Here is a 57,671-nt window from a genome sequence, read left to right on the forward strand (position 1 = left end):
TCCAGCGCATCTTCATTGCCAGATAACAGCATCCAGGACGCAAGAGCGCCTGCGCCTTCCCGGTCGAAATGGTCGAAAATAAGATCAGCCAGCTCAAGCGGCGTGATGGCGCCACCCCGCATCTGGAAAACGGCTTCGCCAATTTTAGCGCAGATACTGTTGCCCATATAGGCGGCCAAATCACGCTGCAGACCCGATGCCGACCCGAAATGATGGAGCAAATTGGCATGCGTCCGGCCGATTCGTCCTGCTACGGCTTTCAAAGTCACTGCTTGCGGTCCGGCTTCGAGCAAAAGCTCGCGAGCCGCCTCCAAAGCCGCAGACCGGCTAGCCTCGGGAGTTAAGCGACGTGGCATGGCAACGTCTTTCATATGTACAACTTTTGATGATTCTGCGGACATTAATTACGTTTACCTTCAATCTGACCCATAGAATTCAGCCCTGCATTGACGCAGCCCAGCTATAGAGAGGTGTCTTGGCACGAGCGGGTCTATCGCGCTATATCTTGCGACCTAGAACCCGTTTTGTCTATTATTGCTTTGGTGAACATCGGATATTTAAATTTACCCAAATTTTTGAGCAAATCCATAAAAAACAAGTGATTTTCTCTTTCTTGACGCTGCATTAACCACCGCCGTTAAACGGAATTTCATGCGCGCGCTGTAGTCAGTGGGTATGGATGCGACCCAAAACACAATCCGCAAGGCTGTTTCCCGCGATGACCGGCCGATGATAACTGCACGCAATTTCCGCGCTGCACCGTCGGTCTCGGGCGGTCGTCACTGGGTTCGGCAAGACCCTTATGCAACAGCCTTTTTCAACGCCTTGTCTGCGGTGTTCCCTCATGGAGAGACGTTCATGATCCGCAGTCTGGTTCCATGGGTTGAACGGGTTCCCCAGCCTCTACGCGGCGAAGTCGAAGCCTTCATAGAACAAGAAGCGGGGCATAGCCGTGAACATGTCGCCATGAACAAGGCCTTGATTGGTGCAGGCTATGACATCGCACCCCTTGACCGTAAAATCAGGGCATTTGTGTCTGTTTTTGAGGGCGCTAGCGACACCATCAAGCTGACGGCAACAATGTGCATTGAACATTTCACCGCGATCATAGCAGCAGAATTGCTTAAAAACCCTGCCCATCTATCCGGCGTTGACGATGAAATGCTTGAATTATGGTTGTGGCACGCGGTTGAAGAGGTCGAACATAAGGGCGTGGCATTCGACGTATGGAACCACGCCACCGCACAATGGAGTTCGCCACGTCGCTATATGCTACGCAGTTTTTTCATGCTCGCGGTGACCACAAGTTTTTTCATTAACCGGACGTTGGGACAAATTGAACTGCTGCGTCAGGATGGGGTGGGCTTTTTGAAGGCGCTGAAAAACGTGATGAAGGCGGGCTTTGGCAAAGGCGGCATCGGGCGCAATGTCTTGCGGCCATGGGCGGAGTTTTTCCGCCCGGGTTACCACCCTTGGGATCATGATGATCGCCATTTGTTGGCAAAGGGCGAGGCTGATCTGGCCACCATCAAGGCCAATCGCGCAGGATACCGCAAGCGCAGCACGGCACCTGTGGCCGCGCCTGCACGTCAGGCGGCCTGAAGCCTCTCAAAATAATCCCTGATGCTGAATGCCTGCGATGAAAACGATGGCATGGCGTCGACGCCTGCGTCCTCCAACGACCGTTCGTACAAGGCGCAGGTCATCGATTCGTCGCGGCCCTTGCTGTGGCGTTGCTCGCTTTTTCCAGTGCTGCGGAACCCCAATTTTCGCAAAACCCCGCCGGAGGCCGGGTTGTCGATAAAATGACCTGCAACCAGTTTTTTATGGCCTATGGCTTTGGCAATACCCATGACGGCGCGCCCGGCTTCGGTTGCAAAGCCCAAGCCCCAATAAGGCCGTGCGATCCAATAGCCCAGCTCGGCTTCGCCATTATGCTGGCCAAGGCCACATGCCCCGATCAACCGGGGCGCATTATCGGTGCGGAGCATGAGCAAGAAAGACGGAAATATCTCGTCATGATCCATGGTTGCAAATTGCACCGCTTCTTCATGGGTATATGGCCAGGGTGCGCGCACGAGATTGCGGACAATGCCCTCATCAGCAATGGCGTGATGGAGCTTTGCTGCATCTTCGGGCCAGCTTGGCCTCAACAATAATCTTTCGGTTCTGGCGAACATTATTTCTCTCCGGCTCTTGGCGCCGCCTTTTGCAGAACAAAGCGTCAATCCTGTTACATCTGCCCAATTGGACGGGTTAGAACAGGGAGAAGAGGTAAAAAGAAAGGGAGACCGGATGACCCGTCTCCCTGTTCAAAGGTGGAAACCACCTTCTGCGATTTCCGGGTCATCCGTCTGGACAACCCGGTATCGATTGTCCGATTATTCTGCGGCGGCTGCCATCATGTCGACCGACACATATTTGCGGCCGAGTTTGCCAGCGTGGAATCGCACGCGGCCTGCGACGAGCGCAAACAGGGTGTGATCCTTGCCAAGGCCAACCCCGGCACCCGGATATACCTTCGTGCCGCGCTGACGGATGATAATGTTACCGCCGATGACGCTTTCGCCACCGAACTTCTTTACGCCGAGGCGGCGGCCTGCTGAATCGCGACCGTTGCGTGACGAACCACCTGCTTTTTTATGTGCCATGGTCTAAACTCCTTGCGCTGTCCGAGCCGGGGCTCAGGCTTCTTTCTTGGCTGCGGCCTTTTTTGGCGCAGCGGCTTTCTTGGGTGCAGCTTCAGCCGCAGGTGCAGCGTCGGCCTTTTCAGCCTTCGGTGCAGCAGCCTTCTTCTCTTCCTTGCCAACGGCGAGGATACGAAGAAGCGTCAGCGATTGGCGATGACCCTGCTTGCGGCGGTAATTGTGGCGACGACGCTTCTTGAAAACGATCACCTTTTCGCCGCGCTCCTGCGCGATGATTTCGGCAGAAACCGTCAGGCCGTTTACATCCTGCGCCTTGTCGCCGTCACCGGCCAACAATATATCACCCAGCGAGATCTTGTCACCCGCTTCACCCGACAGTTTTTCAACTGCGATTTTATCTCCGGCGGCGACGCGATACTGCTTGCCGCCTGTGCGCACGATAGCGAACATGGCTCTAACTCATCCGTTTCTACAGCTTAGCGCTTTTTAAGGAGCGCGGTTGCTCACGCGTGGTACCAGACGGCGAATCCCGACAGGCCACGCAAGAAGGGGCGCAGCTAGTATAGGAAAACACCTCTGTCAACGCCTTTTCCGGCCTTTTGGGCGCGGTTGCACAGGCCTTGCGCTCCAACGGGCGGCAGCTTAGACACTCTACATGTCTTGCGCCAAGTTCATCACCTGTTTTGCATCCTTTGCTTTGCTTGCCGCGTGCAGTGCGACCGAGGGGGATTTCCCGTCGCTTTCGCGGCGCAGTTATGAAGGCAATGGCCCGATTACCGCGCCCAAAAGCCCGGTTATGGAAACTTCCTCGCTACCGGTCGCTGACGCCGCAAAAGTTGATGCCTTGCATATGCGCCACCGCATTGCCCAAACAGCATTCGCAAAAGCGTTACCGGCGGTTCAGGCCCAGGCTATCAACGCCGTAGGTTCTTCGCCCGGGTCGGAAAGCTGGGTCGCGGCCCATCTTCAGCTTTCTCGTCTGGATAAACTGCGAAGTGATTCGGTCGCCGTGATGCGTGAATTTGATTCGCTTATTTCGGAACGGGGTAAGACCGATACGACCCTTGTCCCACTGTTGAACGCCGCGCAAATGGTGGTTTCCGAAGATTTGACGGCACAGAATGCCGAAATTACCCGTCTTTCGAGGTTGATCGGGGAATAGCTATTCCTATGAGCACTCCAGTGCATTTTCTTGCCTCATGTTCTATTGCGGTGCACAAATGCTCACGATGAACGGCTCAAAAACCCAACCTATTTCACAAAATCCCGATGTCCGCCTTTTGGGAAAAATGCTGGGCGATGTTATTCGCGCCTATGGCGGCGAAAAGCTGTACCGGCAAACTGAATATATCCGATCGACCAGTGTTGACCGATTTCGAAGAATTGAGGGAGCCGGCACGAGTGACCGGGGGCTAGGCGCGCTTAGCCTAGACGATACGCTAAATTTTGTACGCGGCTTCATGCTGTTTTCGTTGCTGGCTAATTTGGCGGAAGACCGCCAAGGTCTGGCGCATGAAGAAGGTGCGACGGTTGCCGAAGCTTTCGCCCGGTTAAAAGCCGAAGGTGTTGGTCTTGATTCGATTATCAAGATGCTCTCCAACAGCCTTGTTGTTCCGGTGTTGACCGCGCATCCCACAGAAGTTCGCCGCAAAAGCATTATCGATCATAAAAACCGTATAGCGACGCTCATGGCCCTACGCGATGAAGGGCACAAAATCACGCAAGATGGTGACAACATTGAGTCGGCCATCTACCGCCAGATCGCTTTGTTATGGCAAACGCGGCCTCTGCGAAGGGAAAAATTGTTCGTTACCGACGAAATCGAAAATGCCAGATCTTATATGCAAGAGGTGTTTCTGACGGCACTGCCCAAACTTTATATGGGTTGGGAGAAAGCGCTCGGGGTGCGGCCACCGGGGTTTGTGAGGCTCGGCACTTGGATCGGCGGTGACCGTGATGGCAATCCTTTTGTTGATGCCGAAACGCTGCGGTTTGCGATATTGCGGGATGGCGGTACAGCAATTCGCCATTATTTGGAGGCGATTCACAAACTCGGCGCCGAAATTTCAATATCCAGCGGCATGAGCGACACGCCCGAAGAGGTCCTGGCGCTCGCCGAGCGCAGCGGAGATTCCGCACCCAGTCGTGCGGACGAGCCCTACCGCCGTGCCCTTTCGGGTATTTATGCACGCTTGGCCGCAACCCATGTCACTTTGATCGGTGATGCGCCGCCGCGGCCATCTGGCCTGAAGGGGCAGCCCTATAGTGGACCGGACGAATTGCGCGCAGACCTGATTATTGTGGCATCGGGGTTGGCACAAGATGGCGATGGCGCGCTGTCCAGTGGTGGTGCTTTGGGACGTTTGATCCGCGCGGTTGAAATATTCGGTTTCCATCTGGCAACACTGGATCTGCGCCAGAATAGCGATGTACACGAACGTGTCGTTGCAGAGCTTTTCAAAACGGCTGGTGTGGTACCAGATTATGCCGCGCTTGACGAACAGTCACGGGTTCAGTTGTTGATATCGGAACTGTCGCACAATCGACCATTGGCGGGAGAATGGACGGTTTATAGTGACGAAACGACCAAGGAGCTCGCGATTATTCGTGCCGCGGCGCGGGCGCAGGCGGATTTTGGGCCTCAAGCAATCACAACTTACAATATAAGTAAGACCGAAAGCGTATCGGATATGCTGGAGGTCTATGTGCTGTTGAAACAGGCCGGGTTATACCGCGTTGCCGAAGACGGCACGCCGAGCGCAACGATCATGTCAGTTCCCTTGTTCGAAACAATTGCAGATTTGCAGGCCGCTCCTGAAACGATGCGCGCGTTTTTTGTGATTCCCAACATGCGCGCGCTGGCAAAGGCGCGCGGACATCAGGAAGTGATGATCGGCTATTCCGATTCAAACAAGGATGGCGGTTACTTGACATCGACCTGGGAACTGCACGAAGCGTCCAGTGCGCTGGCCCCGGTTTTTGCCGAAGCGGGTGTCGCTATGCAGCTGTTTCACGGCCGTGGCGGTGCAGTGGGCCGCGGCGGTGGCTCGGCCTTTGGCGCGATCTTGGCGCAACCACAAGGTACAGTGCAGGGTCGAATCCGCATCACCGAACAGGGAGAGGTGATTGCAGCGAAATATGGGACGGTCGACAATGCGGTAACCAGCCTAGAAACGATGGCATCGGCTGCCATGCTCGCGACTCTGTCGAGCGATTCAATTCCACAGGCAGATGCCCGGCGGTATGAAGCAGCGATGGCCCAATTGTCTACCGCCGCATTTGTCTGTTATCGTGATCTGGTCTACGAAACACCTGATTTTCGTCGCTTTTTCCGTCAGATGACACCAATTGGAGAAATCGCGACATTGAAAATAGGGTCGCGCCCGTCGAGCCGGACGGCCTCGGATAGAATAGAAGATCTTCGCGCAATTCCGTGGGTTTTTAGCTGGGCGCAGGCGCGTGTGATGCTTCCCGGCTGGTATGGCACCGGTCAGGCTTTGAACGACTTCGCCGACAAAGGGCTGTTGCGTGCCATGGCGGGTGAATGGTCTTATTTCCAAACCATTCTTGCCAATATGGAAATGGTTCTGGCTAAATCCGACATGGGAATTGCCGCACACTATGCCGGTCTTGTTGAAGATTCACAGCTATCCGGTGCGCTATTCGGTCGCATAAAAGACGGCTGGAACGCATCGCGAGACAGTCTGCTCGACGCCACAGGCCAAAGCCATCTCCTTGAGGCGAACCCGGCGCTGCACAATTCGATCCGGCTTAGATTGCCCTATATAGAACCGCTCAATTTATTGCAGATAGAATTGCTGAAGCGTTATCGTGCGGGCGAGGCCGATGAACGGATTGGTGAGGGCATCCAGCTCACCATCAATGCTATTGCGACCGCTTTACGTAATAGTGGCTAGCTTCACCGCATAATCTAATAAATGGGAGCTTAAAAGTCAGGCGACTATCCCGTATTTGTTAACCATAATTTATGCTTTCGATCTCAAAACGTACCGGCGTACCAAAGAAACCGTTGTGATAATGGTTTTTGGATGTCTACGTTCATTGGGGGAATAAGTTAGTGGACGCACGATCTGTCATCAAAAAGTTTGATACTTGGCAATTGGCGATCTGCATCATGGCAGCGCTACCTGCCATTTTCGTTTTGGTAACGTGGGATAATGATGGATTGCAATCTCCCCGCGCATTCGCCGTGCGCTATCTTTCGCTTCCCGTGACATTTTGCCAGCTTAGCGTTATTCTGTGGGCAGTACGCACAAAATTCGAAGTAGGTAGTGCGTTCAGAAAACTCGGGCGATTGCCAAGGATGCTTGTTACGATATGGGCCATTTTTGCTTTCATCTCAGTTGTTTTGGCGCGTGAACAGATACTCGCATCTGCATTTGCGACACTTCAATATGCTTTGCACGGGATTTTTCTTGCCGCTGTTGTTCATCTCGCCCGTTCGTCCAGCGCGGCGGTTGATCGCCGTGCATGGTCAATTTCAGTCCTGGTAATTGGAGGTTTGGTTTACGCGGGTCTTATCATCCTATTTGCGTTGCTAATTCCAGACAAGGCTACATTTCCGTGGTCGCTTCGTTTGCCCAGCGGCACAAATATCCGGCAGCTGGGCTATTTTGTTGCGATAGCGTCTGTCGCCCCCCTGTCGCTCATCTTGCTTGGGCGGACAAAAACCGCCTTATTTTGCCTCACCTTTGCCGCTCTCGTAACATTCATTGCGTGGTCGGGAAGCCGCGGAGCGTTAATCGGCTTGTTGCTTGGCACGGTAGTGGGTGCGGCGGTTATGGGTAATGCATTATCCAAACTAAGAGTTGGCCTGGCAGTCCTGAGCTTTTTCGCAGGAGTGGCAGCTTCGATCATCGTACCGAACCCCGCTCCTGAATTCGGCCTGATCAGAATGGTATCAAGCCTCGAACAGGATGACATTGGTTCAGGACGTAGTATAGTTTGGAAGAGCACCGTAACAGAGATTTCAAAGTCGCTCTGGATTGGTCATGGTTCCGGTACTTTTAACAAAAATATGCACGAAATTTATGGATTTGACTTCAATCATCCACATCAATTCATACTACAATATTTTTATGACTGGGGTATTTTTGGCGGAACAGCAGCCGGATTTTTACTTCTTATATTGTTTCTTGCGTGCGTGAAAGTTGGTCGCCAGCACAACGATGCCGCAGCCTATGCATCAATATCTACCCTATGCACGATCGCTTCGGTCAGCATGATCGATGGTGCACTTTTTTATCCCTTGTCAATTTTTCTTACTGGTTTGGCCATTGCTTGCGGGTTTGTAAATGACAGTACACAGCTTGAACGGGGTCCCCGAACCAGCTGCTAATCGGTCGCTTCTTGCGCTACTGTACCAAAATCAAAATGAATCCGCACCCACACGCCCAGCTGGGGCTTGTTGTCGATCCGTGGTGGCTTGACCAGAAATTGCCATGCCGCAAGGCGTAACGCTTTGGCTAGCCCGGTTCCTCGTGGATTTTCGCCGATAATCTGGCAGTTTTCTACCCGGTTGCGTTCGGCCATGCGGCAGGCAATATCTGCAGACGCCCCGGGCGAAATGCGTTTAACGGCGGCAAGATAGGGGGCCAGCTCGGCATCATAGGGTTCGCGTAGCCAGGCCACAGGGTAGAGCTGCGCTCCACCGGGACCAAGGCCCGGCCCCATCATTCCTTTTGATCCCTGCCCGGCGCCAGTGCCGTTTCCCGCACCAGTGCTGCCGCTTGGCAATTTCGACAGGTCCATCGCGTCAAAATCCGTCTTGCTGACTTTGATAAAATCCGGGGTAGGTGGCGGTGTGTTCACCGGTTTTACCGGGGGCAGAAGCGGTTTGGGGATAGGAGGGACAAAAGTCTGTTGTGGCGCCTTTGCGACTGGTTTTTCTGTTTCGCTCTTCTCCGCTGATGCGGACTCCGCTTCCGCTTCGAGAGCAAAGGTGCTGAGGCCGCGCTTACCCGCCTCTGGCCCACCTGAGCGCATGCTGAGGCTCAATATCGCAATGATAACGAGTGCCTCAAGCAACAAGGCAATGATAAGGCCAGTGCCTCGCCGTCGAAGACCCTCACGGTCCCAATCTGTCTGTTCTGAATAGGCCATGCGGGGAGTCCCGACCCTTAGTACCACATGCGCGGCATGCAATATTGAATTTACACATGCCCAGTTTCCCCATTGAAAAGGGGATTAGGTATTGGGGGTTAAATGGCTCCTAGCTTCTGTGGAAGCCAATTTAAACCAAAAGATGGTTAATACAAAAACAGTCATCATTGTTGGGGTGCGCAGAGGATAATCAACGAAACTGGCAACAGCAAACATCGCCAACAGCACTGCCGCCAGACGCGAAACGACAACTGATCTTCGGTTACCGTCTATACCAAACGAAAGAGCGATTACTCTGTTTACGTACCATAAAACGCCTGCACCCATAAGCAGAATTCCCGGTACACCGAGTACCACTGCGGTCTCGACCCAATCATTATGCGCGCGGTTCAGATAAGTTGCATCCAGCAGATTGGTTGCTTCGCCAATACGAAATGCTTCAGCAAAGGAACCTGGGCCGGAACCCAAAGGCAGGTACTTATCCACAAGTGAGAGCGATGATATCCAGAAATCTTGCCTCAGGTCACTGTTGGCCGATTTAGCGAATAATCTTTCTATGGCTGTTGCACGAGAGAAGAAAATGGTAACAAATACCAGTCCAATCACTCCAATCCCAAAAGACATACCGATAAATCTTTTTGAGATAAAAGAACTTCGATGTCTGTGGTTTTTTTTTGAACGTGGTTTTTTGTAAAGGAGTACTGCTCCCGCCAACCCCATTACCGCAATTAGAAATCCAGATCTGGAACCCGTTATCAAAATTAAAGGTACCAATACTGCTAGCAACGCCGCCGCTCTGATCACTCGAGTTTTGGATTGATCCGGTCTGCCAACGTCAAAGGAGGCATATACTGCCAACATAGGAATCAACATCGCCAACAAAACCGCTGCGTGATTTCTATTTGCAAATAGACCGACAGCGCTCCCTTCATTTGTTAGCCGATACAAAAAGAAAGGACTATCAGAACTACTAATTACCTGAAAAAAGCCAAAGAGCCCGGATGCCGCGCCTAAACCGATCAGTAATGGCAATAAGCGAAGCATGTCCTCTTTTTCCAACTGAATCCCAAATAAAATAACGGCAAGCGGAATTGTCATTGATGCAATAGCGTTTGTTCCATTAACTGGAACAAGATTTATTGAAGTCCAGGCATTTGACACGCCAGCAGATTTTCTAATTTCGACGATCAACTGCTGACCTGGCATTGCCTGTGCCAAATCTTGTGGAATTGGGAGTGCGAAGATGAGGAGAAGCAAGAATATCAGGCCAAAGCCTATTAAGATGCCCCGACTTTTTTGGAAGTGATCTTGCCGGATTGTAAGCAATGCGAACCCACAAAACAGGACAGAAATCGGCCTGAGCAATGCCAATGATTGAACATCCATCCGCGATGATCCGCCCATCGAAAACGTCAAAAAGATGAAGAGCGAAAGCGCCAAAAATTGAATAGAAAGCTTGGAAAACCATTGACTAAAGCGTGACAAGTTGATTCCTTTCTCTATCCGGCTCAGCCGATGCAATCCCGAATTTATGTTAAATGATCTAAAGCTGATATAGGAAGATACAAAGCACCCTCTTACTTTTAACCGACCAATTTTGGCAATCGTTGATCATCGTCAAGGCGTTTGGACGTGAATTCAGGGCATTGGCATCTAATTTACGTCGAAAAAGAGTGGAACTTGCTTTGGCAATAAGCTAGCTGCCTTGGCAAAAGTAAACAAAAATCGATCCTAGCGGCGGCTTCTTCGCATACCGGTGGTATCGCTAAAAATATTTCGGTATTATCTGACAAGGATAACATGTTGCAATCAATTTCCCCTGCATTTGGCGCGGCGCAAACCGGCGCTGTCCTTGGTGACGACAAAGATAACATTGGGTCTAATCTAACCCCTCCTATTTTGCTACAGTATTGGCAAGTGGCGCTGCGGTGGAAATGGGTGATTGCCGGCATTATTTTGGCTGCAATTGTGTTTGGCCTTGTTGCCACTTTGCTTGCTACTCCTCAATACACAGCCTCAACCCGAATCGAAATTAGCAGAGAGCAAAAGAATGTAACAAACGTCGAAGGCTTGGAATCTCAGAATGCCGGACGCGACCTTGAGTTTTATCAGACGCAATACTCACTCTTGCAGGCGCGTTCACTAGCCGAACGAGTGGTGCGGCAGTTGAGATTAAGTACAGACGATAACTTTTTTAAAGCGCACGACGTTAACCCGTCGGAATCCTCTCTATTTACATCAAAATCAGGTTTACCCTTGAATGCAGGCGAACGACAGAAACGGGAAAAAATCGCAGTCGATTTGCTTCTCAAAAATGCATCAATTTCGCCTATTCGTGGATCGGCTCTTATCGATATAGGCTATACCAGCGGATCGCCCCAGCTCTCGGCCCAAATTTCTAATACATGGACCGAGCAGTTCATCGTGCAAAGCATGGATCGCAGATTTGCATCTACTGCAGATGCGCGTCGTTTTCTGGAGGGGAGGCTGGCCGACTTACGTGCGCGCCTGGAGACATCTGAGCGTGAACTTGTAAGTTACGCGGAATCCAAAGGAATTGTTGCGCTTGGCAAAAGCAAAAGTTTGGACGGTCGAACCGAACTGGAGCGCACCTTGGTTTCGAGCGATCTTGAAGCTTTGAATAGCGCATTAGCAGAAGCTACTGCTGACCGCGTAACGGCGGAAAGCAAATCGGGTCAGCGTAATGGTGGCGCAAATAGTGCGTCTTTGAATAATATTGCAATCGGTCAACTCCGTCAAAGGAGAGCGGAAGTTGCTTCAGAATATGCCAAGTTGATGGTTCAATTCGAGCCGGGTTACCCGGCTGCTCAGGCTCTGGCGCAACAATTAAAGGCTCTCGACGCGAGTATCGCTCGCGAAGAAACCAGAGTTTCAAGTAGTCGAAATTCTGAATACGCTGAAGCCGTTCTTAGGGAACGCGACCTTAGGGCGCAAGTCGAAGCCCTCAAGGAACGGATGAACCGTCAACAGCGCGATAGCATCCAATACAATATTTTCCAGCGTGAAGCAGATACGAACAGGGAGCTTTATGACGGGCTGCTGCAGCGCTATAAAGAAATAGGTGTGACGGGAGTTGGTGCAAACAATATATCAATCGTGGATACAGCTAAAGTTCCAGAAAAGCCGTCATCACCCAATTTACCGCTTAATATGGCATTGGCGTTGTTGATTGGTGTCGGATTAGCAGCTGTGGCAACTTTCGCGTTAGATCAAATCGATGAAGGACTGCGGGACCCAGGTCAGGTCAATCGTGTTCTACAGGTACCGCTGCTTGGTAGCGTGCCAGATATAGAAGAAGGTGATGCACTCTTGCTGTTGCAAGACGCCAAGTCTGCCTTATCCGAGTCTTATCTGAGTATTCGCTCAAACCTGGCTTTCTCAACAGATCATGGTGTACCACGAGCCCTGATGGTGACTAGTACTCGCCCGGCGGAGGGTAAAAGTACTACCAGTCTTGCGTTGGCGACAGTTCTAGGAAGAACCGGTAAAAATGTATTACTTTTAGACGCCGACATGCGCTCTCCTTCAATGCACGTGTTTACCAGTCAGTCGAACCAGATGGGCCTCAGCAATTTTCTCGCGGGCGAAAACAATTGGCAGCAATTGGTGCAGGTAACCGATATAAAGGGCTTGAGCCTATTGCCGGCGGGGCCAACTCCCCCGAGTGCAGGCGAATTGCTCAGTAGTGATCGTATGCTTCTGCTTATCCAGCAATTGACTGAACATTTTGACCATATCGTAGTTGACTCTCCTCCCATCCTCGGTCTTGCGGACGCGCCGTTGCTCGCGCGGGCAGTCGAGGGCTGTGTGTTTGTGGCAGAAGCAGAAGGGGTTGCCGTGCGCGGTATTAAAGCTTCACTTGGCCGCCTGCATGATGTCCACGCGCATGTTTTTGGAGTTGTTTTGACCAAACTAAGGCACAGGCAGGCGGGTTATGGTTATGGTTATGGTTATGGCTATGGCTATGGGGAGAGTGATAAATAGCTCTCGTGAGGGCATTTAAACCAAGTGCCGAACGCCGGCCTTCAGTTTATTTTCTGGCTCATACATGAGAGAGATTTTGCGTCATCGTTAGAAGCATGGCTAAATCAACGGCTGTAATTGTTTCGAAAATACCAGTACCGAATTGCCGAATATTGATTTAAACTGTTCTTTTAACTTTGACTCTTGATCACTTGGATCGAACTTCAAATCGGTTTTCCAAAAACCATTGATATGTATCGCGAATTCCGCTTTCCAAATCAATTTTGGCTGCCCAGCCCATATTTGTGAGACGGCTAACATCCATGAGTTTACGTCCCGTCCCGTCTGGTCTCGACGGATCGTAAACAATTCGGCCCTTATAACCGGTGATTTTTGCTACGAGATGAGCTAATTCGGCAATGCTAACGTCAGCACCCGTGCCGACATTGATGTGGCTAAGCATTTGCTGCGTATGGGCCTGATATGTGCGGGGTTCCAGGCCCATGACAAATAGCGAAGCGTCAGCCATATCATCTACATGAAGAAACTCGCGTCTGGGTTTACCGGTTCCCCAGATAACCACTTCATCACTTTGGCGCTCCACAGACTCATGAAATCTGCGAATTAACGCGGGTAATACATGCGAATTTTCGGGATGAAAATTATCGTTCGGGCCATACAGGTTCGTGGGCATCACACTTCTATAGTCCGTCCCGAACTGTCGATTGTAACTCTCGCATAGTTTAATGCCGGCGATCTTCGCAATAGCATATGGTTCGTTTGTGGGCTCGAGCGTTCCGGTCAATAGTGCGTTCTCCGACATGGGCTGCGCTGCTTTCTGCGGGTAAATGCAAGAACTACCGAGAAATAGTAAGCGTCTAACTCCCGCTTTAAATGCCTGATGAATAACGTTGCATTGGATCTGGAGATTTTCATATATGAAATCAGCAGGAAAACTGTTGTTGGCTTGAATGCCCCCCACTTTGGCGGCCGCAAGAATGACAGCTTCAGGCCGATATTCTTGCATAAATGATTTGACGGCATACTGATCGGTTAGATCCAGTTCGCTGTGGCTTCGCATTATTATTTCGCGTCCTCTTTCCTGCAAAAGGCGGACGATCGCCGAACCTACCATTCCTCGATGTCCAGCAACGTATATAGCCATTAGAATATCTCAATTCTCGGTAACAATAGAAGTGTGAAACCCATGCGATTTCAAAAGTGAGTGTTTGCGGGCAGATTCCAAGTCAGCGGCAACCATTTCTGAGCACATATCCCGTGCTGATATTTCGGGAACCCAACCTAATTTTACTTTTGCTTTTGACGGATCGCCTAGAAGTGTCTCCACTTCTGCGGGTCGGAAATAGCGAGGATCAACCCGCACAATAACATCCCCCGGCTTTACCGAGGTGGAGGTATTTCCGTTAACCACCTCTACAATGCCAAGCTCTCCAACGCCAGTTCCCTCGAATCTCAAGCTAATTCCTAACTCCTCAGCTGTCCATTGAACAAACTGTCGCACCGAATATTGTTGGCCAGTTGCTATAACAAAATCATCAGCAACCTCCTGTTGCAACATCATCCATTGCATACGAATATAGTCTTTCGCGTGTCCCCAGTCTCGCAATGCATCCAAATTGCCCAGGAACAAGCATTGTTCTAGTCCCTGACTAATATTGGCCAAACCTCGGGTTATTTTTCGAGTTACGAATGTCTCACCGCGCCTAGGGCTTTCGTGATTAAAGAGAATGCCATTGCACGCATACATTCCATATGCCTCGCGGTAGTTCACCGTGATCCAATAAGCATAAAGCTTAGCAACAGCGTAAGGCGACCGGGGATAGAAGGGAGTTGTTTCACGTTGAGGGATTTCCTGAACGAGACCATATAGTTCTGAAGTTGATGCTTGATAAAAGCGTGTCTTGCGTTCCAGTCCAAGAAAACGAATGGCCTCAAGTAATCGTAAAGTACCGATAGCATCAACATCAGCGGTATATTCCGGAGCTTCAAAACTGACCGCTACGTGGCTTTGTGCCCCTAGATTATACACCTCGTCGGGTTCAACTTCACGTAATATACGGGTAAGGTTGGAGGTGTCAGATAAGTCACCATAATGTAACTTAAGCTTAGGATTGGGAGCATGTGGATCTTGATAAATATGGTCAATACGTTGCGTATTAAACGAAGAGGCCCGGCGCTTTATTCCGTGAACTTCATATCCTTTTTCCAACAGAAATTCTGCTAGATAAGAGCCATCCTGACCCGTAATTCCGGTTATCAGTGCACTTTTCGTCATCTTTCGTCCTTCTTTATAATAAACTGCGGCACTTTGGAAAGGTTTTTTAGAATTAACGTCCCAACGCCACCAACCTTGTTGCGCCGAATTGCAATAAGGTCTTCGCGACTTTTCTTTACAATCCGCCCAATTGACTTGTTACTTTCTCCACCAACTCGCATTTTAACAAGTACTTCAGAGATATATTCTATGTTTAAATTGCCCACTTTCAGATATCTTAAAATAGCGTCATAATCGGCAGCTATTCGCATATTGACATCATATAGGCCCCATTTATCGAAAACTTCGCGGCGTAAATAAAGGGTTGGGTGTGGCGGCATCCAACCGTAGCGAAGTTTTGCCATACTCACTTCGCCCGCCCGCCAATGACGGATCACTCGCGTCGGATCATTTGCCGAGACATATTCCAGATCACCGTAAACGCCGCCCACGTTTGGATGCTGCATCACCGAAGCAACACGTTCTAGCACCTTGCTATGTGCAAAAAAATCGTCGGAATGCATAAGTCCAATTACATCGCCGGATGCGCGCATAATGCCGCGATTTATGGCGTCATAAATTCCGCTGTCTGGTTCGGATATTAAGGATGTACTGTCATTGCTGAAACTCCTGATTACGTCCAAGGTACCATCGGTGGAGCCGCCATCTTGGATTATATGTTCGAGGTTGGGGTGGGATTGGGACTGGACGCTCCGGATAGCGTGTTCGATGGTGTCGACTCGATTGTAGACGGCCGTGATGATCGAGATTTTCATAATGCCCTTCTTTCAAGCGCGCCATGCGCCGCCTTGCGGATTATTTGAGCCACCTTCGCAGCAAACTCCGACTGCCGCGTAACCCCCGCAGAAGCTGCACTTTTCAAGCTCGCCCTGATGCTTGCGAGTGACCGCGGCGCGGCTACATCGATCGCATTCGCCAGCGCCTCTGCATCATCTGTTCCAAAAAAAACAGCGTCAGGAGCCTGCTCGCGATGGACGCGAAGATCAGACAGCAGCAACGGTGTTGCCACGCTCTTTCCCTCTTCAACCGTGGTGCTCCACCCTTCAAAGCGTGAGGAGTTCAGCAACGCATTGGCGCCGATCATCATGGCCTGAACCAGCGCATGATCGACACTACCCATCAACCTGAAATTTGCCTCTGCCCCCGATGCCCGTATCTGCGCCTTGAGCGCGTCGGGATAATCGGGAAAGCGTGGATCATGCCCGTGCCCTGTGGCGAGAATGATACGCCGCGACCCCCGCCGTGCAAGCAACGCAGCCGCCGCAATGGCAAGGCCGTGGTTCTTGTGTTGCCACAACTGGTTGGGAAGAAATATGAAATCCTCAGGAATCCCTTCTTGCCGCAAACGCGCCCACGCCGCATCGGCATCAGGCCAGTCACTGACAGGAACGGCAAAACGCGCCACTTCCGTCCGCCCTTTTGCCGCAGGGTAAAATTCCAGACAGTCGCGTTCGGCGTCTTCACTGCTCAGCATAACGGCCGCTGCCGATCCGATTTGCGCACGAAAGCCGAGATCGCGTTTCCAATATGCTCCGCGACTGAACATGTGCGGCATATGCCGATGCTGAAAGTCTGGAATCCAGGCGATCGAGGGAATTTCGCTGCGCCAGCCAAGATAGAGCGCCGGGTCGAGCGCGACATCCACCTTCTCGCGATTGTAGGCACCCAGCACCGCAGCATTCCGGCCTGTCGCCAATGTCCACCCGACATTACAGCGCAGTCCTGTCTCGTCAAACGCCGGATCGGAGACCACCCGCGTCCGGGGCAGATCAGCGAGCAGACGGATTTCGGGATTTTCAAACCGGTCCGGTCCAATAAAAAGTACCGTTTCGATGTCCGTCGCATCCCCCCCCGCCAATGCGCGGACAAGGTTTTGCATATACATCCAGCCACCGAACCAGCCTTTGCCACCGATGGGAGGTACCGCAAATGTTATCATCCGGCCGACTTTTTCAAAAACCAGGCGACATAGTCCCTGACGCCTGCATCAAGGTCGACCTTCCATTCGAAACCGGCTGCTTCAAGCTTACCGGGCGCAGCGACCAGGCTGAACGGATCACCCGGCCTGCTTTGCCCGGAAAAACCGATACACGAGACGTCTCGGCCACAGGCATTTGCAGCAGTTTCGGCGATGCGACGCACGTTACCTGCATTGCCCGTGCCGGCGTTTATGACGGGCATGTCGGCCGCGGCAAATTTGCGGGCAGCCGCAAGGGCCCTTACGACATCGTCGATATGGGTCCAGTCGCGAAGCTCCTGTCCTGTGCCGCCAAGTGTTATGTGTTGCTTGTCCGCGGTAAGCTCTCCGCAAAGGTCCCACAAAAGCTGTTTGGTCAAACCGGGACCGTAAACCGAGAACAGCCGCACCACGACCACCGGTAGATCGAAGCTACCGGCCCAGCCGCGGCAGATATTTTCCATAGCAAATTTATGTGCGCCATAAGGCGAGAAAGGTGCCGTTGCCGCGTCTTCGGCAATGACTCCGCTGTGAAGGTTGCCATAAACGGCGGCCGAGGACACGACTACGAGCCGTGGCGGCGAAGATTGTTCGCGCAACCAGTCAAGCAACATCGCCGTACCACCCACAGTTGCGGAAAAATCGCCATAGGGGTTGGCCAGACTAGTGCCGACAGAGGACCCGCCCGCCAGATGATATACCGTGGCGGGCGCGCCAGTCTGATCCGCCAGGGCGGAAAGCCCCGCTTGCGTAAGGGGTCCCTGTACCCACCCCGAGACACATTCTTTCAGGCCACATTGGTCCAGCGCCGCAAGGTCTATGCCACCGACATGATACCCCGTCGCGGCAAGATGACGAACGAGATGCCGTCCGATAAATCCAGCGGCGCCCGTGACCCAAGCGGTTGTCATGCTAGCTTCCGTGCTATGAAAGATGCATGACGTCCTGGCCGTCGATCAAATTGCGATGCGAGCCTCCGGATGAGTGCTCCAATGCCAGGTAAGCTAAAAACACCAGAAATGGGCTTCCTGAACGCAGCAATTGGCATTAGCTGCGCCGCAATCCTATGATAGATCTCGTTCGTCGACTGCGGACCATAATTGATTGGGCTCTCAAGTGAGCCGATAGTTCTCTCGAGTAGGAGGCCAGAGTCGCGAATCGCGGTCTGGTAAAAACTTAACGGATGGGCGTTTTCACCCCCATAACGATGGTGAAGTGCGTGATTGTCGAAAAACGCCGGTAGGTCAGACGGATCGGTAATAACATGCTCACGTGCTGCCACGAACGCACCGCCAGGACGAAGAACACGGTGAAATTCACGCATTGCTGCAGGCAAATCGGCGATATGGTGTAATACCGCACGAGCGAAAATTACATCAAAGCTGCAGTCGGCGAATGGCAGCCGCTCTGACAGATTTTCTTCAACATGAATTACCAAGTCAGTTTCTTGTGAGAGCTGACGGATTGCACCGGCTCCGACAAGCATGCTGGGGTCGGGTTCAAGCGCTGTTACCGTAAATCCGTCCTTGGCTAATGCGTAGCTCGCAATGCCACGGCCAGCACCGGCATCAAGCGCGTCACCGGGGCCAGTTCCAATAATGTCACGCACGGCGAGCCATTCATTGCTTTTCCAATAGCGTTCTGCAGCGGCATTGAGCGGATCATCATAATAGGCGTCTCGAACGATTTCATCGTTGCCCGGCTGCTCACGAAACCAGCGAACGGCATCTTCCCAGCTTTCCTGTTTCACTGCGCTCATGCCATAGCCTCCGGCAGTGTGCGGATAACTTGGGCAGGGTTTCCTGCCACGATCGTATAGGCGGGAACATTCTTGGTAACGACGGCGCCAGCAGCGACAATCGCGCCTTCGCCGATGGTGATGCCTTTAAGAATGATTGCGTTAAACCCTATCCATGCCTTGTCGTTAATGGTCACCGGAGCAATAGTTACGTTTTGCCAATCCTTCGTGCCCTTACCCCAGTCGAGAATGTCCTTTGCGCGATCTGCCCACGCGATAGCATGAGAGTTATGATCGACTATCGTCACACCCCAAGAAATCACCACGTCGTCACCCAAAGAAACGCTGTCTGCTATCACGATGTTGCTGAGACCAACATAACACCGATCTCCACATTTGAATTTTGCATTCTGTCGATCAAAGGAAATTCTCGTATTTATGATACAGTCGGATCCGAGCACCAATGTACAATCACGAACGGGACTAACCCTATCCAAACGTACTGTTGATCGGTTGCCAACAACCAAGGCAACGCGGTTCCGTAACCGGAAACGGCCTATGAGATTGAAAGCTTCAGATAAGATTGTACTCATGCCACGATCTCTTGAAACCGATTCCACTGAAAAGCCTTTGAATAGCGTTCGGCAATCAATTTATGGCCTGTCTCGGCAACTTTCAGGCGCTCTGCCGGGTTATCGATCATGTTGCGAATACAATTTACCGCATCGGTGGGTGTGGCATAGGTCCGGAAATGCAGATTTTCAATCATTTCATCCGGATATCTGCCTGCATCGGTCACAAGTGCTGCGCCACAGCCCAATGCTTCCCACACTCGCATATTACCCCGATCAGGACCCGCCATATCTACTGCCCCGTTTACAACAATTTTTGAATTGCCGATTGCGGTGAGTAGTTCTCTGCCAAAAATCGCATCGGTCGCTACCGCTCTTATATTGACGCTTCGACGATGTTTGGCGAGGGGACCAATCCATCCGAGTGGAGTTTCAGCCAGTTTTGTAAGACGCCCCCGGTCCAAATGCATAACTATGTTCCATTCGTTCCGCATAGCAGCGACGAGTTCCAACATTTTCGCACGGTTTTTATGGTGCCGCGAATAGCCTCCCACGAACAGCACATCGATTGGCCGATCGGTTTGTGCAGCGTAAAAATTCATTTCTGGATCATGTGCGGGTGCGAAGTATTCTGCTCTGACGCCTCGTGCTCTATAGCCTTCAAGTATTGTCGGGAAGTTGTTGACAATAATGTCATGCGTAAGGAATTGTCCGCCATCTGAAGGAGCGGCCCGCCAAGCCACCGTCCTGCGTACACAGCCCGGCAGTCTTTTCAAAAACAGGTCGCCGTAACGCATAGGATCGGAATTATAGAATATTTCTGTGTTATGGTGCTCGATCTGCGCTAACAGGATCTCATCTAGCGGCGTGTCGGATTTCAGACCCTGATCACGCGCCCAGAGCCGTTGGGTATGTTCATCGTTGCCGTTTGTGAAAAAGCAGATTGGATCATGTTCCAGAACTGGTTTGAGGATATGTGCAGCGCCATATCTGTCACTTAAAAATGCAAGGACGGCGTCGTCAAAAGTCGCTGCATTTTTTGTGAGATCCTTCAGAAAGGGCTGATAGGCGGGGTAAATACCGCTGTTTTGGAAAACGCGCATATTGATTTAATCTCGCCGCAAAGGCGCAAAACTCACCAAGGCAATTAACAAAATTCCGCCCCCGGTGATCAATGAAGTAAGGATACTTGTATTAGCCATTGAAAGAATGAACCCGGTACCAGCGGCCACCATAAGCATGGTGCGCTCGGGCTGAATAAAGCGAGATAATAAACGTAGAATCAGAGCGCTGGCCGCACTTACAACTGGGACACCTGCAACGCCGAGCGCCGCTACGCCGTCAGTAGCCAGAAAATTGGCATTCAATTCGCCGATGTCGCGCGCCGCCGACGGAATGAGCGTTAGCATAACAGCCTGACCCACGCTTAAATCGCCATATGGGTATTGAACGAATAATGAAATGATGTTGTTATTGGAATAATATGTCAGCGGATAAAGGGCAAAAAACTGCTCATACACTCCGAAAATAGCCCCTGAAATCAGCAATGTGCGCAGGTACACCAGAGTCACAATATTGTTAACCCCTCCACCAATCGGATCATAGTTTGCAAGAAAAGGAGCGGTCACGGCAATGATTATTAGCAGTCCAATCAAGAACAAATTTGCTCGCATATGACCTAGCTTGTCGGCCAAGAAGTAGGCCCCAATGACAAATATCGGCGAAAGTAGAACGGCACGTGCCGCCAATGTCCCAAAGAGGAAAACTTGAGAAAAGATGCCAATCCCGGCCAACCAGTATCGCCGTGTGTAAAGGCCTGCAGCGATCAAGAAGGGATCAATAGCACTTGCAAGTAACGCCAGAGCATATCTCACTGCCGTAAAGGCAGACTCTGCACCAGCAAAGCGTTGAGTATAGATGTCATCGAGACTCACGAACTGGATTGCCTGTCCAAAGCTGTAAATGATGAAGACCATCGAAATGGTCCAGATTGCCGCCAATCCTCCCCAAAAAATCTGCGGCGGAATGGGCTTTATATTAATACGCCTTACTTCTCCTCGGGAAAGCACCAGAAACAGAACGCATCCGACAAATGTCGTTCCGAATATCTGCAACAGGCGGTCGAGATCGGATGAAAACTGCATGACCGGAACAATCAGGCACGGCAAATAAACTAGAATATAGAGAAACCAGGCCGTGCATTCTGCAAACGTCTTGGGTCGTGTGCTGAGTAGGACGGAGGGGAATGCGGCAATCACACAAGCTCCGTAAAGCAACCTGTTATCGGTTAACCGGTATGTAAACCCGAAATAGGCCCAGGAAAGCGAGAGCACTTCGTAAGCATAGCAAAGGACAATTGCATAGATAAGAGAAGCGCCAAAACGGAAAGCGGCTTCGCTGAATGCGGAGCTGTTCAGTTTGGTCATGTCCCGGTTGATGTTTTTCGCGCCAGACATCATGGGCACCTGTGATCCAGATACCATTTCATATTTATATAAGGCCACAGACGACCGACCGATGTCCAGTCCCAGGCCCCTTGCGCTGTCAGCTGCGTTATACGGGATTTCAGGGCATGCCTGTCAACGATCTGGTCAAATGCGTCATGGGGTGTGGACAGCAATCGTTGCGCCCAGTGTCCGAGCGACCCTTTCATCCACGCCGGCATTTGCGAATTGAACCCGACTTTCCGGGTTGATGTGCGGATTGTCTCCGGCATAATTCCTGCCAGCGCGGTGCGTGCGACAAGTTTGGAATGGGTATCATCTGTTTTCATCTTCTGGGGTAAGGCCATCACATAGGTTGCAAGCCGCCAGTCCATGAACGGCATTCGAACTTCTACTCCATGCGCCATTGATAGACGATCAAAGTTACGCAGGATAGTGGGCAGTATGCTGCCATTGAACATGGCGTATAGTCGCCGGTCAAGCCCAGAATAATATTCCGGCAGGGCGTCACCATAAGCCGCGATCGGTAAACGCGGTGGAGGTGTCAGACGGTGCTGGCGCAAATAATAGCTTTGGCCAAAACGCAATGCGGCTAGCTTTGCAACATCGCTCGCCAACGGGCCGACGCCACCGTTTCCAGCACGGTCACCGATCAGATTGCGCAAGGCAAATGCTATATTCTGGCCACCTTGGCGATAACCGCCCATCAATTCGTCTGCGCCATGGCCATCAAGGGTGACCCGGACGCCGCTTCGTCTCACTTCCTGATAAATGCGCCAGGGCGAGGTGGGCAGGCTGATATATACATCATCGAGCGCATCCAGCACAGGATCGACGAAATCCTCGCCGTCGTCGCCACCCAGATCGAAGAAGTGCGGGGTGATCCCTGCATGCTGGGCCGCTTGCGTTGCCTCGGGCGTTTCATCATGCGGCTGGCCGGTAAATGTAGCGACGAAGGCGTGGCGCCAGTCTCTGCTTTCCCGTTCATGCCCTCCGCCCAGACCCGCTATATGGGCCATCGCCGACACGACTGCGGTGGAATCAAAGCCGCCGGAAAGACAGCTGCCGATGGCAACGTCGCTGCGCATGCGGAGCCGGGTGGAATCAAAGAAAAGCTCACGGAAACGGTCCGCCGCTTCGTGCATATTTGCAGGTGTTTCAGTCTCGAGATGATCCGCTGCAACCCACCATCGCGTCAGTTCAAGCTGACCTTGCGCCCATTTCGCGGAATGGCCACCGGGCAGGCGACGAATGCCCTGATGCAGGGTATGTTCTGAACCCTCAACACCGAAGGGATCGAACAGCAGACGCTGGGCCACCTCCATCGCCGGGGAGGTGTCGACCCAGGGGATTTCCAGCAGGGCCCTGATCTCGGACGCAAAAGCGAGCTTTGTGCCGGAATGCGCATAAAGCAGCGGTTTGATGCCGAAGCGGTCCCTTGCGAAAAAGATCGAGCCATCCGCGTTATCCCGGATCGCAAGTGCCCACATCCCGTTAAGTCGGTTCAGCATCGCCGGACCCCAGGCGATGTATCCATTAAGCAGAACTTCGGTGTCGCCCTCGGTTCTGAACACATAGCCCTTTGCGGCAAGCTCGGCGCGCAATTCCAGAAAGTTGAAGATCTCGCCGTTGAATATGATCGTGTAGCGGCCGTCGTCGCTGACGAAAGGCTGATCGGATCGTGCATCGGCGTCGATGATCGCCAGACGGGTATGAACAAAGCCGCAGCTACGGTCATGCGAAACCCATGTCTGTTGTCCGTCCGGACCACGATGCGCCAGCCGCCGCCCCAAATGTGCCAGCAGCTTTTCGTTGATCGGCTCGCTGCCTCCCAGGATACCCGCTATGCCACACATGTTCAGGTACCCGATCTCTCTGCCAAGGTCGTCGCACTCCGCAGCTTTGCTATACACATGAAAACAAATACAAATCCTAGAATGGCAACGATCGAAGCATGCATCGCGACGGCTGTATAGAGATCCAGTCCAAACGCAACAACAGCAATCCAGGCGCCGCCCATGGCGACTGACCAACCCACATCCCAAATCGACTGCAACCTGAATTCACGCATCGCAACCAGCGTCTGATTGACAATGCCCGTCACAAACGCTGCCGCATATCCAAAAATCATGACCCCCGCGATCAGGATCGCCGGCTCCCAACCCGGGCCGAATATCAGATGAAACGAATAAGGCAGGAACAGCTGGAGTATGACGGCCCCCGCTCCCGCAACGACGGCGCTCATAATCACGATACGGAGCAGTATAGCCAACGCGGCATGATAATCTTGCGCGCGGAGATGCACCGTGATGCGGCCCAGAAAGACCTGGCTTCCCGCGCCCACAATCATAGCGACGGGGACACCGATAGCGCGATCAACCAGACTGAACTGCCCCGCCGCCGCCGCACCAAAAACATGAAAAATCATAAAGGGCGTCAGCATGGCGCCAGCGGAATTCGCCAAAGCCCCCGGCAACGAAACTGTAACTAAATCGCGGTGCCGCCTCACAAAGGGAATGAGACCCCGAATAGTGGCTGCGGTGTCACCCATGGCAGCCTTTGAACGCAGTGTAATAATTCCGTAAGCCGCCGCTGCGATACGACCTGCCACATCTGCAAGGATTATCCCTATTATTGATGGGTTTATTGCTGCCATAGCCAAGGCGACTACCGCATAGATTCCTACCTGCCCAAATTTTAGAAACGCAAGCCGGTTGAAGTCCTGTTCCCGGATCAACATGTAGGATGCGATCAGCATGAAGCCGTTTCCGATCAAACCTAATCCGAACAACCATATCGGTATTTCAGGTCCGAACCCAAGACCTGTAAGCAACATCAAGAAACCAGAAACTGCTATGCCTACAACGATCACAAGTATCGCAAGAGACGCGATGAGGTGAGGGAGATCTTCTTCTGAGGAAGACACCAACGTCAGTTCTATTCTTAATGCAATACCGACGGTACAAAATACCAGGAGTGACAAATATAGCTGGAATACGCCGAATGCCTCAGGCGCGAAGGCACGCGCCAAGACAGGCAGGATTAGCAATCCTAATGCCTGTGCGCCTGCTGTCCCGGACATTACCGTAAGTAAGTCACGGACAACGGACCTTTGGTGTGCCGGCGTGATCATAAAGAAAAACTAAGCAACAGCATCCCGTACGGCCGCAACGACAATGTCCTGCTGATGCTCTGTCAATTCGGAGTAGATTGGTAAAGACAGGATACGGTTTTGCAGCCGGGATGCTTCCGGAAAATCTTCATCTCTATGACCCAAATGAGCGTAGGCGGGAAGAAATGGCAGCGCTCGCTTGTAGTTTACGACAGTTGGCACTCCCTTTGATTTCAGTGTTTCAGCAAGCGCATCACGATCTTCGCTCTCAATGACGTAGAGGTGATAGACATGTTCGCGTCCTTCGACCTCGCGCGGCGTCACAATCTCCGGAATGTCCGCCAACATCTTGTCATATCGTTTGGCTACCGAGCGACGACGGGTCGTCCATTCGGCCAGATGTGGCAATTTAACCCGTAATATGGCGGCCTGCAGTCCATCGAGTCTCGAATTTATGCCTTCAATCTCATGCTCACCTTTGATCAAGCCGCCATGCCGGGCAAAACACGCCATAAGACGGGCGAGTGCAGGATCATCGGTTGTAATTGCGCCAGCATCTCCCATCGCACCCAAATTTTTGCCAGGATAGAAGGACCAGGTAGCAATATCACCGAAGCGTCCGGCCATTTTTCCTCCAACCGTGGCAAGATGAGCTTGCGCGCAGTCTTCGATAACCCAGAGATTATGCTTATGGGCAACAGACATTAGCGCTGGCATATCTGCCATCTGACCATAAAGGTGCACCGGAATTATCCCGACCGTACGGCCTGTAATTTTTTCGGAAATTTTGGAAACGTCGATTGTCGATGTGACAGGGTCGATATCGACGAAAATCGGTTTCGCTCCATGTTGCCCGATTGTTTCCGATGTTGAAATCCAGCTTTGCGCGGTCGTAATGACTTCGTCACCGGCCTTTATGCCCAAAGCTCTCATCGCAATATACAGGGCATCGGTACCGTTCGCACAGGAGACCGTATGCTCGGCTTCCATCAGCTGCGAATACTCTGCTTCGAATGCCTCTACATCAGGTCCGCGCACAAAGCTACTGTTCGCGATAGTGCGTGCGATTGCCTCATCAATTTGGTCCTTTAACGACAAGTATTGGGCATGCAGATCAACAAAAGGAATGGTCATCAGATCTCCGTTGGTTTTTAAATTACTGATCGCAAATATCGAGCCGGGTTGCCGGCATAAATACCAGGTTTTGTGATGGATTTTGTAACAACGGATCCTGCGCCGATAACGACGTCATCACAAATTTCGACGGGCATTATCGTCGCATTCGATCCAATCGAAACGCGGTCGCCAATGACAGTGTTTTCCCACTTTGTTACGTCACCACGGGCTGGGCCGCCGCTGGCAAATCGGTCATTAACAAACACTACGCCGTGGCCCACAAAGCAATCGTCCCCGATTTTGACAAGTTCGCACACGAAACTGTGACTTTGAACGCGCGTCCGGGTACCGATTGAAACGCCTTTCTGTATTTCACAAAAAGGCCCGACAAATACATCTTCGCCCAGTGAGCATTCGTAGACGTTTGCAGGTTCGACAATTTTGACACCTGGACCGGACTCAACGTCTCGTATCATGGCTGCAAATAATGTTATCTGACTCATCTCGAGGCACCAAGCCGAGAATGCTGGGATCGAAACCGCAATGTCGTGTTCTTGCCCGTCTCGATCGACTCATAGAGTGCGGTTATCAATTCAAGGCTACGCCGACCCTCTAGCCCATCGACAAGCGCCGCGGAGTCTGTTTTGAGGCAATCGATAACATGCTCGTAATAGGCCTGATGTCCGTACCCATAAACGTTTGGCGGATTTACAGAGTACTTTTCCAAAACCTCATCGTCTCCCGGCAGGGGTTCGACAAATTCCCATGTCTGAATTTTGTTAACGGCAAAACCGCCAATTACGACTGTACCACCTTCGCCAAGTATCGATAGCGAGCCTTCCAGATCCTTGGGGCGAGCAGCATTGGTGGCTTCTACAATCCCTAGGGCACCGTTAGCAAATTCCAGCGTCGCTATTGCTGTATCTTCAGCTTCGATATCGACCAAGGTGCGGGTTGCCCGCGCATGGACGGACACGACATCACCCATAAAATATTCGAGTAAATCAACATGATGGCTCGCCTGATTGGCTAGGACGCCACCATCTTGAGCCCAAGTTCCGCGCCAGCTGTCCTGATTATAGTAGCTCTGGTCGCGACGCCAACGGACACGAACCGTTCCCAGTACCAGTTTGCCAAATCGACCTAAGTCCAGTGCTTCGCGTGCTTTAACTACCGGGACATTCAGCCGGTTTTGTTTTACAATGAAGAGCTTAACTCGCGCCTTGTCGCACGCGGCGATCATAGCGTCTGCATCTTCCAGTCTCAATGCCATCGGTTTTTCGACGACTACATGTTTGCCAGCATTTGCGGCAGCAATGGCGTGCTCTGCATGCATGCCACTCGGGGTCAGAATTGAAACGACATCAATATCGTCAGAATGCAACATTTCTTCCAGGCTGTGATATGCCTTAATCCCAAATTTTTGGGACATCTCGTCCGCACGTTCTGCCTGAATGTCGCATACGGCATTCAGCCGTGCGCCATCTATCAGGCCGTTACCCAATATTTCAGAATGCCTCTTTGCGATACGTCCGCAACCGACAATACCGAATCTGAATACTGACATTCCCGCGTTTCCTTTTGGTTTGATTGATTTTGATTGTTTAATAGGCTTCTGGCGGAGAGCCATCGCTTTTTGAAGTCAGCCGCAATGCTTCAATTTCTGCGCTCAGTGCCTCATATTCGCGAACTTTTCTTGCGAGAAATCGTCCCGTCAGGGCAGCTTTCTCAGCTATGCCTGATGGGGTCAGGACGTAAACATATCTCCATTTGGTTTCGGATGTTTTGAAATTCTCAATTTTGACCAATCCTTTTTCAGCCAAGGCATTGATGCAATAATTGACCCGGCCTAAACTTATGCCGAGCTTAGCCGATATCTCCCTCTGAGTGATCGAGGGGCTTTCTTCTACAATCCTCATAACCCTGAAATGCACCTCTTCAGATTTGGTAAGGCTGTCTTCTGCGTTTATATCTGCCAACAACTTTTCCCCAAAAGTAAAGTAGGCCCGTGTTCAAACATGAACACGGGCCTACTTAACAAAGGTTAAAAAATTTAAAAGCGAATTATTTCAAATTCAGTTTTCCGTTTGGAACGAACTGATATTGGACCTGCGATGTTGGGATCATTGCTTAAAGTGGAGGAAGTTCAGCGGCTACGTACATTTTTTGAGCTTCTTGGGAATCCTCAGCCCCGTTAGATGGAGTTTTTCCGTTGATAAACTTGGGAATAATGGAATTTTGCATCCCGTGTGCTGCCCAAAAGTGCTAAAGGCGCCTTTAGCGAGAGCAACTCTTAAAAAGAGATGCAAAGACATTTAGAATCTAAGCAGCCTTTACGCAATATTTGTTGCTCTTGACGCACGAGCAGTGCCCAATCGCCTGCACGCTGCGGCGCTGAAATTGATACAGCCCGGCCGCAAGGCAGAAGATGTTTTTCCGACGCGTTACCGACTGGATAGCAAGTTGGCCTTGAAGCAGCATTTCGGAAATGCAGCGGATGTATATTGCTTCCGGTCATCATCCGAACCCGCATATAACTTTGGATCATATTTTCTGTATGCTGCCTTCAATCTGCTTCACAAATCTTTACCCGAGGCGCTTCAAACCGGCCCATATATTTTCATCCGAAAACGATAATTCTAGCGAAACCTTCGGCCCTCTAAATTGAAATCCAAGGCGCGATGGATGTAATGCGCATCATAGGAACCTAAATGGCGGTGATGCTTATCTTCAACCCATCTTTTGGCTTAGGGATCGGCCAGGGCTGCCATGCCGGCGCATAGCCGTCGGCGATTTCAACTTTAGCGCTGGTCAGCAAATGGTGTGTGAACAGTTTCATCTGCATATACGCAAAGTGCAGGCCAAGGCACATATGGGCACCGCCACCAAACGGAACCCAGGCATATTTGTGACGCGCCTTGACCTTGTCCGGGGTGAAGCGCATCGGATCAAATGTCGCCGGTTCGGGCCAATATTCTTCCATCATATGGACATAGGCTGGGCTGATGCTGACGGCTGTGCCTTTTGGAATGTGAAAGCCCATAAATTCAAAGTCACGCAGCGCCCTTCGCGGTATTGACGGTACAGGTGAGATCATCCGCAATGCCTCTTTGAAGGCATATTCGGTCAATTCGAACTTATCGAGGTCAGCAAACGCGATGTCACTTCCGGCCGGTGCAATGGAAAGGCATTCCTGACGGAGTTTTTCCTGCCATTCAGGGTACTTCGCCAGATACCAGATCATTGAAGTTACCGAGGACGTTATCGTATCGTGCGCCGCCATCATCAGGAAGTTCATATGATCGATCAGCTCGCCATCGGACATATATTCGCCGTCTTCACGCCGTGAACGGCAGAATTGGCTGAACATGTCCTGCCGGTTTTCGTTGCGACGGCGCTCGGCAATTTGCGGCCCGAAATAGTCGATGAGATATTTCCTCCCCGCAACGCCTTTGCCCATGGACGTGAAAGGAATGGGCGCACGGATAGGTGCAACCGACGCTTGGACCATGTCGACAAAGGCCGTGTTGATCTTGTCCGCTTCCGGGCCAAGGGGAATGCCGAGAAAACTGCTTGCGGCAACATCAAGCGTGAGTTGCTTGATGGCGGGATAAAACAGCATATCACCGCGCCAGTTTTTCAATTGCTCCGAAAATATGCGGTTCATGTCCTGCGTATAAGCGCGCATCGGTTCGGGTTTGAATGCTATGCCGAGGGCACGCCGGTCCATACGGTGATGGTCAAAATCCATCAGCATCAGTCCGCGTGGAAAGAGCAGGTTCAAGACTGGACCCCAGCCTTGTTCCGAAGAAAAAAGCTTGTCGCGGTCGAACAGCATCAGTTCGTTTGCTTCGGCGCCTACCATCGAGATTGTAGGATTGCCAAAGGCGTTGGTGCGGAACACCTTGCCGTAGGTTTTGACCATATGCGCCCCGTATCCCGGCGGATCACGCAAAACCCGGAACGTTGTTCCGATAATAGGGGGACCATTCTCGCCCGGTATATGCGACAGATCTCCAATCTTTTTACGAGGAACCCAATGCGGGTTAGCAGCTTCGCTATGGGCCAGTGCCATTCCGGACAGTCCTTATCTTAATCGCGTGATTAAAACTTATTGCCACCTATGTCAGTAGGGCGCAAGCGGGATTTCCAACAAGATACGGGCAAGGCTATTTACAGGGAGAAGGATTGTTTTGTGAAAAAGCGGCCGTGCCGGGGGCATGGCACGGCCGCGAGACGCGCGCAACCAGGGATTGTCCGCGCGAATAGGGGTTTTAGAAGCTGTCCTGACTAAAGGGCGCGCGCTTGCCCAGACGCCGCGCCTCGATAGCTTCGTCGGCAACACGCGTCATATAGTCGAGCTGTTCGAACTGCGCCTGACGTCGCGCCGATGGAGTCATGTTCGCAATGCCAGTGACGAGATCGGCGGGCTCATGTCCCGTAATGCCGATCACCAACGCTAGAAATATCGATGCGAACCCCAAAGATGTAAAAACGACGAGCGCTGAATCCGGCGTCATATTTCCTCCGATATCTTTCAAACTTCTGCTGAATGGACAATAAAATCAGACCATCCGCAGTTAGAGAAGAATGGCTTAGGCGGGTTAATTTTCCCTGATGCCAATTAGCCAACGTAAAATTTACCATGCCGATTTTCGTGGCTTAAACTCACCAGAAGTCGAAGAGACTTCGTAAATCGCGAATTGAAGCAGCCATGAATAAAATGTAGACCTGCGAGCGATAACCTAATATGCGGCTCCAAATTTTGCACTTGGCGCATCGGGAATAGATAGACAAACACCTAATGATTGACGTCAATTACTTTGCGTTGCTGGTTGCTTGCGCATCGATGACTTTTTTCCTGTGCTTTAATGCGGTGCGACTTTGCGCTTACCTAAATCTTGTGGACGTTCCTGTCGGTCGCAAGCAGCATAAAACACCTACACCACTCATGGGCGGCGTCGTCATGATAGCCGTTCTTACTCCCGTTGCGCTTGTTTATGTTTTCTCGGGTGTATCCGATCGTTGGTTTGGTTCTTTGCTCATCTGGATAGCGTGTGTGACGATCATGGCATTTGTGGGCCTTGCAGACGATCGCCACACCCTTTCGCCCCGGTTGCGTTTGCTCATCTCGTTTCTGGTTTTTGCGACCGCGGCGGCAGTCGACCCAACCTTTAACGTTAGGGTGCTGGATTTCGTGACGCCTAAATTTTCGCTTGGTCTCGGGACCTGGTGGCTCGCTATTATTTTCACCGTCATATGTTGCGTAGGCCTGATCAACGCCGTCAACATGGCCGATGGTAAAAACGGGCTGGTGCTCGGGCTTGCACTCGGGTGGCTGGGCATATTGTCGCTTAGGGCAGGCGATGCTTTGTTACCGCTGATAGGAATCCTAGCCTGTTGCTTAGCGATCTTATTTGTCTTCAATATGCGCGGCCGCCTTTTTCTGGGCGATGGAGGCGCATATGCGATTGCGACTGCACTCGGCTTACTGTCGATAATGGTCTATAATAGCCCGGGTTCAGACACGCTTCGTGCGATTTCAGCTGATGAACTGGTTCTTTTGTTTATTGTGCCGGTCTGCGACTCTTTTAGACTGACATTTACCAGGCTTCGGCAGGGACGGTCGCCAATGTCTGCAGACCGTGACCATTTCCACCACCATCTTCAGGATAGGTTCGGGTGGCCCACTGGACTATTGGTATACTGGCTTGTTTCGTTTGTTCCTGCGGCAACATTGATGGTTTCTAGAGGGATGATCAGTTAAAAAGTAAATAAGCCGTCAGCATTAGGTCCATCATTACTTAGGTCGCGACAGCAATGGCCGTCTGTTCATGTGACAGAGTATACACTTTCGAACTGATATTGATAACTTGGTACCGCAAAGTCTTGGATTCCATTTTGGAGCGTTTTCGAGGGAGCGAATATGGACTCGCCGCTAGTCAACATTTGTCTGTTGATGCTCACACTCAATTTGATCGGCCCGTTAAACTATGCGGCTCGGATAGCCGGAGTAAGCTATCAAAAAATTGCGCTGGCTTTTGCCCTATGCAACATTGTTACTGCCTTTCAGGGAGGCCTTGTTAGCCCAGTGAGTGCATCTCTGGCCGGTTCTATCCAAGAAGGTAACAATGCGGGCCTGCGCTCGAATAAGGCAAAGGCCTCCGAACAGGCCGTGTCTCTCAACGAATTTAACGGCACAACGGTTGCGCGCTTGAATGCGGCAGCGGCCACCATCCGCAGCAGGGGCGGCGGGACTCTGCTGATTCCGCGCGGAAGCTACAGTCTGGACAGCTTTGAACTGGCAACGCCCGTTTCATTGCCAGCAAATATCATTGTCGAAGGCGAAGGCTCAACCCTTACCATAGCCGGGAAAGGCGTAATCGGGTCGGTTTTCCGATCAGAAAACACATCAAACGTGACGATCCGCAACCTGCGTGTGATTGGCAACGGTCAGGCGGTTGCTGACGCTACCAGCGGTGCATTTTTCAATTACGTCCATACCGCAAGCGGCACTGGCGCAGAAAACATCCAGATCGAAAATGTGCGTCTGCAAAACTTCAAGGCGGAGCGTTGGGTTTCGATTTTGAACAGCCATGCATCGTCGGAGTTGCGCGGTGTGATAATCCGCAATCTTTCCGGCATCAGCCGCCCCGGCAACAATCTCGGCACCGCAAGCATCGGGATAAGTTCGGCTCTGGTAATGGTATATGGCGTCACAGCATCGATCACCGATGTTGAGATAGACCGTCTTTATGCAGAAGCCCGTTACATCAAGACCGGAATAACGATATTCCACAAGGTCAAGAATGTTCGGATTAACTCACCTATTATATTGAGCGCAGGCCAAAGCGGCACGGCAAACGATAAGGGGTCTTACGCCATCAATGCTTATGGCGATGTTGGCGAGTTGTCAGACATAACCATCAATGATGCCGTCCTGACTTCCCCAAGGTCTGCGGGCATATATATTCGCGGCGTCACCAATGTTGTCATCAACAATCCAAGGATAACAGGCCAATCCGATACCGTGACCGGGACGTTGCCAAAGGGTGCAATCGTCGGGAACGGCTCGCGCGACATAAAGATCAATGGGGGCACCTTGAACCGCAATGTCTATGACTTGTCTTTCGTCGCTGATACCAGAAGCACGAAATTCAACTTATTGGTAACAGGACTGAAAACTCGCTCCGCCTCTCTTGCCTCCATTCTACTACATCCCGCCACGGGTTCAGGTTCGCCCGATGGCGTCAGTTTCGTCGATTGTGACATTAAGGCAACCGGTAGAGCTTTGCAGATTGCAAACACAGTTGTCCGAAACTTCAAAAATGTGACTTTCAGCGGCGGGTATTGGGTTTCGACAGGCTCGACCGCATTCGAGCTTCACACCGCTGACCAGTTCACGCTCTCAAATTACCGCATTGAGAATATGACCATCGGTGCGTCGAGTATTGGCATAGCCGCCGATAGCCCTGCGGCCACCGGAACGGGCGGACTAACTATTACAAACGTAGTCATTTACGATAGCGGAAGGAAGTCAATGAAGTATGGTATATTGGCACGCAATTTGCCTAACCTCCATATCGACAACGTGTTGGTGCGCGATATGGGGACTGGCTTTGCAGCCCTCACCTCTGGCGCGAAAGGCACGATTAAAGGATTGCGTATAGAAAATGTCGCGAATGGTTTCGGTCCTAAATAACCCTCGCCTGCTTCATTACGCCAAGGCCGGCGAGCCGCCATAAGAATTCTGAAGGGGAAAATGACCCGCGAAGTAGATCATTCCAGCTATATTTTCTTCACAGGAGCGACGGATCGTGCGCTACCATTGAATTGTTTGAGAAATTCTTCGCCCCGCAACTGGTGATCGGGTTTTCCCGTGCTGGCATATTCCATAGGATGGCTGATTTCGGCTAATCCGATGAAGCCGAGCGACGTATATCCAACCCTCTGCCGGTCGGGAGCTTGAAATCACCGACCTGAACAGAATCCACATGAAGATGGGAGAGCTAACATGAAGATGGAAGAACTAGGCGCATTGCACACTCAACTTGGGCTAGATCGACGCGCAATTATTCCACGTCCCGATCCAGCAACCGAAGCTGCCCCATCAATTCGGCATACTTGCTGCGAAGGGCGCTTAATACGTGTGTTTCTGCCATGGATTCCCATTAGCAAATGTCCGTGCTATAGGCAGTCAGCGAGTTCCTGTAACTGATACATAATGCCGGTAAATTCCCCGCTAGCTGGGAATTTCGCTGCAGAGCGCCTTAAGTGACGTTGTGCCGCAACTTCTAAATGTGAATTGTCTCTACCGACGCTCATCGCACTTCATTTGGTAGCCGTGATGCGCCGCATATTCCCAGTTATAACAAAAGAACGGGCTGGTCGCTCGTTAGGGAAGTATTGGGGATGTTTTTGGGGCGCCTAAACCGCGCAAAACTGGTGACCCCTACGGGAAGCGTCACCATTAAGAATTTTATTATTTTCTTGTAGTAACTTACTGAATTGTATCTAACCATCCTCACGAACTGTGTAACAAACGTGTGATACAAATTGGAGTTTCATGGCAAAAAAATCGGCTACATATATCGTGCCCCGCGGAAACATGTTTCAATACAGGCGCCGAGTTCCGCAAGCCGTTATTGATCAAGCGGAAGCGTGGCAACGGTATTTCGGTGGTAAACGCTTCTACAGAGTTTCGCTCAAGACTGGTGATTATGCGTGTGCGCTCGAACAGGGGGCTGAGACGCAACGCTTATTTGAGGAGATGGTGAGTCTTGCAACGCGACATCAGCCATTAGTTCAGATCCGGGTTGCTCAAGCGCCCACGGCAACGGATTTAGGAGCAGTTGCGCAAGAAATACGCGATAGCATCGTGAAGAGCTGGAGGAATAGCATCAAATCGGCTGGTGTTAATGCGGTAGCAGCGGCCGCGCTCCACATCAAAATCGAGAACGAGATCGAAGAATATCGCCCTGTCGACCCGGGAGCCGGCCCAAGCGAGCATGAGATTGAGTACGCGCGCCAATATAATCGGGAATGGGGCTTCAATGTAGACGAAGGCTCCGACGATTTTGGAGAGCTTATATTGGCGGTCAGAGACGGACGAACTCAGGGCAGGCGAGACGCCAACGATCTTATAGGCGGAAAGTCGTTACCTGATGCGGTCAGTTCTACTCTCATAAGTAGCTTCGGCCGCAAGGCCGCCTCAAGTGCACCACAGTATAAGTTCTCGGAAGTAGTTTCGGAGCAGCGACGAGTCTCCAACTTTTCAAAAAAAACGTTGCAAAAAGCGGATCGCGCGCAACGCCTATTTATTCAACTCATTGGCGACAAGCCTGTTGATCTGATAATTGCGGAGGACATACACAGGTTCATCGATGCATTAGCTATGCAGGAGGTCGGCAAGACGGGTAAACGTGTCACGCGGGCGACTGTCCAAAGCTACGTGACTCAGATATCGTCTCCGCTGCTGTATGCTGTTCAACGCAGGTGGTTGGTGCATAATCCCGCCGCAGGTCATAACATTAAACATTTCGTGGCACCTTCTGACCCCGTTGCAACGCCGCCCAAAAAGCCGTTCACTGCTGCGGAGCTTAACAAGGTATTTTCGTATTTCTGGTTCACAGGGTGCAAGTCCGCAAGCCAGTCGCACGCACCTGGTTCCGAGCTACTAAATGATATGCGTTATTGGGCACCAGTGCTGGCACTATATACTGGAGCGCGCGCTGCCGAACTGGGAGGGCTCAAGCTGAACGAGATTATTTTAGGTGCGGCTCCACATTTTCTCATCCAGCCTAACGAATTCCGACGAACAAAATCTGGCAAGTCACGCATTGTGCCAATGCTTGACGCACTTATTGAGCTTGGTTTTCTTACTTATCTGGATCGGATCAAAGCCTCAGGCAGTGATAGGCTTTTTCCAGATTGGAAGTGTCCTGCTGAACGGGGTGGAACTACAGAGGAAGAACAAACCCGTTGGTCGAATAGCAAATGGATCCGCTCGTTCAATCGAACCGTTATTCCGCAAGTGGTGCCCCCCCAGAACGCTCAAGCGCAACGAAGTGCGGTGACGTTCCATAGCTTTCGGGGGTCATTTAAGTCCCTATTAATCCGATCGGGTACCGAGAAGATGGCAAATGCCATCATTGGCCATACAGAGACGGCCCTCGATAAAGCCTACTTGATTTCGGTTACGCCTGAGGACCTGCACCGCGAATTTCGCAATGCGTCTTATGAAGGATTGGTGCTTTCCACGAGAAATGCCTAACATGAAAGTGTCGATTCTACGCAAGTGTTGGTGATATTCGCAAATGAACCGCTGGTTGTCACATGCAACCATGGCAGATTTTTTCAAATCGTACAAGTTACTGATATTGTGGTATATCTTCATTTGCCGGTGTAGGGCTTGGGATTTGGAGCCATATAATGACAATAAGGCGTTACGTTTGGAACTGACCTATGTTTGAAATTTTCCACTGTGATATCACCGCCTCCCCCTCGGATACCAGTCGCCATAACCGTTGAGCTTCTCGGTTTAGTCCCAACGACATTGCTACTCGGTTGTCTGGCATCGTCTTATTGTCATACGCGGAGTTGCTCGCTCTCTGACCCCTTAGGATTTTGGACATCTTGCATGGCCATCACCGCTCTCTCGAGACTTCACGCACTTACTCTTGACCGAAAGGAGCCTCAGTGATCAGCCCCCACATGGCCTTTGCCGTTTGAACCACTCGTCGGTTCATATAGATTCTTCGATTTGGTAATCGGTTATCGGGTTTAGCGGCATTCTTAACGCTATAGGCAGCCCATCGTCCTGGCGACTTCCTATAAACTAAACCGGTGTCATACATTGGTCCAATCTTTACATCTCGACCCCGGCGGGGTCCCACACGGCAAAGACCCACTTGTAGTGCAGCCTCAATAGCGGATTGGACTGAACTAAGAGTCTGGGGAGCGTGGTCAAGAAAGAAAAACCCATGAAGGTGAATTGCACTGCGTGTTCCCTTCTTAGTTTTGCCTTCAACAACGTAAGCTATTCCCACGTCATTTATGCCAGATTCCCGGAACTGCTTAGCGATGTTCCGTTTGATTAACTCATAGAAGTCATACCCGTGTGCTTCCCATGAGCTTTCGAGCTTTGGATTGAGCCTTGCTGTGAAGGAGTGCCCTTCAGCACCTAATGTACACACAGCTCCTATTTGAAGTTTCATATACTCAGATAGCTCCCTCCATTTGGGAAGTTCTCTTTGTGCTGTCTGAAAAGTTATTCCAGTTGGAGCGTCAAAATCATTCCATACTGTAAGCGGGTCTACAGGCAGACCAAGTGCGATCCGTCCAGCGACCCTATCAGCCGCAGCATGTATGATATGTTCAATATAAGCATGCTGGGCTTGAGTCACTGCACGCATCCGCTGGTTATGCTCCCGGACGCCACGTTTTTGGCCAGTTCGAGCAAGATATTCTGCAGCAGATATCGGCATCATTTTGAGCGGCGAGCAATACCGGCCAATCTTATTTGAATCACCCATACTCGCCCCCAACTCTTCTGATTTTTTTGGCTATCTCAAACCAACTTTGCGTGTCACTTTCGTTCGGCCTACTCAATCTCAAAAGGACCATGTTTCCAATCGAAAGCCGTCGGACCGCTGCTTAACTCGAAAGAATGGGCTGTCCACAGGTAATCATGGCTTTTGTTGGTGAAAACGGGGACGTCGCCATGATGTCTGCAACGTCGTAGTATCGCGAAGGTCCGCTTCGGTTGAAGTTTTCGGATAGCTGCCTTTCATAAGCAGATGAACAAACGGCAGCTAACGATTACGGAAAATAGTCGTCCGAATGACTGCTTTGTTGTGGTTAGCGGACGTTCACCGAACTCGATCGGCGACCGCTCAGTTGGACGATCTGGACAGTCCGCTTTTAAAGGCGGGATGGCCGTAAGCAGACATTCGTTCAGAACGAGTGTTTCGCGATTGCTTGGCCAGCAAGAGGTGCGCTGAGTGTCAATTACTCGCGGCCTATATCCGCATACAAAAAGCCGGAGTGATGGACGTCACGGTTACAATGCTGACGATTCTTGGCACCGGCTAAAGGGTTGTAATTTGTAGCGGTAACAATCCGACATTCATTCGCGGAAATGCCAGGCAGATTTGGGCAAAGTCCCGTTGATCCTTTAGGGGGTAAGCGTCTGCTGGTGCCGATTGATTGAGCCAATATTATTCCGCATAACGCATCAATCCATTGCCAATTACGCATATTCATGCGCCTGACGTTTCGCCCTAGATAGTGGCTCACCCGGAAAGACCGGGGAAACATCATGACCGTCCCACCCGGCGACGGCCAAAGTTGGAGACACTATCATGACTAATCGTACCACTCGCGCTGTGCTTGTCGCTCTTGGCCTGCTCGTCGCATCGACTTCTATCCCGTCCAGCCCTGCATTTGCAGTGGTCCCTACTTCCACGTCGGCCGTAAACACCGATGAACAGGGCATCGCGATGCACGGCTACGACCCAGTCGCCTATTTCACGGTTGGCGCACCTACCAAAGGCAACCCGACGCTGACCTTCAAATATAAGGGCGCGAGCTACTTTTTCGCCAGCGCTGAAAACTTGAAGAAGTTCAAGGCCAATCCCGCCGCCTTCGCGCCCCAATTTGGTGGCTTCTGCGCCATGGGCGTCGCGCTTGAAAAGAAGCTCGACGGTGACCCTGCTGTCTGGAAAATCGTTGATGGCAAACTCTACCTGAACGTCAATGCAGACGTCGCGGTTGCCTGGCAGCGCGACATTCCCGGCAATCTCGAGAAGGCCAAGGAATATTGGCCTGCGATCAAGGGCAAGACCCCTGAATCGCTGAACTGATCCCTCCAACGGCGGCGGATGCTTGTTCGCCGCCGGTCGGGATCGTCCACCCCAGAAGAAGGAATTTTCAAAATGAACCTCTCCCGTTCCGCATTTATCGCGGGCGCTGTAGCCACTGCCCTCGTCAGCCTTTCACCCAGTCCGGCAGCTGCAAAACGTCCGCCGCAGGAAAAATGCTTTGGCATCTCGCTCGCTGGTCACAATGATTGTGCTGCTGGCCCAGGCACCTCCTGTGCAGGCACATCGAAGCGCGACTATCAGGGCAATGCCTGGACATTGGTGCCGAAGGGCACATGCCTAACCATGCCTTCCAAGACCTCGCCTACTGGTCGCGGCCAGCTAAGTGAATTCAAAGAAGTGCGGCGCTAATCCATGTCCGGGGTGCATCCTACCTTGTCTGCGCCCATCCCCCCAACGGGGCCCGGCGGTTTGCCCCCGGGTGTGGGGGTCGGCCTTAAGCGCGCGCATTGCGAAGCGCTTTTGGCCGATCCATCGCTTGTGGATTTCGTCGAGATCCATGCCGAAAATTTTATGAGCGCCGGCGGACCAAACCTGATCCTGTTGGACAGGATTGCCGAGGCATGGCCGCTATCCATCCATGGCGTCGGGCTCTCGATCGGCGGCCAAGAGCGGCTTGATCGCGAGCACCTACAACGACTTCGCAGGTTAATCGACCGCAGTAGTCCCGCCAGCTTTTCGGAGCATTTGGCATGGTCGTCCCATGACGGCGTTTATTTCAACGATCTTTTGCCCGTCGTTTACGACACACCCACGCTCAATCGCGTCATTGATAACATCAACGAAGCGCATGATTATCTGGGTGTCCGAATGCTCATCGAAAATCCGTCAACTTATGTCGCGTTTTCGGCAAGCAGTTGGCACGAGGCCGAATTCCTGCAGCAAATCGCCCAAAGCACAGGTTGCGGACTGCTACTGGATGTGAACAATCTTTTTGTTTCATGCCATAATCATCATTGGTCTGCGCAGGACTGGCTCTCGCACATTGCGCTGGACCTGGTCGGCGAAATTCATGTGGCAGGGCATGAGGCCATTCAGGACGCCGAAGGGCAGACATTGCTGATCGACAGCCATGGTGATCCCGTCGGCGAACCGGTTTTCGAACTTCTCGAACATGTCATTACCCGCGGCGGCATATGTCCCGTCCTCGTCGAACGGGATAATGACATACCCCCCTTGTCAGAGCTTTTGCGGGAAACCGGTCAGGTCCGGCAGATTATAGAGCGTGCGGCGTACGCGGCGGTGTTGTGATGCAGGCGTCATTTGCTCACGCGTTGCTCGATCCGGAATTACCTGCGGTGGACGAGCATGGGCGCTTCAATGTCTATCGAAACAATCTTCGGATTACGCTGCGCAATGCATTGTGCACAACCTTTCCCGCCGTCGAGAAACTGGTTGGGGAAGACTATTTTTCCGCACTCACTCTCCTTTACGTCGAGCGCCATCCTCCCCGCTCGCCGATCATGATCGAATATGGGTATGATTTTGCCGCCTTCTTGAGCACGTTCAGCCCACTAAGCGATTATCCCTATCTGGCCGACGTAGCGCGGATCGAGTTTGCCCGCGTTCAGGCCTACCATGCCGCTGATACGGATAACTTCCGGATCGACAGCGAAGTTTCGGCCATTGCGGCATTGGATATTCCGGCAATGCTTCATCCATCGGTGACCGTTGTCGTTTCCGAAAATCCCGCACTGTCGATCTGGCGCGCCCAACTGGAACCCGATGCAGCGCCGCCGATACCCGACGCAACGGAAATGGCGATTATCTGGCGACAGGACGATCTGGTGACAGAGATGTTGGCGCATGCCGATGACACACTGTTGTTGCGGCACTTCGCCCAATCGCAAACTTTTGCTGCCTTGATTTCGGAATATCCGGACGATCCGTCCGCCGAAAGCTTGATTGCCCGTTTTATCAACCTGGCCATTGCCGAAATAATTATCCCCACACACACGACTATTGAAGGAGAAATGAAGTGACGAACTCGACCCTATCCGGTGCACTTTCTGCACCTGCAAAAATCATGTCCCAAATCCCCCAGGCCTTTGTGCAGCTTGCCATGCGTGGTGGGCTTGCCGGAATCTTCTGGAGCTCTGCACGGACCAAAGTCGAAGGGCTGCTGACCGTGTCCGAAAACACCTTCTTCCTTTTTGAAGAAGAATATCGCTTGCCGCTCGTCGACCCCGAAATTGCGGCCTATCTCGCTACCTACGCCGAACATCTGCTGCCCGTCATGCTGGTCTTGGGTTTGGCTACACGGCTATCGGCTTTTGGATTGTTTGTTATGACACTCACCATCCAGATATTTGTCTATCCCGACGCGTTTCTTTCAACCCATTTCGGCTGGTTCGCCCTTGCCTTGGGCATCATGGCCTATGGTCCGGGCAAGCTGTCTCTGGATGCGCTCCTCGACCGGCAAACAAAATTGGAGTCTTCAAACCAACCCTGACGCCTTCTTAGTTAATCAACCGGTTGGCGCGCAGGCGTTCCACGGCGAGATCTATGAACGCGCGCACCTTGGCCGATGCACGCCGTCCCTCAGGGTGCACAATATGGATTGGCAGCGGGTCCTGTTCAAAGTCGGAGAGCACGGTCTGCAAGCGACCCTCCACAAGATGCTCGCCTATCTGGTAGGACAGCACCCGCGATAGGCCCCAACCTTCGAGCGTGGCGCGGATCACACCGTCATAAGTGTTGCAGAACAGTCTTGGGGTGATGTGCACCTTATGTCTCTGGTCCTGCCCAAAGAACCAGTCGAGCGAGGAGAAGGAGCTGGTTCCTGCGATCATGCGATGCCGGGCGAGATCTGCTGGTTGCTGGGGAATGCCATGGTCCGCAAAATAGGCAGGTGCGCCGCAGACGACTTGCCGCACCTTACCGACCCGCACCGCGCTCTGGCTGGAATCGGGCAAATGGCCGATGCGGATGGCCACGTCGATGCCTTCATCAACCAGGTTCACGACCCGATCAACGAATAGGGAGCGGACCGTGACGTCCGGATTCTCACCAAGAAATTCGGTCAAAATGGGCAGAAGAAACTGCTGTCCGAACAGCACCGATGCCGTCACATGCAGCACACCGGTCGGACGCGCATAGGACCCCGACGCCGCAGCCTCGGCTTCTTCCACATCGGCCAATATCTTGCGGCAATCTTCAAAATAGCGGTTCCCGGCTTCGGTCAAACGCACCACCCGTGTGGTGCGGGTAAACAATCTCGTGCCGATCTGTTCCTCAAGCGCGGATACCGCGCGTGTCACCGCAGGCGGGCTCATATGCAATTGCCGCGCGGCTTCAGCAAAGCTGCTGGTCTCGGCCACCTTGACGAATGTGTGCATCGCCTCAAGCTTTGCCATTTTCTGATTCCTTTGACTGTCGCGCCGGAATTATGGGGCTGCTTCGTTACAGGAGCAAGAATATTCCGAAAAATGGAATAGTCCTTTGACTTTTATCTCCGTTCTGTTCGCGAATGTGCAGGCCCATAAAGGCAGTGCAAGAGGCCCAGTCCCCCTAATCCACTGTGGCAGATGCATTATGGAGCTTATCACATGAAACTTTATTATCATCCTTTGTCTGGCCATGCCCACCGTGCACGGCTGTTTCTTTCGCTGACACAAACCCTGTTCGAACTGGTCGAAGTCGACCTTGCAAAAGGCGCACATAAGGCTCCTGAATTTCTAGCGCTCAATCGCTTTGGCCAGGTTCCTGTGCTCGACGACAACGGCACAATCATCGCCGACTCCGCATCGATCCTGATCTATATCGCTAAAAAGCGTGGCTTGACCGAATGGTTGCCAAGCGATCCTGACGGTGCAGCTGCTGTACAGCGCTGGCTATCGGTCGCTGCCGGCCAGATCGCCTTCGGCCCTGCCGCCGCCCGTTTGATCACCGTATTTGGTGCAGGCTTTAATGCCGAAGAAGTCATCGGTCGCGCACACGCCGTTCTGAAAAATATCGACGATGAACTTGCGACGAAAAAATGGATCATCGGTGGCGACCACCCCACGATCGCCGATGTTGCGCTGTACAGCTACATCGCCCGCGCGCCCGAAGGCAATGTCGACTTGACGGCCTATGCCAATGTTGATGCCTGGCTCAAGAGCATCGAAGCTTTGCCAAATTTTGTCCCATTTGTGCAAACCCCGGTCGGGTTGGCTGCTGCGGCCTGACAAATACTGCACGGCCATCTTACCAATCTCGGTGAGGTGGCCACGCCGTTATTGCCGATCATCATTGAGCTATGATCCTCGGCCCAAAGCGGTTTGAATCATTTTGTAGAGAAAGAAATTCTGTATGTCCGAAGTCTTCAAGTCGAGCCTGTCACTCCGCACCATGGAGGATCCCAATCCGACGGTGAGCGACCCCCTTAAAGCAGCACAGGCAGGGATGGGCATGGTGCCTAACATGTACGCTGCCATGGTCAATCTGCCAGCACTTCTCGACACTTACAATCACGGTTATGCCAAATTTCGCGCCGAAGCAGGTTTCACACCTGTCGAGCAAGAAGTCGTGTTTCTCGCGATCAGCCGGTTTAACGGCTGTCACTATTGTGTTGCGGCGCACAGCTTCGTTGGCGACATGATGTCGAAGGTGCCGACCGAGGTGACCGACGCAATTCGCAATGGCCATACAGTACCCGATACCAAACTTGAGGCGTTGCGCGCATTTGCGCACCAGATGACCGAAAGTCGAGGTACTCCCTCATTAGATCAGGCGAAAGCCTTCCTAGCGGCAGGATACACAGAGGAACACATACTCGGGATTATTCTCGCGATCAGCGTTAAAGTCATTTCGAACTACACCAATCACATCTTTCACACTGAGCTCGATTCCGGCTTTGCTGCCCGTGCTTGGGACGTAGTCGCCTGACTGGCTTGACCTAGCCATCGTGCCGGAATCGGTGGGGTGGCTAGGCAAGAAGGATAAGGAATGCACAAATGACCAAGAAAGTTCTGCTGTTGCTCGCCGATGGCTTTGAACCGCTCGAAGCGGCAGGATTCACCGACGTATTCGGATGGGCCGCCCTGGACGGTTACGAACCGGTCGAACTGATCTCCGCCGGTTTCAAGCCGGTTTTGCGTGCGACCTTCGGTTTCTCGGTAATGCCGCACGCCCAGATTTCAGAGCTTGACCTGAATGACTTTGATGCACTTGCGGTCCCTGGCGGATTTGCCGGTGCAGGATTTTACGACGAAGCCCTGTCCGAGCCCTTTCTCGACGTTATCAGGCACTTCGATGTGCAAGATCAGCCTATCGCCTCGGTATGTGTCGCATCAATCGCTTTGGGTGCTGCCGGTATCATCAACGGACGCCGGGCCACCATTTACCACCAGATTGGCGGCAAACGGAAAGGCCAGCTCGAACAATATGGGGCGCTGTTTGTCGATCAGGCGGTTGTTGACGATGGCGGAATTATAAGTTCCACTGGACCAGGAACCGCAATCGAAGTGGCGCTGCGCCTGCTCGCCAACCTTACTTCGCCAGAAAACGCCGCCCACATCCGCGCCAAAATGCGGGTGCCCGAACTCGACCAGAATTGGTTGCACCAACCACAAGTTTGACGGAACCCGCCCCTTCATTTGAAACGAGAGATGCCATGGACAGCAATGACGAAATCCCGACCGGTTCGCCCTTTCACAGCGGCGAAGTCGAACTGCAGCGCAAGCTGGGTGTCGCTGAACGGATGGAGCAATTTGGCCGCCGTGTCATTCGCGATCATATGCCCGAACAGCATCGCGACTTTTTCGAACAATTGCCGTTTGTGGTCGCTGGCACAGTTGATAGCCAAGGCGATGTCTGGGCGACAGTGTTGGCAGGCGCGCCCGGCTTCATGCAATCCCCCGCCCCCCGGCAGCTCACCATAAATGTGCCATATGATCCAAGCGATCCCGCGATCACGGGTCGGAAAGAAGGCGATGCCATCGGCTTGCTGGGGATTGAACTACACTCGCGCCGCCGCAACCGGATGAACGGGAATATCGGTGCGGTTTCGGAAAGTGGATTTACCGTCGAAGTGGAACATAGCTTCGGCAATTGCCCGCAATATATCCAGACCCGTAACTGGCACGCGCTTTCGCCGGAAGACCAAGCAACGCCAGCGACTGAACAGCTAACCGCTTTCGATGATGATGCCCGTGCCGCGATTTCAGCAGCCGACACTTTTTTCGTCGCATCCTATATTGATCTGGAAGATGGCCGCCGTCAGGTTGATGCTTCCCACCGCGGAGGTAAGCCAGGCTTTGTCCGCATCGGCGACGGTGATGTGCTCACAATTCCCGACTTTGCCGGGAATCTGCATTTCAACACATTGGGCAATTTTCTCCGCAACCCGCGCGCTGGACTGGTCTTTATCGACTTCAGCAATGGCGATATGTTGCATATGACGGGCAGCGCAGAAGTCATTTTGGAGTCTCCCGACATCTCGGCCTTTCAGGGTGCGGAGCGGCTGTGGACTTTTACGCCGCAAAAGATCGTCCGACGGAAAGCTGCATTCCCCTTGCGTTTCGACTTTCTGGATTGGTCGCCAAATTCGCTGATGACCGGCGACTGGGATCAAGCCGGGCAACGCCGGAAGGCGGCCGAGCAGGGATCGACATGGCGTCCGCTGAAGGTGAGCAAGATCGTCGATGAGAGCAGCGTGATCCGTTCCTTCTATCTGGAACCCGTCGACGATGCCGGGTTGATAGCCAATCTGGCCGGTCAACATTTACCCATCCGCGTCCAACCCGATCCCGATGCACCGGCAGTCATCCGCACCTACACTCTTTCTTCGGCGCCTTCTGATGGAACCTATCGGATCAGCGTGAAGAAGGAAGGCCTGGTTTCCAGCTATCTGCACGACCAGGTGACGGTCGGAAGCATCATCGATGCGCGTCCCCCCGCCGGCAATTTCACCATCGATGCTGGTGAGCGCCGTCCCGCGGTTCTCATGGCCGCAGGCGTCGGCATCACACCGATGTTGGCGATGCTCCGCCATATTGTTTATGAAGGTTTACGCACGCGCCATATCCGGCCCACAATCTTTTTCTATGCCGCACGCAATAAAGCGGAGCGTGCCTTTGACGATGAACTCGGTTCGCTCATAACAGCCGCTGGCGGTGCGGTGCGCGTCATCCGTTTGCTGGAAGATGGAGAAGGCGCAGAGCAGGGAATGGATTTTGAGGTCCTCGGCCGGGTCGACATGGACTTGCTGCGTGCAGCGCTTGGTTTCGACGATTACGACTTTCTGATGTGCGGTCCTCCGCCCTTCATGCAAGCGATTTACAATGGGTTGCGCGGACTGAACGTCACCGACCATCGGATCCATGCCGAAGCGTTCGCACCCGCGTCACTGAAACGCCAGGTCGAAACCACGCCCGGCGTCCAATTGGCCCCAGCGGCAATAAAGCCGGTCGCAGTGGCCTTTGCGGCCTCTGGCAAGGAAGCACGTTGGGCACCGGAGAGCGGGAGCTTGCTGGACCTCGCGGAATCACGCGGACTGACGCCGGAATTCAGCTGTCGGGGTGGAAGTTGCGGTACCTGCCGGACCAAGATCCTCGCAGGCGCGGTGACCTATGCCGAACAACCTGCATTCCAGACGGAAAGCGATGAGGCGTTAATCTGTTGCGCCGTTCCTGCCGCCGAAAATGGCGATGGGCCGGCACGACTAATACTCGAAATCTGAAACCCCCGAATTCAAAGGATATTTAACATGGCACTACATCAGCAATACGCGCTTGTGCGCAGCGAAGCGGGGTTTAATCTTGAACAGCAAAGTCAGGAATTGGGTGCGCTGCACCCTCGCCAACTACGAATAAAGGTTAAGGCTGCCAGCCTGAACTATCGGGATTTGCTCACCTTCAATGACCCAGCCGGGAGCAAAGACGGACTTGTACCTCTTTCAGATGCGGCTGGGGAGGTTGTTGAAATTGGCTCAAAGGTCCGCAAATGGAAAATCGGTGACCGCGTAAGCCCGGGCTTTTTCCCGGCTTGGACCGACGGGGCATTCTCACAAAGCCACCTATCCAACGCGCTTGGCGGAGGGCAGACGGACGGCGTGCTGAGTGAATTTATAACGGCCGACGAAGCGGCAGTCGTTGCTATTCCAGACCATTTGGGATTCCACGAAGCAGCCGCGCTCCCTTGTGCAGGTGTAACAGCATGGCATGCCTTGTTCGAGCGAGGCAAAATCCAGCCAGAACAGACCCTTTTGGTTCAAGGCACCGGCGGCGTTGCCCTGCTGGGTTTGCAACTGGCCACGGCAATCGGGGCACGGGTTATTGTCATTTCCTCTTCCGACGAAAAACTGGCGAGAGCAAAGGCCCTTGGTGCGTGGCAGACAATCAACTACAAGAGCCAACCCGATTGGGATCAGGTCGCCCTTGAGCTAACCGACGATCGCGGAGTTGACCATATTCTCGAACTTGGCGGGCCTTCGACCTATGACCGGTCTATCGCCGCAATCGCACCTGGAGGGCAAATAGCGCAAATCGGTGTTCTATCCGGTTTTGGTTCGCGTCCGGACATGACACCGCTCCAGTTCAAGAACGCCGCGGTGAACGGAATCTGTGTTGGCTCGGTCGCACATTATGCGAATTTGAATCGGTTTCTCAGGAAGCGCAGGATCCATCCGGTTATCGATGCCGATATTCCTTTCGACAACGCAGGCACGGCTTACGAAATGCTGCGTTCTGCTGGACATTTTGGGAAAATCACCATCTCTGTTGGGTGAAAATTACGGCACTCAATAATTGCATATATCGGAATAGTGAGTTCAATATTTCAACGGTTCTTTCATTTACCGATTTGCACCATAAGGGCTTCAGACAGTGAATATACTGCCGCTTCAAATGGAGAAACCCAATGATTTTGCTCATCACCGACTTTGATTACATTCGGACCATCGCCTGCTTGGCTTGATCCGATGAGCGGACGGCGCGCCCCTCCCCACCCCCTCCTGTGCGCCGTCCGCTACCTTTTCCAACCAAAGGAATTATCCATGTCACGTCCCCCGCTTCCCCCTTTCACCCAACAAACTGCAGCCGAAAAAGTGCGTCTTGCCGAAGACGGCTGGAACAGTCGGGATCCCGCTCGCGTTGCATTGGCGTACACCGCAGACAGCGCGTGGAGAAACCGCGCGGATTTTCTGAATGGTCGCGAAGCGATTGAAGCTTTCCTGACCCGCAAATGGTCGCGCGAACTGGATTACCGGCTGGTCAAAGAATTATGGGCCCATGACGGCAACCGCATCGCGGTCCGCTTTGCCTATGAGTATCGTGACGACAGCGGCAGCTGGTTTCGGGCCTATGGCAACGAGAATTGGGAGTTTGATGCCGATGGCCTGATGCGTCGGCGCATTGCCAGCATCAACGAGCATCCGATTTCGGAAGGCGAGCGCAAATTCCACTGGCTGCTTGGCCGTCGCCCCGATGACCATCCCGGTCTCTCGGAATTAGGATTTTAGAAAAAAGGATCGTTTCGAAAATGGCCAAATTTGTTCAAAATGTCGGAAACTACAGGGCTGAAAGTGCCTGGGGCGCGATGGATCTTGTAGAAATTGACGGAGTCAGCGTCAAACTGCATTGGACCGACAAGCCATATAAGTGGCACGAAAATGACGGTGCTGAAGCTTTTGTTGTACTGAACGGCGAAGTTGACATGCATTATATGGTCGACGGGTTAGAGCGCGTTGTGACGCTTGGGGCATCCGACATCTTCATTGCAGACATTGGCGACCGGCATGTCGCGCGACCTCGCGGCGAGGCCCGAATTTTGGTCGTAGAGCGAAATGGTTCTGAATGAGTTCAGAAATAGCGGCAGCTTTCATCGGCTTGACTGCGATTTACGCATCCCGGCCAGAGCGATCTCTGCCCTTGGAAAAGACAGGAAACCAACTATGCGAATGAATGCCCATTGCCTAAGCAAGGATCTGCGTTGGCAACGACGCTACTTCTTTTCCTGGATTGCCCTTGTCTTTTATGGCTGCGCGGCATTTTCTCTGGGCGAGACCGGCGCGCTTGCCATTACCGCCCAAGGCCTCTTTTTCCTTGCCGCTTTCTCGGTCATCCTGTGGCCGCTCTGCGCCTCGTTTCAGGTTCAATGCGACCGTTATGGGAACCCTAAAGAGGGTCGCAACCCATGATGGACGTATTTACCAGCCCCACCCCCAATGGCATTAAAGTGCCGATCGCTATGGAAGAACTGGGGATCGCTTATCGCTTCCACCGGGTCGACCTTAGCCGGGGTGGGGCGTCAGTACCGGAACTGCGTGCGATCAATCTGAATGCCAAAATTCCCGCCATTGTCGACAAGCTTGCCACGGCAGAATGGTTGAATGGCGAAAATAATTCGATTGCCGAAATTGTCCATTTTGCATGGCTCAGGTCGGCAAGCTACGCCAGCCTAACTCTTCCCCACTACAGCCACTTAAAGACATGGGTAGCCGGATCGAACGATGCCAGACCTGAAATCTTAACTGAAACGTCATGCCAAAAAGATTTCTAACTGAACGCCTGAAGCTGCACATTGAACTTGCGCTGGATCGGGACTGCACCTGCAAGAAAACGCTCGCACGACTGGACAGGCGCGCCGACCGGCTTGGCCTGACCGGCGCTGAAGTGGATGCCGCTCGGGACTTGCACAGTTTCGACATACGCATTGCCGCCGCAATAGATTTTGCCTGCGCTCTTGGTTCAGATGAACCAGTGCGCATTCACGCAGCCGTCGTCCGCGCGCTGATGGTTGGCTACAATATGCTTGAACTTAAGGAAGTCGCCAAACTCGCCTATGCCCGGGATTTAGGTATGGCGAAGCCAAAGGACCTGGAAATAAATCCGGAATTGCTTAGAAATTTAGCCCCGCACCAGCAACAATAGACTGCCGCGTTTCGTCCAAAAATGATCGCCCGTCATCGCAATGACTTCCTAATCGTGCTACCGCGCTCAGAGACCTGAACGGGTCTGACCGAACGGGGGTAGGTCAATGCGAAAACGGGTGCTGATTTTATTGGCCAATGGCTTTGAGGTCATGGAGGCTGGTTGTTTTACGGAAGTCTTTGGTTGGGCAAATATCTATGGTGACTCCCCATTTGACCAACTGTCTGTTGGCTTAGTAAGTCCCATTAAAACGACCTTCGGATTTGATGTTCTTCCCGAAAAGCTGTTGGCCGAAATCAATCCCGATGATTTTGATGCCTTAGTGATACCAGGTGGCTTCGAGGATGCAGGCTTTTATAAAGAGGCGCTGTCCGAACCATTTCTCGATATCATTCGCAACTTCGATAACCGGCAGGCACCGATAGCCGCAGTTTGCGTAGCTTCGATTGCGCTGGCGGCCGCCGGCATTCTCACGGGGAAAGAAGCAACCGTTTACCACCAACCGGGCGGTAAACGCAAAGCAGAGTTGGAGAGCTATGGAGCTGTCTTTGTCGACAAACCTCTCGTGATAGATGGCCATGTAATGAGTTCAACCGGGCCCGGAACTGGCATCGAGCTGGCTTTGAAGTTGCTGGAGATTCTGACGACAGCCGAATTTGCGGACGAAATACGGCAACGGATGCGGATTCCTAGCCCAACCCTTGCGTGGTATAAGACAGCTCAGGTTTGATCGCTGACGTAACTCAATCCCAATTTCAAGAGAACAGACTCCTATTCCCATGGGCTAATCAACCTCCACTTAGGGGTTTAAGATTATTCCATTAATCGGAATACATCATTTCTGATTAAAATGATTAACAGCAAATATTACAACTATTAATCTGTGCGCCTCTGGACCAACTCAATTGGAAACGAGCGGCTCGTCGCTGTTCATTGCTGAATTTGAAAATAGGAAAAACATCTTGAAACATTATTCGACTGTTATAGGCGCCGTCGCTCTAATCATCACAGGGATCGGGGCTTTCGCGGCGACCAGTGCCAAGCCAGACGCTGCGGCGCAATACACAGCATCAGGAGAGTTGATTTTTCCCGCAAACTACCGGGAATGGGTGTTCCTTACTTCGGGCGTGAATATGACTTACAGCGATCAGCCCAGCGGCATGGATCATGATATGGTCGATAATGTCTTCGTGGACCCGCAATCTTGGCAGGAATTCAAGAAGACGGGCCGGTGGCGCGACGGCACCGTGATGATCAAAGAGCCTCGTATGGGAGCGCGAGAAGGTTCGATTAGCAAGGGTGGCACGTTTCAAACCGAGGAATTGTTCGGCCTTGAAGTCCATGTAAAGGATTCCAAGCGCTTCAAGGACGGATGGGCGTTCTTCGTTCATAGTGGGCAGGAACCAGCCGAAGCGATCCCTGCGGATGCCGAGTGCTACTCGTGCCATAAAGCAAATGGCGCTGTCGACACAACTTTCGTACAATTCTATCCAACGGCAAAGCCTTTAGCGGAGAAGGCTGGAACCTTCGACGCCTCCAAGTAGCAGGCTGTGCAGTGCCGCGCGCTTGCGAGCCAGGTGGGAGTTTCCCCTGTTGCAACGACACGCGGCCTGTGTGGAGGGCGTAAAAGCCGGATCGGGTGAGAGTTAGCTGAACAAAAGGCAAATATTAGAGACAAGTTTCAATTGATGGAAAGTCCGGAAAGTTAGCGGGGCCGGAACAAGAAGCTATGTCCGCTTTGTTGTCGTGTCCTGATAGTCCGGTTTCGGTGTATCTTTCCGATTAGCTGACGTTTGACTGGCAGCGCGAACGTCGCCGGTGGATGGGTTAGTCGAGTTTGAGTCCGCCTAATAGGCACGATTAGGATCAGCATATACGTCCGAAAGCTAAGACTTCTTTTGTATTCCGCCAAACTCACGCGGAACGAACCAAGCATGGCTCATTTAGTAGCACCGGGGCGCATCAGCGACATGTCTCTTACTTGTCTCAATTCAGTATACCCTCCCGGCGCAGTGACATGAGACACCCAAACTGTCTCAATAGACTTGACTCCGCAATTTTGGGACACCATAGCTCAATGGTCTAAACTCATATGAGACAGGGGATGGTATGCTGATAGGTTATGCACGAGTTAGCTCGGTTGGTCAGTCTTTGGAGGTGCAGCTTGATGCTCTTCGCGAAGCTGGTTGTGAGAAGGTTTTCGCTGAGAAGAAAAGTGGAACGAGCACATCAGGTCGCGACGCTCTTGCTGAAGCGCTCGATTTCGTCAGAGACAGTTCTGACACGCTGGTTGTTACTCGGTTAGATCGCTTAGCTCGGTCAGCAGGTGACCTCCACGCTATCGTTGCTAAACTCTCGCACAAAGGTGTTGGGTTCAAGTGTCTGCAACAAGGCGGGATGGATACTTCCACCTCAACCGGCAAGCTGTTGCTTGGCGTGTTAGCATCAATCGCAGAGTTCGAAACCGACATCCGAAAAGAGCGTCAGCGTGAAGGAATTGATAAGGCTAAAGCTAACGGAGTTTATAAGGGCCGAAAGCCTTCTGTAGACACCGCTACGGTACGTGCACTGCATTCCGAGGGTATCGGGGCCAGCAGCATCGCAAAGCGCTTGGGGATAGGCAGGGCGAGCGTATACAGGGCATTGGGTGCTTGACGAAAGGAATGCCCTCAACAGGTTGCAACGTTGCTTGTATAATATCGCTACAAGCACGACCTTACCATCTGCACCTTAAGTGTTTTTACCTTTCCGTTTTTACCTTAACTGTTTTTGACTTTCTTTTTTCGACTTGTCGTTTTTGCCTTACCTAAAGTGTTTTCTATCCTACGACTGATACCGGCAGTGTCGCCTGTTGCCATGTACCAGCCGTAGAAACTCAAATTGATTGGGTGAACTTAAACAAGCACCTCATGCGGGATGAGGCACGTCTAAGATGGTCCAGCCACCTTTCAGGGTATAACCACCAAGTCCTTCGATGGTTGCATGAGCAACCGCATCGAGAAGTTGCTGCGGGTCACCTGATTGCTCGAACAGAGCCAGCCCTGCCCCGCTATATGAGGGTTCGTAATTATGGATGCTGTGCATCAGTCGTCCTGAAATGATCGATGCCCGGCCGGCAGTTTTCGCAAAGATTGCGATCTTAGTTGGCGCCATGCTTTGGTTTTCAATGTCAAAATAATATACGCTCATGATAATCTCGATTTATTGGCTCGCAGAATGTGCATTCAGCGACTGGTAGGTAGAATTCTAATGTGGGCGCTAAAGCTCTACGGTGCCGTCCAGACAACCCATTCCAAAGCTTCGGTGAGCCAGTGACCTTCTTCCGGGAAGGGCATACCTACGCCTCTTGTGCGAGCTTTTAGAAATGCTCGTACCGCACGGTTTGGTTTCCAGCCCGGACCGTCATCTACACGCTTAATATCGAATGGGTCGTCCTTTTGATCGATCAACTTTTTGAAAGACGCATATACGATTACCGCATCATCTGGGTCTCGTGCGAACACATACAATTCTGGAAGCTTTGTTGACTTCACGTAGAACATTTTCATTTTTCAATCTCACTTCTCGTTTCTGAAGAAACAGAGATAGCTTGACGAAGTTTGGAACGCGGGTGGCTTCGAGTTGGCAAATGATTTCAGAGGGAGAAGCGTTGAGCCTCCAAACGGAGCCTTCCGGCACACATGCTACCGTGTAACAATAAAACTTTCTAATCGTTAGTCGGACTTAGCCCGTCCCAGTCAAGCTGAACTGAGGCACGATATTCAGCCGCAGAAATGTCAGCAAAAGTAGTAACAACAAACTCAGGATCGGGATAGGCACCCGAAATCGATGCTTTTTTAGTGACGCGGTCGATGGCGTCGCTCCATTCCTTGGGCCACTCTTTAGGTAACGGCCCATCGCACAATATGTAAAATGTTAGGAAGCTTGGTGCATCCCAATTATCTGTCGAGACGCGTACTTCAACGATAGATTTTGCCAGTTCACCTTGAGCACTCTGCTTTTTGTATTTCTCCGATATCCATTCGGCAACTGGCCTGGCCACAGACTCGTTAAATTCGTCGGGAAATGCAAATCGGCCTCGGTGACGCCCAAGCGCGCGGCTAAGCATCAATTGCGACGCGTCGTTTGTACAACCACAAAGCCGTTCATTGCCCGCGATAACTTCCTTTTTTACCGTTGCGCAGCTATCGAGATCAATGGCTAAACCTTTTTCCATTAGGCCTGGAACTATAATTAGACGCGGCTTTTTATTTCTTAGAATTTGTTCAACTTCATCTGGGTCAACCGGAACCAAGGGAGCGACCTGAACATAAGGGCAATTGGCGATACTTTTAACAATGTCACATGTTTGGGAAACAATAGCGACGCCGTATTCTGCCAGCAAAAATTCTGCTTTAGTGTGCCCGTTTTCGCGAGCAACTACGACCGGCAAATGGAAAGGCGTCAGGATGATGTCACCCTGACGCCAGTCGATAAGTAGCGGCTGCTTCGATTCCCCGTTCAATGCTTACTCCGTGGTCAACGACCCAATGAGTCTATTCTGCCGATGCCGAGGAGGTGTATTATCTGAAATTAGAAGCGGGCCTACGCCACGGTCTATTGTTGATGTACGTCCTATCAACGCATTCCGAATCTTAAACTTAGGAAGATCAGCCATCGAGCGCACCTGTTCGAGTAAGTCCTGAATTTTCGCTTGATTATTGCCGCGAATTTTCCCGCCTTCTGTCCAGCTGTGGACCCGAGTACGGCTCACCCCTAGAAGACGAGCGATCTGAGACCACGTAAGGTCCGAAGTCATCTTGAGCTCAATGAGTGCATCCTTCGCGTTGATGCCATCTTTTTGCCTTGGGACCATTTGCGTTGAGGGCATTAATAGTTGGTACGCGCTGCCAATTGGTCGAACTTCTGCATTAGCAGGGGTACCAAGAGTCAGTGCGATACCGCCCAAAAGGCCGGCGACTGGAATTCTTTCGCTTTGAAGTGGCGCTTTCACCCGCACAAAATGTGGCTGGCTCTGATGGTAGCGCAGCAGCTGTTGAATCATTCACCTTCTCCATTCGGCATTGCCCAATAGTAAACTGCATGCAGTCTGCTTGCCAGTTTGCGCAATTGCTCTTCGATTGTCTTAGGGTCGAACTCAATCATATGGCTATTCGCTACATCAATGTCGAGATACCAAACTTTCTTATCTCGAGGACCGAACATTGATGGATCGTATGACGCATTAGGCGGCATCACGCCGCTCCGCATAATTAACTGACCTTCACTGGCTTCAAATGCCCAAAGTAGATCAGATAGCGTTAGCGCTGAATTCCCAGTAATACTGGTAAGCTGAGGCGCGCACACTCTCCGAGGATCCTCGTCGCCTTCAACTTCTGCCGTATTCAGGTAACGGACGCCCAGTCGCTGCACATGTGATGGGCCTATTGTTGATTGCAGGGCGTGGACTAACATACTCAAGCGCTCTACAAATTTTGGCCAACTGGAATAACCTGCACGATTACCTTCTAAAGAGAGAGAATCTTGTGTAAGTGCCACAGTCCAATTTCGGTCAATGTCTCGGTACAACCATTTGCGACGGTCCTCCTGGTCAGATCGAACACCAGCCTCACTTACATGCACATTCAAAAAGGTATCAATGGTATCCTCGAGTAAGGGATAATCCCGCCGGATGGCTTCCTGAAATGCAGCTGCAAGCTCGCCTCCTTTTACGCTTAACTGCGAGACAGGGGTGAACGATATAACCGCAATCGCACGCTCAAGCAGTGTCCGTCCTTTAAACGCCGGACGCGACGGGTCATCGTGTAGTGGGATGTCTACCATAAGTCTGTCCTAATTCGCTAGTGTAAAGTTAGTGTAAACTTTAGCAGCAAAGTTGCATTATGAGAAAACAATAAATCTTGCAAGTGCGTATGGGAAGCTGGGGTGGATTGGCTTGATGGAGCTCTGGGCCGAGCAAATTACAATGAAAAGTGTAGAGACTTATCCGATGTAACATGCAGGAAAACGTCGATTTGAAAAAGTGGTCAGTGAGACATGTCTCCAACCGAGGGCACAAATTAACCCGGCCACCTATGACTGTCGGTTCGCTGTGAAACAATTGCCAGCAATCTGTGATACATTGCTGTGATACATTGCTGTGATACAATGGTGCAAGCTACCACCGTAAGTCGTTGATATTATAGACTTGGTGACCCCTACGGGAATCGAACCCGTGTTTCAGCCGTGAAAGGGCCGCGTCCTAACCGCTAGACGAAGGGGCCAATCGCTTGGCGAGCCGCGCCTTTACGGATTCGATTTGCCTAGGTCAAGCCCAACATGACGCAAATTCAGTCTGCAAAGGCGATATCGTCGATATGGAGCTCGGCCTTGGGTGTCGATCCCCAATCATCGACTTTCGCGCGGCCAGTAATCCAGTATTTTTGTCCGCGTTTACCGTGCAGCAATTGTTGCCCCAGCAGGCTTTCACCTTGCCGGAATGCCATCGCCTTGAACGATGCCCCATCGTCCCCCGAAACGATCGCGCGCACATGGTCTTTGCCGACGATATCACATTTTATGATGCGAACAGGACCCGTCACAATCCGGGGTCCGGGCCAGCCCATGCCATATGGACCAGCAGCTTCCATGGCGTCGATGAAGGCCGGGTTCAGTCCGTGCGGGGACAATAGGGCATCGATCAGGACGGCGTTGCTAGAAGATGCACGTGCGACATCTGCCTCCAGACGCTGATCGAGCCAATCGGAAAGCGCTTCGATATTTTCCGCCTTCACAGTCAATCCTGCCGCCATCGCGTGTCCGCCGCCAGCCTCCAGTAATCCTGCCTCCCGCGCGGATATGATTGCCGCGCCCAAATCGACCCCGCCTATGGAGCGCCCGGACCCTTTGCCAGTTCCATTTTCGTCCAAAGCAATGATGATCGATGGCTTGCCTGTTTTCTCCTTGATCCGCCCTGCAACAATACCAATGACTCCCGGGTGCCACCCTTGACCCGCCAGCAAAACAACTGCCTTGTTATGCTGTCCCTGTATCATGGACTCTGCTTCGTCCTGGACAGCCGATTCAATGGCCCGCCGTTCTTCGTTCAATCGGTTCAGTTCCGACGCGATGGTGCGCGCCTCATCACGGTCCTCTGTCGTCAGCAAACGGACGCCAAGATCAGACTTGCCGACCCTGCCACCAGCGTTAATCCGGGGCCCCAAAGCAAAGCCAAGGTCGGAGCAGACCGGAGCACGATTGAGGCGGCTGGCCTCGATCAGGGCGGCAAGGCCGATATTGCGCCGACCAGCCATGACCTTTAACCCTTGGGCGACAAAGGCCCGGTTCAGCCCGCGCAGTTGCGCGACATCGGCCACTGTCCCAAGCGCTACAATATCCAATAGCTCGATCAACTTGGGTTCCGCCCGCCTTTCAAAAAATCCGCGAAGGCGCAAAACGCGAACGACGGCGGCGGCCAAAAGAAAGGCAACCCCGACCGCGGCGAGGTGCCCGTGGGATGCGGCTTCATCGCATTCGTCCAGTCGATTGGGATTGACCAATGCGAAAGCGGCAGGAAGCTGCACGGCACATTTGTGATGATCGACCACGATTACTTCAAGTCCGGCCGCTTTGGCTTGGGCCAAGGCATCATATGCCATCGCACCGCAATCAACGGTAACAATGAGGCGGCTACCGTCTGCGCCGATCCGCACCAGGGCTTCGCCAGAGGGTCCATAACCTTCCATCAGGCGATCAGGAATATAGTGGCCGGCCGCCAACCCCAAATCACGAAGCAGGCGGATTAACAGGGCGGCGCTGGTTGCGCCATCGACGTCATAATCGCCATATATAGTGACCTGTTCCTGTGCCTCGACGGCATCTGCCAGCCGTTCCGCCGCGATATCCATATCACTGAAAATTGAAGGATCGGGCATGAAGCCGCGAATAGTCGGTTCGCGGTGACGCTCG

Annotated in this window: 57 protein-coding genes and 1 tRNA gene (2 of these 58 only partly in view); 26 read left to right on the plus strand and 32 right to left on the minus strand. The window is 52.2% G+C overall.

Features of this window, described 5'->3' with window-relative positions:
- A protein-coding gene (locus EUU23_RS12165) for a TetR/AcrR family transcriptional regulator (RefSeq protein WP_246156448.1) crosses the window boundary here: on the minus strand, positions 1-401 show its 5' portion. 241 nt of this gene lie to the left of the window's left edge; 401 of the gene's 642 nt are visible here — the first part of the coding sequence; the start codon lies at positions 399-401; the stop codon falls past the left edge of the window.
- 274 nt (positions 402-675) lie between these two features.
- Here EUU23_RS12165 and EUU23_RS12170 point away from each other — a divergent pair, with 274 nt between their 5' ends.
- Positions 676-1,602, plus strand: coding sequence for a metal-dependent hydrolase (locus EUU23_RS12170; RefSeq protein ID WP_160354348.1), 927 nt, complete (start codon positions 676-678; stop codon positions 1,600-1,602).
- Here EUU23_RS12170 and EUU23_RS12175 read toward each other — a convergent pair.
- From EUU23_RS12175 to rplU, 3 genes are all read right to left on the minus strand, one after another.
- Entirely contained in the window at positions 1,590-2,180 is a 591-nt protein-coding gene (locus EUU23_RS12175) for a GNAT family N-acetyltransferase (RefSeq protein WP_160354349.1), read from the minus strand. The genes EUU23_RS12170 and EUU23_RS12175 overlap by 13 nt on opposite strands.
- Positions 2,181-2,381: 201 nt before the next feature.
- On the minus strand, positions 2,382-2,651 hold the full coding sequence (gene rpmA, locus EUU23_RS12180) for a 50S ribosomal protein L27 (RefSeq protein ID WP_160354350.1): 270 nt from the start codon (positions 2,649-2,651) through the stop codon (positions 2,382-2,384).
- A gap of 33 nt (positions 2,652-2,684) precedes the next feature.
- Complete coding sequence (rplU, locus tag EUU23_RS12185; RefSeq protein ID WP_158901399.1) at positions 2,685-3,098, minus strand: 50S ribosomal protein L21; 414 nt, start codon at positions 3,096-3,098, stop codon at positions 2,685-2,687.
- Between the two features lie 205 nt (positions 3,099-3,303).
- Here rplU and EUU23_RS12190 point away from each other — a divergent pair, with 205 nt between their 5' ends.
- The 3 genes from EUU23_RS12190 to EUU23_RS12200 all read left to right on the plus strand — a co-directional run bounded on the left by EUU23_RS12190 (position 3,304) and on the right by EUU23_RS12200 (position 8,007).
- Positions 3,304-3,810: a hypothetical protein gene (locus EUU23_RS12190; protein ID WP_160354351.1), complete on the plus strand. Its 507-nt coding sequence runs from the start codon at positions 3,304-3,306 to the stop codon at positions 3,808-3,810.
- Between the two features lie 58 nt (positions 3,811-3,868).
- Entirely contained in the window at positions 3,869-6,565 is a 2,697-nt protein-coding gene (gene ppc / locus EUU23_RS12195) for a phosphoenolpyruvate carboxylase (RefSeq protein ID WP_160354352.1), read from the plus strand.
- Between the two features lie 161 nt (positions 6,566-6,726).
- Positions 6,727-8,007 carry an O-antigen ligase family protein gene (locus EUU23_RS12200; protein WP_160354353.1) on the plus strand — a complete coding sequence of 427 codons (1,281 nt, stop codon included), beginning with the start codon at positions 6,727-6,729 and terminating at the stop codon, positions 8,005-8,007.
- Here the strand turns inward: EUU23_RS12200 and EUU23_RS12205 are convergent.
- Both EUU23_RS12205 and EUU23_RS12210 read right to left on the minus strand, forming a co-directional pair.
- The gene (locus EUU23_RS12205) at positions 8,004-8,771 is read right to left on the minus strand and encodes a hypothetical protein (protein ID WP_160354354.1); all 768 of its coding nucleotides are present in this window, start codon (positions 8,769-8,771) and stop codon (positions 8,004-8,006) included. The two genes, EUU23_RS12200 and EUU23_RS12205, sit on opposite strands and share 4 nt — an antisense overlap.
- Before the next feature lie 84 nt (positions 8,772-8,855).
- Positions 8,856-10,256, minus strand: a complete 1,401-nt coding sequence (locus EUU23_RS12210) for an O-antigen ligase family protein (RefSeq protein ID WP_160354355.1) — start codon at positions 10,254-10,256, stop codon at positions 8,856-8,858.
- Positions 10,257-10,571: 315 nt separating this feature from the next.
- Between EUU23_RS12210 and EUU23_RS12215 the strand changes: the two genes are divergently transcribed.
- The gene (locus tag EUU23_RS12215) at positions 10,572-12,776 is read left to right on the plus strand and encodes a GumC family protein (RefSeq protein WP_160354356.1); all 2,205 of its coding nucleotides are present in this window, start codon (positions 10,572-10,574) and stop codon (positions 12,774-12,776) included.
- Positions 12,777-12,963: 187 nt separating this feature from the next.
- On the opposite strand, the gene fcl is transcribed toward EUU23_RS12215, so the two are convergent.
- The 17 genes from fcl to EUU23_RS12300 form a co-directional block, all read right to left on the minus strand.
- A complete protein-coding gene (fcl, locus tag EUU23_RS12220; RefSeq protein ID WP_160354357.1) occupies positions 12,964-13,920 on the minus strand; it encodes a GDP-L-fucose synthase in 957 nt (318 codons plus the stop codon).
- Between the two features lie 9 nt (positions 13,921-13,929).
- Positions 13,930-15,051: a GDP-mannose 4,6-dehydratase gene (gene gmd / locus EUU23_RS12225; RefSeq protein ID WP_160354358.1), complete on the minus strand. Its 1,122-nt coding sequence runs from the start codon at positions 15,049-15,051 to the stop codon at positions 13,930-13,932.
- Entirely contained in the window at positions 15,048-15,806 is a 759-nt protein-coding gene (locus tag EUU23_RS12230) for a glycosyltransferase family 2 protein (RefSeq protein WP_160354359.1), read from the minus strand. Before EUU23_RS12230 ends, gmd begins: the two co-directional genes overlap by 4 nt.
- Positions 15,803-16,990, minus strand: a complete 1,188-nt coding sequence (locus EUU23_RS12235; protein WP_160354360.1) for a glycosyltransferase — start codon at positions 16,988-16,990, stop codon at positions 15,803-15,805. Before EUU23_RS12235 ends, EUU23_RS12230 begins: the two co-directional genes overlap by 4 nt.
- Entirely contained in the window at positions 16,987-17,919 is a 933-nt protein-coding gene (locus tag EUU23_RS12240) for an NAD-dependent epimerase/dehydratase family protein (RefSeq protein WP_160354361.1), read from the minus strand. The genes EUU23_RS12235 and EUU23_RS12240 overlap by 4 nt, the downstream gene beginning before the upstream one ends.
- On the minus strand, positions 17,916-18,767 hold the full coding sequence (locus EUU23_RS12245) for a class I SAM-dependent methyltransferase (protein ID WP_160354362.1): 852 nt from the start codon (positions 18,765-18,767) through the stop codon (positions 17,916-17,918). Before EUU23_RS12245 ends, EUU23_RS12240 begins: the two co-directional genes overlap by 4 nt.
- Positions 18,764-19,339, minus strand: a complete 576-nt coding sequence (locus EUU23_RS14205) for an acyltransferase (RefSeq protein WP_160354363.1) — start codon at positions 19,337-19,339, stop codon at positions 18,764-18,766. The genes EUU23_RS12245 and EUU23_RS14205 overlap by 4 nt, the downstream gene beginning before the upstream one ends.
- Complete coding sequence (locus EUU23_RS12255; protein ID WP_160354364.1) at positions 19,336-20,421, minus strand: glycosyltransferase family protein; 1,086 nt, start codon at positions 20,419-20,421, stop codon at positions 19,336-19,338. Before EUU23_RS12255 ends, EUU23_RS14205 begins: the two co-directional genes overlap by 4 nt.
- Before the next feature lie 6 nt (positions 20,422-20,427).
- A complete protein-coding gene (locus EUU23_RS12260; protein ID WP_160354365.1) occupies positions 20,428-21,777 on the minus strand; it encodes a hypothetical protein in 1,350 nt (449 codons plus the stop codon).
- The gene (gene asnB, locus EUU23_RS12265) at positions 21,774-23,618 is read right to left on the minus strand and encodes an asparagine synthase (glutamine-hydrolyzing) (RefSeq protein ID WP_160354366.1); all 1,845 of its coding nucleotides are present in this window, start codon (positions 23,616-23,618) and stop codon (positions 21,774-21,776) included. Before asnB ends, EUU23_RS12260 begins: the two co-directional genes overlap by 4 nt.
- A gap of 2 nt (positions 23,619-23,620) precedes the next feature.
- Positions 23,621-24,895: a lipopolysaccharide biosynthesis protein gene (locus EUU23_RS12270; RefSeq protein ID WP_343032721.1), complete on the minus strand. Its 1,275-nt coding sequence runs from the start codon at positions 24,893-24,895 to the stop codon at positions 23,621-23,623.
- A 9-nt stretch (positions 24,896-24,904) separates the two neighbouring features.
- Positions 24,905-26,008: a DegT/DnrJ/EryC1/StrS family aminotransferase gene (locus tag EUU23_RS12275; protein WP_160354368.1), complete on the minus strand. Its 1,104-nt coding sequence runs from the start codon at positions 26,006-26,008 to the stop codon at positions 24,905-24,907.
- A gap of 17 nt (positions 26,009-26,025) precedes the next feature.
- Positions 26,026-26,493 (minus strand): acyltransferase, encoded by a 468-nt coding sequence (locus EUU23_RS12280; protein WP_160354369.1) that lies wholly within the window; start codon positions 26,491-26,493, stop codon positions 26,026-26,028.
- A complete protein-coding gene (locus tag EUU23_RS12285) occupies positions 26,490-27,557 on the minus strand; it encodes a Gfo/Idh/MocA family protein (protein ID WP_160354370.1) in 1,068 nt (355 codons plus the stop codon). Before EUU23_RS12285 ends, EUU23_RS12280 begins: the two co-directional genes overlap by 4 nt.
- Positions 27,558-27,594: 37 nt before the next feature.
- The gene (locus tag EUU23_RS12290) at positions 27,595-27,969 is read right to left on the minus strand and encodes a MarR family EPS-associated transcriptional regulator (RefSeq protein ID WP_246156449.1); all 375 of its coding nucleotides are present in this window, start codon (positions 27,967-27,969) and stop codon (positions 27,595-27,597) included.
- A gap of 728 nt (positions 27,970-28,697) precedes the next feature.
- Positions 28,698-30,065 carry a cytochrome P450 gene (locus tag EUU23_RS12295; protein WP_160354371.1) on the minus strand — a complete coding sequence of 456 codons (1,368 nt, stop codon included), beginning with the start codon at positions 30,063-30,065 and terminating at the stop codon, positions 28,698-28,700.
- Between the two features lie 199 nt (positions 30,066-30,264).
- A complete protein-coding gene (locus EUU23_RS12300; RefSeq protein ID WP_160354372.1) occupies positions 30,265-30,510 on the minus strand; it encodes a hypothetical protein in 246 nt (81 codons plus the stop codon).
- Between the two features lie 284 nt (positions 30,511-30,794).
- Here EUU23_RS12300 and EUU23_RS12305 point away from each other — a divergent pair, with 284 nt between their 5' ends.
- The 3 genes from EUU23_RS12305 to EUU23_RS12315 all read left to right on the plus strand — a co-directional run bounded on the left by EUU23_RS12305 (position 30,795) and on the right by EUU23_RS12315 (position 36,263).
- Complete coding sequence (locus tag EUU23_RS12305) at positions 30,795-31,757, plus strand: MraY family glycosyltransferase (RefSeq protein WP_160354373.1); 963 nt, start codon at positions 30,795-30,797, stop codon at positions 31,755-31,757.
- Positions 31,758-31,916: 159 nt separating this feature from the next.
- On the plus strand, positions 31,917-33,692 hold the full coding sequence (locus EUU23_RS12310) for a right-handed parallel beta-helix repeat-containing protein (RefSeq protein ID WP_160354374.1): 1,776 nt from the start codon (positions 31,917-31,919) through the stop codon (positions 33,690-33,692).
- 864 nt (positions 33,693-34,556) lie between these two features.
- Entirely contained in the window at positions 34,557-36,263 is a 1,707-nt protein-coding gene (locus tag EUU23_RS12315; RefSeq protein ID WP_160354375.1) for a tyrosine-type recombinase/integrase, read from the plus strand.
- A gap of 400 nt (positions 36,264-36,663) precedes the next feature.
- Here the strand turns inward: EUU23_RS12315 and EUU23_RS12320 are convergent, their stop codons facing one another.
- Positions 36,664-37,524, minus strand: a complete 861-nt coding sequence (locus tag EUU23_RS12320) for a hypothetical protein (protein ID WP_160354376.1) — start codon at positions 37,522-37,524, stop codon at positions 36,664-36,666.
- 828 nt (positions 37,525-38,352) lie between these two features.
- On the opposite strand from EUU23_RS12320, the gene EUU23_RS12325 reads away from it, so the two are divergent.
- From EUU23_RS12325 to EUU23_RS12345, 5 genes are all read left to right on the plus strand, one after another.
- Positions 38,353-38,853: a YHS domain-containing (seleno)protein gene (locus EUU23_RS12325; RefSeq protein WP_160354377.1), complete on the plus strand. Its 501-nt coding sequence runs from the start codon at positions 38,353-38,355 to the stop codon at positions 38,851-38,853.
- Between the two features lie 72 nt (positions 38,854-38,925).
- Positions 38,926-39,222, plus strand: a complete 297-nt coding sequence (locus EUU23_RS12330; RefSeq protein WP_158902774.1) for a BufA1 family periplasmic bufferin-type metallophore — start codon at positions 38,926-38,928, stop codon at positions 39,220-39,222.
- A gap of 3 nt (positions 39,223-39,225) precedes the next feature.
- Positions 39,226-40,122, plus strand: a complete 897-nt coding sequence (bufB, locus tag EUU23_RS12335; protein WP_160354378.1) for an MNIO family bufferin maturase — start codon at positions 39,226-39,228, stop codon at positions 40,120-40,122.
- Entirely contained in the window at positions 40,122-40,853 is a 732-nt protein-coding gene (locus tag EUU23_RS12340; protein WP_160354379.1) for an HvfC/BufC N-terminal domain-containing protein, read from the plus strand. The genes bufB and EUU23_RS12340 overlap by 1 nt, the downstream gene beginning before the upstream one ends.
- On the plus strand, positions 40,850-41,323 hold the full coding sequence (locus EUU23_RS12345) for a DoxX family protein (RefSeq protein ID WP_343032722.1): 474 nt from the start codon (positions 40,850-40,852) through the stop codon (positions 41,321-41,323). Before EUU23_RS12340 ends, EUU23_RS12345 begins: the two co-directional genes overlap by 4 nt.
- 7 nt (positions 41,324-41,330) lie before the next feature.
- Here EUU23_RS12345 and EUU23_RS12350 read toward each other — a convergent pair whose 3' ends face one another.
- The gene (locus tag EUU23_RS12350; protein ID WP_160354380.1) at positions 41,331-42,227 is read right to left on the minus strand and encodes a LysR family transcriptional regulator; all 897 of its coding nucleotides are present in this window, start codon (positions 42,225-42,227) and stop codon (positions 41,331-41,333) included.
- A 192-nt stretch (positions 42,228-42,419) separates the two neighbouring features.
- Between EUU23_RS12350 and EUU23_RS12355 the strand changes: the two genes are divergently transcribed.
- From EUU23_RS12355 to EUU23_RS12415, 13 genes are all read left to right on the plus strand, one after another.
- Positions 42,420-43,040: a glutathione S-transferase family protein gene (locus EUU23_RS12355; protein ID WP_160354381.1), complete on the plus strand. Its 621-nt coding sequence runs from the start codon at positions 42,420-42,422 to the stop codon at positions 43,038-43,040.
- Between the two features lie 124 nt (positions 43,041-43,164).
- The gene (locus EUU23_RS12360; RefSeq protein WP_160354382.1) at positions 43,165-43,740 is read left to right on the plus strand and encodes a carboxymuconolactone decarboxylase family protein; all 576 of its coding nucleotides are present in this window, start codon (positions 43,165-43,167) and stop codon (positions 43,738-43,740) included.
- Between the two features lie 68 nt (positions 43,741-43,808).
- The gene (locus EUU23_RS12365) at positions 43,809-44,432 is read left to right on the plus strand and encodes a DJ-1/PfpI family protein (protein WP_160354383.1); all 624 of its coding nucleotides are present in this window, start codon (positions 43,809-43,811) and stop codon (positions 44,430-44,432) included.
- A 35-nt stretch (positions 44,433-44,467) separates the two neighbouring features.
- Positions 44,468-46,534, plus strand: coding sequence for a 2Fe-2S iron-sulfur cluster-binding protein (locus EUU23_RS12370; RefSeq protein WP_160354384.1), 2,067 nt, complete (start codon positions 44,468-44,470; stop codon positions 46,532-46,534).
- 27 nt (positions 46,535-46,561) lie between these two features.
- Positions 46,562-47,581, plus strand: coding sequence for a zinc-dependent alcohol dehydrogenase family protein (locus EUU23_RS12375; RefSeq protein WP_160354385.1), 1,020 nt, complete (start codon positions 46,562-46,564; stop codon positions 47,579-47,581).
- A gap of 267 nt (positions 47,582-47,848) precedes the next feature.
- Positions 47,849-48,313 (plus strand): nuclear transport factor 2 family protein, encoded by a 465-nt coding sequence (locus EUU23_RS12380; protein WP_160354386.1) that lies wholly within the window; start codon positions 47,849-47,851, stop codon positions 48,311-48,313.
- 20 nt (positions 48,314-48,333) lie between these two features.
- Positions 48,334-48,651, plus strand: a complete 318-nt coding sequence (locus EUU23_RS12385; protein WP_160354387.1) for a cupin — start codon at positions 48,334-48,336, stop codon at positions 48,649-48,651.
- Complete coding sequence (locus tag EUU23_RS12390; RefSeq protein WP_160354388.1) at positions 48,638-48,991, plus strand: hypothetical protein; 354 nt, start codon at positions 48,638-48,640, stop codon at positions 48,989-48,991. Before EUU23_RS12385 ends, EUU23_RS12390 begins: the two co-directional genes overlap by 14 nt.
- Positions 48,988-49,353 carry a glutathione S-transferase family protein gene (locus EUU23_RS12395; protein WP_160354389.1) on the plus strand — a complete coding sequence of 122 codons (366 nt, stop codon included), beginning with the start codon at positions 48,988-48,990 and terminating at the stop codon, positions 49,351-49,353. Before EUU23_RS12390 ends, EUU23_RS12395 begins: the two co-directional genes overlap by 4 nt.
- Positions 49,335-49,724 (plus strand): hypothetical protein, encoded by a 390-nt coding sequence (locus EUU23_RS12400; protein WP_160354390.1) that lies wholly within the window; start codon positions 49,335-49,337, stop codon positions 49,722-49,724. The genes EUU23_RS12395 and EUU23_RS12400 overlap by 19 nt, the downstream gene beginning before the upstream one ends.
- A gap of 106 nt (positions 49,725-49,830) precedes the next feature.
- Complete coding sequence (locus EUU23_RS12405) at positions 49,831-50,454, plus strand: DJ-1/PfpI family protein (protein WP_160354391.1); 624 nt, start codon at positions 49,831-49,833, stop codon at positions 50,452-50,454.
- A gap of 175 nt (positions 50,455-50,629) precedes the next feature.
- Positions 50,630-51,268 (plus strand): cytochrome P460 family protein, encoded by a 639-nt coding sequence (locus EUU23_RS12410; RefSeq protein ID WP_246156450.1) that lies wholly within the window; start codon positions 50,630-50,632, stop codon positions 51,266-51,268.
- A gap of 565 nt (positions 51,269-51,833) precedes the next feature.
- Positions 51,834-52,379 carry a recombinase family protein gene (locus tag EUU23_RS12415; RefSeq protein ID WP_160354392.1) on the plus strand — a complete coding sequence of 182 codons (546 nt, stop codon included), beginning with the start codon at positions 51,834-51,836 and terminating at the stop codon, positions 52,377-52,379.
- Positions 52,380-52,631: 252 nt separating this feature from the next.
- Here the strand turns inward: EUU23_RS12415 and EUU23_RS12420 are convergent, their stop codons facing one another.
- The 7 genes from EUU23_RS12420 to recJ all read right to left on the minus strand — a co-directional run.
- Positions 52,632-52,877: a hypothetical protein gene (locus EUU23_RS12420; protein WP_218939604.1), complete on the minus strand. Its 246-nt coding sequence runs from the start codon at positions 52,875-52,877 to the stop codon at positions 52,632-52,634.
- Between the two features lie 113 nt (positions 52,878-52,990).
- A complete protein-coding gene (locus EUU23_RS12425; protein WP_160354394.1) occupies positions 52,991-53,272 on the minus strand; it encodes a hypothetical protein in 282 nt (93 codons plus the stop codon).
- A 158-nt stretch (positions 53,273-53,430) separates the two neighbouring features.
- A complete protein-coding gene (locus EUU23_RS12430) occupies positions 53,431-54,228 on the minus strand; it encodes a hypothetical protein (RefSeq protein ID WP_160354395.1) in 798 nt (265 codons plus the stop codon).
- A 3-nt stretch (positions 54,229-54,231) separates the two neighbouring features.
- Positions 54,232-54,768: a hypothetical protein gene (locus EUU23_RS12435; RefSeq protein ID WP_160354396.1), complete on the minus strand. Its 537-nt coding sequence runs from the start codon at positions 54,766-54,768 to the stop codon at positions 54,232-54,234.
- The gene (locus EUU23_RS12440; protein ID WP_160354397.1) at positions 54,765-55,547 is read right to left on the minus strand and encodes a TIGR04255 family protein; all 783 of its coding nucleotides are present in this window, start codon (positions 55,545-55,547) and stop codon (positions 54,765-54,767) included. The genes EUU23_RS12435 and EUU23_RS12440 overlap by 4 nt, the downstream gene beginning before the upstream one ends.
- A gap of 365 nt (positions 55,548-55,912) precedes the next feature.
- Positions 55,913-55,987: transfer RNA gene (locus EUU23_RS12445), tRNA-Glu, on the minus strand.
- Between the two features lie 66 nt (positions 55,988-56,053).
- Positions 56,054-57,671, minus strand: partial view of a single-stranded-DNA-specific exonuclease RecJ gene (gene recJ, locus EUU23_RS12450; protein ID WP_160354398.1) — the 3' portion only. It continues 149 nt past the right edge of the window; the window shows 1,618 of its 1,767 coding nt (coding positions 150-1,767); the start codon falls outside the window, past its right edge — the gene reads right to left on this strand; its stop codon occupies positions 56,054-56,056.

This window comes from Sphingorhabdus profundilacus (assembly GCF_009769755.1).
Classification (GTDB): Bacteria; Pseudomonadota; Alphaproteobacteria; order Sphingomonadales; family Sphingomonadaceae; genus Sphingorhabdus_B; species Sphingorhabdus_B profundilacus.

Bases quoted from the DNA above. Each gene is read 5' to 3' on its own strand.
- EUU23_RS12300 (WP_160354372.1), bottom strand. From the start codon at position 30,510: ATGACGCCGGATTCAGCGCTCGTCGTTTTTACATCTTTGGGGTTCGCA.
- EUU23_RS12305 (WP_160354373.1), top strand. From the start codon at position 30,795: ATGATTGACGTCAATTACTTTGCGTTGCTGGTTGCTTGCGCATCGATG.
- EUU23_RS12275 (WP_160354368.1), bottom strand. From the start codon at position 26,008: ATGACCATTCCTTTTGTTGATCTGCATGCCCAATACTTGTCGTTAAAG.
- EUU23_RS12310 (WP_160354374.1), top strand. From the start codon at position 31,917: ATGGACTCGCCGCTAGTCAACATTTGTCTGTTGATGCTCACACTCAAT.
- EUU23_RS12365 (WP_160354383.1), top strand. From the start codon at position 43,809: ATGACCAAGAAAGTTCTGCTGTTGCTCGCCGATGGCTTTGAACCGCTC.
- EUU23_RS12400 (WP_160354390.1), top strand. From the start codon at position 49,335: ATGCCAAAAAGATTTCTAACTGAACGCCTGAAGCTGCACATTGAACTT.
- EUU23_RS12315 (WP_160354375.1), top strand. From the start codon at position 34,557: ATGGCAAAAAAATCGGCTACATATATCGTGCCCCGCGGAAACATGTTT.
- EUU23_RS12280 (WP_160354369.1), bottom strand. From the start codon at position 26,493: ATGAGTCAGATAACATTATTTGCAGCCATGATACGAGACGTTGAGTCC.
- EUU23_RS12415 (WP_160354392.1), top strand. From the start codon at position 51,834: ATGCTGATAGGTTATGCACGAGTTAGCTCGGTTGGTCAGTCTTTGGAG.
- EUU23_RS12255 (WP_160354364.1), bottom strand. From the start codon at position 20,421: ATGCGCGTTTTCCAAAACAGCGGTATTTACCCCGCCTATCAGCCCTTT.
- bufB (WP_160354378.1), top strand. From the start codon at position 39,226: ATGTCCGGGGTGCATCCTACCTTGTCTGCGCCCATCCCCCCAACGGGG.
- EUU23_RS12420 (WP_218939604.1), bottom strand. From the start codon at position 52,877: ATGGCGCCAACTAAGATCGCAATCTTTGCGAAAACTGCCGGCCGGGCA.
- EUU23_RS12355 (WP_160354381.1), top strand. From the start codon at position 42,420: ATGAAACTTTATTATCATCCTTTGTCTGGCCATGCCCACCGTGCACGG.
- EUU23_RS12375 (WP_160354385.1), top strand. From the start codon at position 46,562: ATGGCACTACATCAGCAATACGCGCTTGTGCGCAGCGAAGCGGGGTTT.
- EUU23_RS12270 (WP_343032721.1), bottom strand. From the start codon at position 24,895: ATGATCACGCCGGCACACCAAAGGTCCGTTGTCCGTGACTTACTTACG.
- rpmA (WP_160354350.1), bottom strand. From the start codon at position 2,651: ATGGCACATAAAAAAGCAGGTGGTTCGTCACGCAACGGTCGCGATTCA.
- ppc (WP_160354352.1), top strand. From the start codon at position 3,869: ATGCTCACGATGAACGGCTCAAAAACCCAACCTATTTCACAAAATCCC.
- EUU23_RS12170 (WP_160354348.1), top strand. From the start codon at position 676: ATGGATGCGACCCAAAACACAATCCGCAAGGCTGTTTCCCGCGATGAC.
- EUU23_RS14205 (WP_160354363.1), bottom strand. From the start codon at position 19,339: ATGAGTACAATCTTATCTGAAGCTTTCAATCTCATAGGCCGTTTCCGG.
- EUU23_RS12190 (WP_160354351.1), top strand. From the start codon at position 3,304: ATGTCTTGCGCCAAGTTCATCACCTGTTTTGCATCCTTTGCTTTGCTT.
- EUU23_RS12235 (WP_160354360.1), bottom strand. From the start codon at position 16,990: ATGATAACATTTGCGGTACCTCCCATCGGTGGCAAAGGCTGGTTCGGT.
- EUU23_RS12390 (WP_160354388.1), top strand. From the start codon at position 48,638: ATGGTTCTGAATGAGTTCAGAAATAGCGGCAGCTTTCATCGGCTTGAC.
- rplU (WP_158901399.1), bottom strand. From the start codon at position 3,098: ATGTTCGCTATCGTGCGCACAGGCGGCAAGCAGTATCGCGTCGCCGCC.
- EUU23_RS12385 (WP_160354387.1), top strand. From the start codon at position 48,334: ATGGCCAAATTTGTTCAAAATGTCGGAAACTACAGGGCTGAAAGTGCC.
- EUU23_RS12285 (WP_160354370.1), bottom strand. From the start codon at position 27,557: ATGTCAGTATTCAGATTCGGTATTGTCGGTTGCGGACGTATCGCAAAG.
- EUU23_RS12175 (WP_160354349.1), bottom strand. From the start codon at position 2,180: ATGTTCGCCAGAACCGAAAGATTATTGTTGAGGCCAAGCTGGCCCGAA.
- EUU23_RS12240 (WP_160354361.1), bottom strand. From the start codon at position 17,919: ATGACAACCGCTTGGGTCACGGGCGCCGCTGGATTTATCGGACGGCAT.
- EUU23_RS12380 (WP_160354386.1), top strand. From the start codon at position 47,849: ATGTCACGTCCCCCGCTTCCCCCTTTCACCCAACAAACTGCAGCCGAA.
- EUU23_RS12340 (WP_160354379.1), top strand. From the start codon at position 40,122: ATGCAGGCGTCATTTGCTCACGCGTTGCTCGATCCGGAATTACCTGCG.
- EUU23_RS12360 (WP_160354382.1), top strand. From the start codon at position 43,165: ATGTCCGAAGTCTTCAAGTCGAGCCTGTCACTCCGCACCATGGAGGAT.
- EUU23_RS12425 (WP_160354394.1), bottom strand. From the start codon at position 53,272: ATGAAAATGTTCTACGTGAAGTCAACAAAGCTTCCAGAATTGTATGTG.
- EUU23_RS12350 (WP_160354380.1), bottom strand. From the start codon at position 42,227: ATGGCAAAGCTTGAGGCGATGCACACATTCGTCAAGGTGGCCGAGACC.
- EUU23_RS12405 (WP_160354391.1), top strand. From the start codon at position 49,831: ATGCGAAAACGGGTGCTGATTTTATTGGCCAATGGCTTTGAGGTCATG.
- EUU23_RS12440 (WP_160354397.1), bottom strand. From the start codon at position 55,547: ATGGTAGACATCCCACTACACGATGACCCGTCGCGTCCGGCGTTTAAA.
- EUU23_RS12325 (WP_160354377.1), top strand. From the start codon at position 38,353: ATGACTAATCGTACCACTCGCGCTGTGCTTGTCGCTCTTGGCCTGCTC.
- EUU23_RS12435 (WP_160354396.1), bottom strand. From the start codon at position 54,768: ATGATTCAACAGCTGCTGCGCTACCATCAGAGCCAGCCACATTTTGTG.
- EUU23_RS12320 (WP_160354376.1), bottom strand. From the start codon at position 37,524: ATGGGTGATTCAAATAAGATTGGCCGGTATTGCTCGCCGCTCAAAATG.
- EUU23_RS12215 (WP_160354356.1), top strand. From the start codon at position 10,572: ATGTTGCAATCAATTTCCCCTGCATTTGGCGCGGCGCAAACCGGCGCT.
- EUU23_RS12395 (WP_160354389.1), top strand. From the start codon at position 48,988: ATGATGGACGTATTTACCAGCCCCACCCCCAATGGCATTAAAGTGCCG.
- gmd (WP_160354358.1), bottom strand. From the start codon at position 15,051: ATGACGAAAAGTGCACTGATAACCGGAATTACGGGTCAGGATGGCTCT.
- EUU23_RS12245 (WP_160354362.1), bottom strand. From the start codon at position 18,767: ATGAGCGCAGTGAAACAGGAAAGCTGGGAAGATGCCGTTCGCTGGTTT.
- EUU23_RS12330 (WP_158902774.1), top strand. From the start codon at position 38,926: ATGAACCTCTCCCGTTCCGCATTTATCGCGGGCGCTGTAGCCACTGCC.
- EUU23_RS12205 (WP_160354354.1), bottom strand. From the start codon at position 8,771: ATGGCCTATTCAGAACAGACAGATTGGGACCGTGAGGGTCTTCGACGG.
- EUU23_RS12295 (WP_160354371.1), bottom strand. From the start codon at position 30,065: ATGGCACTGGCCCATAGCGAAGCTGCTAACCCGCATTGGGTTCCTCGT.
- asnB (WP_160354366.1), bottom strand. From the start codon at position 23,618: ATGTGTGGCATAGCGGGTATCCTGGGAGGCAGCGAGCCGATCAACGAA.
- EUU23_RS12370 (WP_160354384.1), top strand. From the start codon at position 44,468: ATGGACAGCAATGACGAAATCCCGACCGGTTCGCCCTTTCACAGCGGC.
- EUU23_RS12230 (WP_160354359.1), bottom strand. From the start codon at position 15,806: ATGAAAATCTCGATCATCACGGCCGTCTACAATCGAGTCGACACCATC.
- fcl (WP_160354357.1), bottom strand. From the start codon at position 13,920: ATGGCTATATACGTTGCTGGACATCGAGGAATGGTAGGTTCGGCGATC.
- EUU23_RS12260 (WP_160354365.1), bottom strand. From the start codon at position 21,777: ATGATGTCTGGCGCGAAAAACATCAACCGGGACATGACCAAACTGAAC.